This is a genomic window from Paraburkholderia sp. 2C, from assembly GCF_054589215.1.
On record NZ_BAAILL010000050.1, the window covers coordinates 355585 to 413255 of the forward strand.

The window sequence follows — 57671 nt, forward strand, 5'->3', positions numbered from 1 at the left end:
CACGAGATCGACGTGGTGTTTGAACTGAACCAGGTGGGATAGCGCACTCGCGCAATCAACACGCGCTCACGGAACCGGCGTGCGTCGCGCGCCGACGCGGCGCGCATCGTTCAAGGCAACGCGAACGCCGCCGCTCCTTCCGCGCGCGCCATCTCCACGCTGACCGACCAGCGCTGCAACGTGGTTGCTTCGACAATCGAGAGCTTGCCGCCCTGCCCGAACGCGCCCGTGTCGATAAAAAGCTGCGCACCACATTGGACCACTTCGCGCACGGGCGTATGCCCGCAGAAAGTGGTCGACAGGCCGCGCACGCGCGCGGGATCGTAATTGCCCAGTGCGAGGTCGCGTCCCCATAACATGCGCTGACGCGTCGCATTGGAAAAGTCGCCGCGATCGAGATCGGCATCGCTGCCGAAAAACTCGGCATGCAAGATATTGAAGCGTTCGCTGCCGCTGCCGATCACACGCACGAGCGGCAGCAGCCGCAGCCGCTGCGCATAATCGCGCAGCCTTTCGTCTGACAACGATTCGCCCCACTGTCCGCCGATGTCGTACCACCACTTACGCCGCAAGCGCCCTTCGGCGACGCCGCACAAGGTGTCTTCATGATTGCCGAGCACCGCGTAGAACCACGGCTTGTCGAGCAGCGCGAGCGCGGCTTCCGACTGCACCCCGCGGTCGACGAGATCGCCGACTGAAAAAAGACGATCGCGCGCGGGGTCGAACACGACCTCGTGCAGCAGATAGCGCAACGCGTCGACGCAACCATGCAGGTCGCCGATAACGAAGTCGCGGCCGACCCGATTCACCGGGTGATGTTGAACGGTAGTGACCAGAGTAGGCTCCATCTCTCGATGATAGTGCGATGACGCATCGCCTGTATGAGCGCTGTCGATCGTTCGAGGAACTTTGACACTACAACGCGGCGGCGAGTTGCACGTTGACGCGCGGCTTCGTGGCAATCGCGCTCGCCAGGCGTGCCGGCGTTTCCTTAACGACTTCTTAAGCCGGTTACTGCGGCTGGCTGCGCAGTCGGGCGACCTGCTGCGCAGTGATCGACGAGTCAGGATTCCCGAATTGCTTCGTTACGTAATCGCCAAGTTCGGCAATCTGATCGTCAGTCAACTGATCGCCAAACGACGGCATCAAGATATCCGCGTTCCGTGTCTTCCGGCTGACACCATGCAGAATCACCATCACGAGATTCGTGGGATCGGCCGCCCCCACCACGCTGTTATGCATCAGTGACGGATAGGCGCCCGGCGCGCTCGCGCCGACACCAACGCCCGTCCATCGATGACAGCTCGCGCAGTTCGCGATAAATAGCCGCGCGCCGCTGACATGATTGACAGCGTTGACGTCTCTGGCTCCGCCGCCGTTGATGCCCCCCTTGGCACCACCGTCTGCCCCGCCGGTCGCGGCGCCGCGCAATGCCGTGACGTCGGCAGCCGGCGCACCATAGGTGTCACGCGCTTGCGCCTTGTTGCCGCTGATGCCGCCGCGCACAGGCGGCAGCGCGCGCAGATACACCGCGATCGAGCGCAAGTCTTCGCCGCTCAAAAACTGCGTGCTGTCCTCAACGACCTGCGCCATCGGTCCGGCTGCATTGGCGCGCCCCTGCGCAACGCCGGTCGCAAGGTAGGCAACGACTTCGGCGGCGCTCCAGTTGCCGATGCCGCCGATCCTGTCCGGCGTGATGTTGAACGCATGCCAGCCGGCCTGCACGGCGCCGGAGAAACGCTCGTCCGATGTCAGGCCTTGCATGAAGTTGCGCGGCGTGTGGCACTCGCCGCAGTGCGCGAGACCGTCGACGAGATACGCGCCGCGATTCCATTCGGCGCTCTGTTTCGGATCGGGCACGAAGCGCCCTTCGTCGAAGTTGAACAGATTCCAGAACAGCATGAGCCAGCGTTGATTGAACGGAAAGCTCAACGCATTGGCGGGCGGCGTGAAGCGAACCGGCGCGACCGTATTCAGGTAGGCGCGAATCGCCAGCACGTCGCGGTCCGCTACCTTGGTGTACGACGGATACGGAAACGCCGGATAAAGCCGCTCGCCCGCCTTGCCGATGCCTTCGTGCATCGCGCGCAGGAAGTCGGCGTCGCTCCATTGGCCGATCCCGGTGTCGCGGTCCGGCGTGATGTTCGGCGTATAGATCGTGCCAAACGGCGTCTGCATCGCGACGCCGCCCGCAAACGGCCGGCCCTTATCGGACGTGTGACACGCGCTGCAGTTGCCGGCGCGCGCGAGATACTCGCCGCGTTTCACGAGTTCCGCACCATAGGCGCCATCGGCTGCTACCGGGCCGCGCGCCACCGCTTCGGCAAGCGGCGATTCGTCGCCGCGCCGGGTATTCGCGCCGTGCACTTCGAGCCACACGATATACAGCGCGAACAACGAGAACGCGGCCGCCAGCGTCGCGATGCTCATGACGCGCTTGCGCCGGTCGAGCCGCTGGAACTGCTGTTGCCGCCGCAGCCTTTGCTCGCGCAAGGAACCGCCCTCGCCGGCCGGCCGCGCGCGAGACATCGGATTCGTCATCGTCGGAATCTCCCCGTCGGTATCGGTGTGAGGGCGCTCAGATTTCGCGCTTGAGCTTGTCGGCAAGCTTCAACGCCAGCGCGGCCACCGTCAGCGTGCAGTTGACGGAACCGGCGCTCGGCATCACGGAACTGCCGGCGACAAACAGATTCGGATGATCGTGCGCGCGACAGTCCGCATCGACAACGGAGTCGGCAGCGTTGCGGCCCATGATGGTCGTGCCCATGATGTGGTGGTTCGGTGCAAAGGTGTCGTCGAAAGCGACTTCGGTATCGCCGAAAAGCTCGGCAATGCGGGCGTACTGCGCTTGCGTATGTGTCGCGCTTTTCTTCACGTAGTCGCCAATCGAGTAGTAGATTTCCGGGCGCGCGATGCCGAGCGCGTCCTTGTGTTCCGCCGACGGCACGATCCGGTTTTGCGGATCGGGCAAGGGTTCGTGGAAGCTGTTGATCGTCACGAGCCGCGCCGCGCGGTTGCGAATCTGCCGGTCGATTTCCGCGCCGGTCAGGCCGCCGGCCAGCAGCGCCGAGGCGATCGCGAGCGTGGGCGTGGCGTTCGACACGTGCAGCTTCTTCGCGGCAGAGTCGCTGCGAAACGCGCCATCGCGGAAGTTCACGACCGACGTCATTTCCATCGGTCCGCGCCCCGGCCACAGCGATTCGTTCGCGAGAAAACTGACGCCGGTGCCCGGATGATCCATCAAATTGCGGCCGACCTGATCCGAGCGGTTGCCGATGCCACGCGCAAAGGTGCCGGACGTCGACATCAGCATCAGCTTCGGCGTTTCAATGCCGTTTGCCGCGAGCACGAACAGCTTGCCGGTGACGCGCGTGCTGTTGCCGCGTGGATCCTTGTAGTGCACCGCGGTGACGAGCCCTGTGTTGTCGGCTTCGATCCGGTACACAACCGCTTGCGCGCGCAGCACCGCGCCCGCCTGTTCCGCTTTCGCGACATGCACGATGCCGTTGTACATCGCGCCGATCGGACAGATCGGCATGCAGTTGTTGTTGCCGCAGCAGGTCGGCCGGCTGTCGTACGGACGGCTGTTGCGCGCCACGGGTTCGGGCACGACCTGAAAGCCGTTTGCATTGAGCACGTCGGAAAAACGCTGGTCCATATACGACAGCGGCAGCGCGTGCATCGCGTACGGCTTCGAGCGCGGCGAGCCGAGATCGACCGGCGCGTCCGGACCCGATACGCCGAGTGCCTCTTCGGCCGCGCCGTACCATGGCTCGAGCGCTTCGTACGGATACGGCCAGTCGCGCCCGACGCCGTAACGCGTCTTCAACTGGAAGTCCTGCGGCAAGAGGCGCCATGCGGCGGCGGCCCAATGCCAGGTCGTGCCGCCGACCACGCGTAGATACTGCGCGTGGTACGGGTACTCACCCTTCTGGACGAGATAGTCGTTGGCCGGCGCGTACTGCGGATGCGGCGCATACGGCGTCGCCGGATAAGGCGACGCGTAGTCGGCCTTCGCGGGCGAGTTGCGGAAGTTCTCGACGATCTGCCAGCGCGGCAGGCGCGGCCCCGCCTCGAGCATCAGGACCGATGCGCCGGCTAGCGCAAGCTGATGCGCGACGAGACTGCCCGCGATGCCCGAACCGACGACCACGATGTCGGCGGACTCACGCATTCGTCGGTTTCTGCGACCAGTAGAGCGGCACGTCGCGACAATAGGACGGCACAGTCAGCACGTCGTTGACCGGGTCGAACATCAGCGCGCTTTCATAAGCGATGACCTGTACGTTCGGCGTCTCGCCGACAAGGCCCAGATACCAGGCGCGCACGATCGCCGTCACCGTTTTCGCGAGCGCCGGCGAGTCCATCTGCAGCGCCGCGATCACTGTATCGGACGGCACGCCGCCGTGCGCGTGCAGCCACGTGTTGAGCGTGGCGACATTCTGTATGAACGGGTTGTCCGCTTTCGACAACGCGTCGTATGCGCGCTTCGCGAGCACCGGGTTGAAGCTGCTGCGCCCTGTCAGCTTCTTCGACAGCGCGACGAAGGCGTCGAGACCGCCGCCCGATGGCGGCTCGGGGTCCGCATGCACGGGGGTGATGCGGGGCGCGGTAGCCGATGCGGTAGCCGCGGTGCCAACTGAGGTGCTAAGTGAGGTGCCAACTGAGTTGCTAACTGCGGCGCCATCCGGGGCGGCCGTTCCAGCGAACCCGGCGGTCGAGCCCGCGGCCAGCGCGGCAACCGACGCACACGCGCCGGCGAGCCAGGCGCGCCGGCTTTCGGAATGCGCCGCGCGAGCCGCGCGCGTCTTGCGTGTGGCTCGCCGCGGCCGCACGCGTGCGTGCCGGGTGTTTGCATCTGTCATAGGGGCTCCAGATTCTGTTCGTATTCCGGCCCGCGCCGCGCTGCGCACGATCGAATCAAGTTGATCCAGTGCCGCACGCGCGGACGGGCCGTCTGCCCCAATACACGCAAAGCGTGGTCTTCAATGCCGCTCGAAGCGGTCTTTTGCGGCCTTTTGCCGTCGTATCGCCGCGACCGTTACAAGACAGCTTCATCTGAAAGCCTCCCGCAAGCGGATTGCGTAAAACTGTGCCGGGAAATATAACGTCCGCGCGGCCGTTCGACAATCGGGCCGCATGCATTGCAGTTCGCCGCAATTCACAACAACCGCACAACAACCCGCCGTTCGAGCGAAGCCTATGATGAATCTCTACCCGCAAGTCCTCCGTAACCGTCCGCGCATGGTGATCGGCGCGGTGGCCGGCGTGCTGATCGCGCTGCTGCTGTTGCCGCCGGCCGTGCAGCCGACCGCGCGCGCGTTGATCGGCTGGGATGCGGCCGTATGGCTGTACCTCGCGCTGATCTGGTTTCATATGGCCCGCGCCGATCACGACGAAGTGCGTGAACTCGCGGTACGCGAAGACGAAAACGCGGGCATGGTGCTGTTTATCGTGTGCATCGCGACGGTCGCGAGCATCGCGGCGATCGTGCTCGAGCTCGCCACCGCGAAAGGCAGCGGCGGCCAGAACGTGGCGCCGGGCCTATCGCACTACGTGCTCACCGCGCTCACGCTGATCGGCGCGTGGTTCCTGATTCCGACCATCTTCACGCTGCACTACGCGCGTCTTTACTTCAGCGGGACGACGAAAGAAACCGCCTTGCTGTTTCCTGATCACAAGCTCGACCCGAACTATTGGGACTTTCTGTACTACTCGTTCACGATCGCCGTCGCGTCGCAGACATCCGACGTCGTACTGAGGTCGCGGCCGATTCGCCGCGCGACGCTCGCGCAATCGATACTCTCGTTCTACTTCAACGTCGCGGTGCTCGGTCTGTGCATCAACATGGCGGCGGGGCTGCTCGGCTCGTGATCCCACGGCTTCGCCCGATCGCCTGATCCTCGTATCGCTTGCCGGCGCCGACCGCGGTCGATCGAACCACGGCCATGTAAGGTCAGCCGCCCGTTCTCCCGATTTACATGCGGCACGCGCCCGCGCGGCTGTCGTCGCCCGGCGGCGCGTTGCGCCGCCGCTCAGCGGGCAGGCACGCCGCGCCGCGCCGAGCTTGCCGCGGCGCCCCACCGCACGCCCTGCAAGATCCTGCCACCGGCCGCGCCGCCCGATTGGCATAACGCTTGCTCCCACTGACCTGCCTTTGTCATACGGTTTCATACGATCCGAATGCCTCGACCGGGTGCGCGAACGATCCGGCTTCGCCGCGGACATGCCACGCCGTGCTCCGCTGCAAGCGGCGTTGCGAATCGGTGAGGCGGCCTCGCGCCCGATGCACTAAATTGTGACGAGTGGACGGAGCGGTCAGTCGGACAAGACCCGAACACCCCGATGTGGCCCGGGGGTGAGACCTCGTGACAAAGGACCGAGTAGCGGAAACAGACACTACAACGCCATGCCAGACACAGGCGCCGTCGCACGAGCAGCGCGCGGCATCCGGCTCTGACAGCCCAATGAGCGGCCGTGATCGCACACTCGGTGCATCCACGCCGCGGCAGGACGAATCTGGAAACGATCGATGGAAGCCCCCCATGCCTATGCGCCGCGGATCTACTTTATTCACTCCCTGCTTGCCGGCCCGCTCGATGCGTGGCCCGCTCAATTCGAGCACGCGGCCTCGCTCGGCTTCGACCATGTCCTGATCGGCGCGCTGTTTAAACCGGGCGCAGCCGGGCACACGCAGATCGTCAGCGATCATGCACAGTTGCACCCTGTATTCGGCACCGCCGAGCCCACTGCGGACGCGCTTTCGCGTCTTGCGGGCGTGGCACGTCAGCTCGGTCTCACGCTGCTCGTCGACCTCGTGATCGACCGCGTCGCGGCCGACGGCGCGCTGTTTAACACGCATCGCGACTGGTTTCATCCGTTCGAGCCTGATGAAGCGCGGCTCGATCCACGCCACGCGCGGCACGAGGACAATGTCGCTTATGCGAATTTTCACGGCGAAGCGGCCGCGCAGCTGGTCGACTGGTGGGCCGAACTGCTGCGCACGCTCGCGCAGGCGGGTGTCGGCGGCTTTCGCTTCGATTCGCCGCATCGCGTGCCGAACGCCGCGTGGCAGCGCCTGCGCGCAGCCGTGCGCGAGCCGCATCCGGCGGTGCGATTTCTCGCCGCCACGCCGGGGCTGACGCGCGCCGATCTGCTCAGCCTCCAGGGCGCGGGCTTCGATAGCGTGTTTTCGTCGTCGCGCTGGTGGGATTTCCGCGCGCCGTGGATGGTCGACGAGCACGAAGCGCTGCAAAGCGTCGGCGCGCCGATCGCGTTTCCGGAGGCGCCGTACGGTGATCGGCTGATTCACGACGTCGCCGATACGCACGACGCGACCATCGTCGAACGCACGTACCGGCGCGGCCTCGCCGCGGCAACGGCGATCGGCACCGGCTGGATGATGCCGATGGGTTTCGAGTACGGCGTCGCTGAACCGATGTCGTATCTGCGTGGCGATGCAAACGCGTTCGCCGAACAATGCCGCGCGCGGCGCTTCGACTTGAGTGCAGCCGTGAGGCGCGCCAACGCCTTGCAGCGCGACACGTGGACACTGCAGACGGCCGGCGCACTGCGCATGCTGAGCGCGCCGAATGCGCCGCTCGCCGTGCTGTTGCGCGGCGACGCGCCCGACCTGCGCGACGCGAAAGAAGCGGTGCTGGCCGCGTTCAACCCCGAACTGAGCGTGCCGGTGCGCGCCGACCCGGCGCGCTTTCTCGACGGCGTGCCCGGCGGCTTCACACGCTTCGTGCCGCTCGCGGCGACCGGCGAGCGCGGCAGCGCTCGCGCCGAAAAAGCACCCGTGCCGCTCAAACCGTTCACCATCGCGCCGGCGGGCTTCACGCTGGTCGGCGTCGTGCCGGACAAGCCGATCCAGCTCGCGCCGCCGATCGACAAGCGCACGAGCAAGACCTCCGCGCGCAAGACCGTGCTCGACGCGATCGCGGCGCCGCGCGTCGCGATCGAAAGCGTGTCGCCGTCGGTCGACTACGGGCGCTTTCCGGCCAAGCGCGTGGTCGGCGAACGCGTGCCGATCACGGCCGCGATCTTCGCCGAGGGGCACGACAAGATCGCGGCCGCGGTGATCTGGCGCGCCGCCGACGAAACCGCATGGCACGAAGTACCGATGACGCCCGTGCAGCCGGCCGGCAACGACTTGTGGGAGGCGCGTATTGCGCTCGAACGCGTCGGCCGCCACGAGTTCACCGTGATCGCGTGGCGCGACGACTTCGCGTCGCTCGTCGACCATATGCAGAAGAAGCTCAACGCGAACCAGCCGGTCGAACTCGAGATCGAGGAAGCCAGGCATCTGTTCGCGCTGGCGCTGGCCGAAAGCGAAACGGCCAACGAAACCGAAGGCAAGAACGCGGCTAAATCGGATAAAAGCGCCGACGAAAGCGTCGCGGACCCGAAGCCACTCAAGCAGCTCGTCAAGGAATTCACAAAAGCCGATACCTCGGAGCGGCTGCGCATGGTGCTCGCGCCCTCGACCGCGCAAGCCGTCGCGGCCGCGCGCCACCGGCCGGGATTATCGCGCGACGGCATGGTTTACAAGATCGATGCCGAGCGGGCCGCCGCGCGGTTCGCGAGCTGGTACGAAATCTTTCCCCGCTCGATGAGCGACGACGAACATCGCCACGGCACCTTCGACGACGTGATCGGCAAACTGCCGCGCATTCGCGACATGGGTTTCGACGTGCTGTACTTCCCGCCGATCCATCCGATCGGCATGGCGAACCGCAAAGGCCGCAACAACACGCTGACGGCCGGCCCCGATGACGTCGGCAGCCCGTATGCGATCGGCGCCGAAACCGGCGGCCATACGGCCGTGCATCCGCAGCTCGGCACGCTCGACGACTTCCGCCGCATGCTCGCGGCCGCGCATGAACACGGCCTCGAAATCGCGCTCGACTTCGCGATTCAATGCTCGCCCGATCACCCGTGGCTCAGGGAGCACCCGACGTGGTTCGCGTGGCGGCCCGACGGCACGCTGCGTTACGCGGAGAATCCGCCGAAGAAGTACCAGGACATCGTGAACCCGGACTTCTACGCGCGCGACGCGAAGCCCGACCTGTGGATCGCGCTGCGCGACGTGATCCTGTTCTGGATCGACGCGGGCGTGCGCATCTTCCGCGTCGACAATCCGCATACGAAGCCGCTGCCGTTCTGGGAATGGATGATCGCCGACGTGCGCGCGCGGCACCCCGACGTGATTTTCCTCTCCGAAGCATTCACGCGGCCGCGTGTGATGGCGCGTCTCGCGAAGATCGGCTTCTCGCAGTCGTACACGTACTTCACGTGGCGCGAGTCGAAGCGCGACTTTACCGAGTATCTGACCGAGCTCACGCAAACGAACCTGCGCGAATATTTCCGCCCGAATTTCTTCGTGAACACGCCGGACATCAATCCGCGCCACCTGCAATGGTCGGGGCGGGCGGGCTTCGTGATCCGCGCGGCCCTTGCGGCGACGCTGTCGGGACTGTGGGGCGTCTATAGCGGCTTCGAGCTGTGCGAAGCCGCGGCATTGCCGAATAGCGAGGAATATCTCGATTCGGAAAAGTATCAGCTGCGCGCATGGGACTGGAACCGGCCTGGCCATATCGTCGGCGAGATCAGCGCGCTGAACCGGATTCGCCGCGCGAATCCGGCCTTGCATACGCATCTTGGTGTCACGTTCCTGCCCGCGCACAACGACCACGTGCTGTTCTTCGAGAAGGCGACCGACGCGCGCGACAACGTGATTGTCGTCGCGATCAATCTCGATCCGTTCAACGAACAGGGCGCGGATATCGAACTCTCGTGGGCGACGTTCAACCGCTGGCATTTGCACGACCACGCCACGATCGACGTGGTCGATCAGATGAACGGCGAGCGCTTCCAGTGGCACGGCCGCTGGCAGCACGCGCGGCTCGACCCGAACACCCGGCCCTTCGCGATCTGGCGCATCGAACCCGCGGGCGGCCTGCCGCGCGAGGCGATACCGGAAGCGGAACAAGCAGCAGAACAGGCCTCCACCGGCAGCGGCTTCGCCGACCCATTCTCGGAATGAAGGTGTGCGACATGAAGCGTGACGATCCTTCTGATAACGCATTACAGGCAACGATCGCCGATCCGACCGTCGAAGAGCCGGTCAAGGAGCAGCGGACCGCGCGGCGCCGCAAGACGTCGACGCTGTCCGACGATCCGCTCTGGTACAAGGACGCGATCATCTATCAGGTTCACATCAAGTCTTTCTTCGATGCGAACAACGACGGCATCGGCGATTTCCCGGGCCTGCTCGCGAAGCTCGACTACATCGCGGAACTCGGCGTCGATGCGATCTGGCTGCTGCCGTTCTATCCGTCGCCGCGCCGCGACGACGGCTACGACATCGCCGACTATCGCAACGTGCATCCGGACTACGGCACGCTCGGCGATGTGAAACGCTTTATCCAGGAAGCACACGCGCGCGGCATCCGCGTGATCACCGAACTGGTGATCAACCACACGTCGGATCAGCACCCGTGGTTCCAGCGCGCGCGGCGCGCGAAACCCGGCTCGAACCATCGCAACTACTACGTGTGGTCCGATACCGACCAGAAGTACACGGGCACGCGCATCATCTTTATCGACACCGAACCGTCGAACTGGACGCACGATCCGGTAGCGGGCGCGTACTACTGGCATCGCTTCTATTCGCACCAGCCGGACCTGAACTTCGATAACCCCGCGGTGCTGCGCGAAGTGCTGCAGGTGATGCGCTTCTGGCTCGATATGGGCATCGACGGGCTGCGGCTCGACGCGGTGCCGTACCTCGTTGAACGCGAAGGCACGAACAACGAGAACCTGCCCGAAACGCACACCATTCTGAAGAAGATCCGCGCGACGATCGATGCCGAGTATCCGAACCGGATGCTGCTCGCCGAAGCGAACCAGTGGCCGGAAGACGTGCAGGAATACTTCGGCAACGAAGACGAATGCCATATGGCGTTCCACTTCCCGCTGATGCCGCGCATCTATATGGCGATCGCGAGCGAAGACCGCTTTCCGATCACCGACATCATGAAGCAGACGCCGGATCTCGCCGACAGTTGCCAGTGGGCGATCTTCCTGCGCAACCACGATGAACTGACGCTCGAGATGGTCACCGATTCCGAGCGCGACTATCTGTGGAACACCTACGCGACCGATCGCCGCGCGCGGCTCAATCTCGGCATACGCCGGCGTCTCGCGCCGCTGATGGAGCGCGACCGGCGCCGCATCGAGCTGATCAATTCGCTGCTGCTGTCGATGCCGGGTACGCCCGTCATCTATTACGGCGACGAGCTCGGCATGGGCGACAACATTCACCTGGGCGACCGCGACGGCGTGCGCACGCCGATGCAATGGTCGTCGGACCGCAACGGCGGTTTCTCGCGCGCGGATCCCGAGCAACTCGTGCTGCCGCCCGTGATGGGTTCGCTGTACGGCTTCGATGCGGTCAACGTCGAGGCGCAAAGCCGCGATCCGCATTCGCTTCTGAACTGGACGCGCCGCATGCTCGCGACGCGCCGCTCGAAGCACGCCTTCGGGCGCGGCTCGATCCGCTTCCTGAAACCGAGCAATCGCAAGATTCTCGCGTATCTGCGCGAGATACCCGGTGAACCGGCGATTCTCTGCGTCGCGAATCTGTCGCGCGCGCCGCAGGCGGTCGAACTCGATCTGTCCGAATTTGCCGGCACGGTGCCGGTCGAGATGACGTCCGATTCGGTATTTCCCGCGATCGGCCAGCTCAGCTATCTGCTGACGTTTCCGCCGTACGGCTTCCTGTGGTTCCTGCTGTGTTCGAGCAACCAGCGGCCGACCTGGAGCCAGGCGCCCTCCGAAGCGCTGCCCGATTTCGTCACGATCGTGATCCGCGAAGGTCAACTGGGCCCGACGCCCGAAAACGTGCGGCTGCTCGAATCGGAAGTATTGCCGTCGTGGCTCGTGCGGCGGCGCTGGTTCGCATCGAAGGATCAGAAGCTGAACGCGGTGCGCCTCGCCGCGCTCACCACGATTCCCGAAGCCGGCTTTGCGTTCACCGAAATCGAAGCCGACGTCGGCGCCGCCGGCAACGAGCATACCGAGCGCTATGTGCTGCCGCTCGCGATTACCTGGGGCACCGATACGACGACGCCGCTTTTCATGCAGCTCGCGCTCGCACGGGTGCGGCGCGCGCGCAATATCGGGCACTTGACCGACGCCTTCGCGTTGCCGCAATTCGCGTACGGCACGCTTAAAAAGCTGCGCGAACGCGCCGCGGTGCCGACCGTGCAGAAGAGCGAAATCCGCTTTATCCCGACCGAGCGCTTCGATGAACTCGAACTCGGCGACGCGCCGGAAATTCGCTGGCTCGCGGCCGAGCAAAGCAACAGCTCGCTCGTGATCGCCGACACGATCGTGCTGAAGCTCGTGCGGCGCCTGATGAACGGCGTGCATCCGGAAGCGGAAATGACGCGCTATCTGACGCAGCGCGGCTATGCGAATACCGCGCCGCTGTTCGGCGAAGTCGTGCGCGTCGATCCGGCAGGCATTCCGCATACGCTGTCCATCCTGCAGGGCTTCGTCGACAACCAGGGCGATGCGTGGAACTGGGCGCTCGATTATTTGCGGCGCACGATCGACGAACTCGCGCTGACGATCGACGGCGAGCCGACGCAGGACCGCATCAACGAGGAAGAGGCGTTCGAAGGCTACTCGATGTTTATCGGCATGATCGGCAAACGGCTCGGCGAACTGCATGTCGTGCTCGCGACGCCGTCCGACGATCCGGCCTTCGCGCCCGAGCCCGCCACGGCCGAACAGGTGCGCGCGTGGATCGACGGCACGCAGGCGATGCTGGCGGCCGCGCTCGATGTGCTCGAAAAGAGCACCGATCATCTGTCCGAAGACTCGACGCTGCTCGCACGCAGCGTGCTCGACCGGCGCGAGATGCTGGTCGAGGCGGTCGAGAATCTCGTCAATGCCGATGCGAGCGCGTTGCGCACGCGCATTCACGGCGACTTCCACCTGGGCCAGGTGCTCGTCGCGCAAGGCGACGCCTTCCTGATCGACTTCGAGGGCGAGCCCGCGCGCAGCCTCGAAGAACGCCGCGCAAAGTCGAGCCCGTTGCGCGATGTCGCGGGACTGTTGCGCTCGCTGTCGTACGCAAGCGCCGCGGCGCAATCGACGACCGAAGCCGCGCCGCAGCCGACCGCCGATCGCAAGCGCGCGCTGTTCGATCGCTTCCGCACGCATGCGGCCGAGGCGTTCCTCGCCGAATACCGCACGGCGCTGCAGGCATCGCCACAGCCGATCGTCGCGCCCGCCGACGAGCAGGCGCTGCTCGACCTGTTCCTGATCGAAAAGGCCGCGTACGAAATCCGCTATGAAGCGGCAAACCGGCCGTCGTGGCTCGGCTTGCCGGTGCGCGGGCTCGCCGCGCTTACGAGCCGCCTGCTCGGCGACACGGGCACGCCGCCCGGCGGCCCGATCCAGCATTCACCGGGCGGCAGCGCGCCGCCGAACGACGCCGCAGAGGGCGACTATGAGTGAGCAAAGCAATGTGCATCACGCCGCCGAGCGTGCCATGGCGGGGTTGAACCCGCTCGATCTGAACGCGCTCGTCGATGCGCGCCACCCCGATCCGTTCTCGCAGCTCGGCATGCATCAGACCGAGGTCGGACCCGTGGTGCGCGCGATGCTGCCGAACGCCGCGCGCGTCAGCGTCATCGCACGCGACGATGGCCGTGCGCTCGGCGAACTCCAACCGGTCCATGCGGGCGGGCTGTTCGCGGGCCCCGTCAGCGAAGCGGTGCCGTACCGGCTGCGCATCGACTGGCACGGTCCGGTGCAGGAAATCGAAGATACGTATGCGTTCGGGCCGGTGCTCGGCGACGAGCCGCTGCAGCGCCTCGCCTGGGGCGACCCGTATGCCGTGCTCGAATGCCTCGGTTCGCGGCCGATCGTATTCGACGGCGTGCCAGGCGTGCGCTTCGCGGTATGGGCGCCGAACGCGCGCCGGGTTTCCATTGTCGGCGACTTCAATGCGTGGGACGGCCGGCGCCATCCGATGCGGCTGCGCCACCAGGCCGGCGTCTGGGAACTGTTCGTGCCGCAGATCGGCGCGGGCACGCGCTACAAGTACGAGATGCTCACGCGCGACGGCCACCCGCTGCCGCTCAAGGCCGATCCGTGCGCGATGCAGACCGAAAAGCCGCCCGCGACCGCGTCGATCGTCGCGCACGTCGACGAGATCGAGCAGTTCGCGTGGAGCGATCGCGAATGGATGGAATCGCGCGGCAACCAGCAAACGCCGCGTGCACCGGTTTCGATCTACGAAGTCCATGCGGAGTCGTGGCTGCGCATCGCCGAAGAAGGCCATCGCGGCCTCGACTGGTCCGAGCTCGCGGACCGGCTCATTCCGTACGCGAAGGAAATGGGCTTCACGCATATCGAGTTCATGCCGATCGCCGAGCATCCGTTCGGCGGTTCGTGGGGTTATCAGCCGCTCGCGCAGTTCGCGCCATCGGCGCGCTTCGGCAAGCCCGAGCAGTTCGCGGGCTTCGTCAACCGCGCGCACGAAGCCGGCCTCGGCGTGATTCTGGACTGGGTGCCCGCGCACTTTCCGAACGACTCGCATGGCCTCGTGCAGTTCGACGGCACGCCGCTGTACGAGCATTCGGACCCACGCGAAGGCTATCACCAGGACTGGAACACGATGATCTACAACCTCGGCCGCAATGAGGTCAGCGCGTTCCTGGTGGCCTCGGCGCTTGCGTGGCTCATGCGCTATCACGTCGACGGGCTGCGCGTGGATGCGGTCGCGTCGATGCTGTACCGCGACTATTCGCGCGCGGCCGGCGAGTGGGTGCCGAATATCTACGGCGGCCGCGAGAATCTCGAGTCGATCGCGTTTCTGAAACGGCTCAACCACGAGGTGCAGCACATGCCGGGCATCCATGGCGCGATTACCATCGCCGAGGAATCGACGGCATGGCCCGGTGTGACCGCGCCCGTCGACAGCGGCGGCCTCGGCTTCCAGTTCAAATGGAATATGGGCTGGATGCACGACACGCTGCACTACATGCACGAAGACCCCGTGCATCGCCGCTGGCATCACCACAACATGACGTTCGGCATGGTGTACGCGTATTCGGAGCGCTTCGTGCTGCCGCTCTCGCACGACGAAGTCGTGCATGGCAAGGGCTCGCTGATCGGCAAGATGCCCGGCGACCGCTGGCAGCGCTTCGCGAACCTGCGTGCGTACTTCGGCTTCATGTGGACGCATCCCGGCAAGAAGCTGATGTTTATGGGCGGCGAGTTCGGCCAGTTCGCCGAATTCGATCACGACGGCTCGCCGCATTGGCATCTGCTCGACGACGAGATGCATCACGGCGCGCAAAAGCTGGTGCGCGATCTGAACCGCATGTATCGCACGGAGCCCGCGCTGTACCAGTTGGACAGCGATCCGGGCGGCTTCGAATGGATCATCGGCGACGACGCGGCAAACAGCGTGTACGCGTACCGGCGCATGGACGGCAGCGGGCGCGAGATCGTCGTGGTCTGCAATCTGACGCCGGTGCCGCGCCAGGGCTACCGCGTCGGGATGTCGCGCCACGGGCGATGGAGCGAGATTCTGAACACGGACGCGGCTATTTACGGCGGATCGAATCTCGGCAACGGCGGTCTCATTTATACCGAGGATGTGCCGAGCCACGGCCGCCCGCAATCGGCATCGCTGGTGCTGCCGCCGCTTGCGACGATCGTGCTGCGCGCGGATTGACCGGCGGAGTCGCGCTGCGGTTGCGATGCGTGGAGGTCGCGTGGCAGTTGTGCTGCGGTTGCGTTGCAGGCGCGTGGAGGTTTCGTCGCGGTTGCGTTGCAGTTGCGTTGCCGTGAGCCCCGAACACGCAGAAGCCGAAACAAGGAACGGGAACCATGTCGCATGTACTGCCCGACCGGCTGTTGCCGGGCTCGCCCTATCCGCTGGGGTCGAGCTGGGACGGATTGGGAGTGAATTTCGCGGTCTTTTCCGCTAACGCGCACAGCATCGAGTTGTGCCTGTTCGAACCGGGCGGCCGCAAGGAAATCAGACGCTATGCGCTGCCCGAATGCACCGACGAGGTCTGGCACGGCTATCTGCCGCACGCGCATCCGGGCACCGTGTACGGCTTTCGCGCGCACGGGCCGTATCAGCCGCAGCACGGCCATCGCTTCAATCCGCACAAGCTGCTGCTCGATCCGTATGCGCGCAAGCTGCTCGGACAGTTCCGCTGGTCCGACGCGCTCTTTAGCTACCGCATGCATTCGAACCGGCTCGACCTGTCGATCGACCGGCGCGACTCGGCGCCCGCGATGCCGAAATGCGTGGTCGTCGACGAGGCGTTCGACTGGTCGCACGACCGGCGGCCGAACGTGCCGTGGGGCGACACGGTGATCTACGAAACGCATGTGCGCGGCGCGTCGATGCTGCGCGGCGATCTGCGCCCGCCCGAGCGCGGCACGTTTTCGGCGCTGGCTTCGCCGGAGTTTATCGATCACCTGCTGAAGCTCGGCGTGACGGCTGTCGAACTGCTGCCTGTGCACGCGTTCCTCAATGACCGGTTTCTCGTCGAGCGCGGGTTGCGCAACTACTGGGGCTACAACACGGCGGCATTTTTTGCGCCTGAGCCTTCCTATCTGACTTCACACCGGCTCGACGAAATGCGCATCGCGGTGCGGCAATTGCATGCGGCGGGGATCGAGGTGATTCTCGACGTCGTCTACAACCACACGTGCGAAGGCAACGAGACGGGCCCGACCGTGTCGTGGCGCGGCCTCGACAACGCGAGCTACTACCGTCTCATACCGGGCGACGAGCGCCATCACATCAACGACACGGGCTGCGGCAATACGGTGAACGTCACGCATCCGCGCGTGCTGCAGATGGTGATGGATTCGCTGCGCTACTGGTCGACGGCATTCAATATCGACGGCTTCCGTTTCGATCTCGGCGTGACGCTCGGCCGCGAGGCGGCGGGCTTCGATCCGGGCTCGGGCTTCTTCGATGCGATTCGCCAGGATCCGGTGCTGTCGCAACGCAAACTGATCTCCGAGCCGTGGGATATCGGGCCGGGCGGCTATCAGCTCGGCGGCCATCCGCCCGGCTTCGCCGAATGGAACGACCGCTTCCGCGATTGCGTGCGGCGCTTCTGGCGCGGCGATGCGGGCCTGCGCCCCGACCTCGCCGCACGCCTGACCGGCTCGGCCGATCTGTTCAACCGGCGCTTTCGCAAGCCGACCGCGTCGATCAATTTCGTCGCGTCGCATGACGGTTTCACGCTCGCGGATATCGTTTCGTACGAACGCAAGCACAACGAAATCAACGGCGAGAACAACAACGACGGGCATAACGAAAACTACAGTTCGAACTGGGGCGTCGAGGGGCCGGTTAGCGCATTGACGGAAGGCGGTGAAGGGGGTGGCGACGCAGGCGGCCACGAGGGCAGCCATGAGGGCAGTGATGCGGGCAGTGAAGCCGCTAGTGAAGCGGGCGGCGACGCAACGACTCTCGAAGCAGGCGTCGAACCTCCGAACGACGGACAGCAGGTCGCAGTCGCCGAACAGGTGTCGGCCGAAGCCGCCGCCACGGCCACCGCAATCGAAGAAACACGCGGGCGCGTCGCGCGTTCGATGATCGGTACATTGTTTATCGCGCTCGGCACGCCGATGCTGCTCGCCGGCGACGAAGCGTGCCGCACGCAACGCGGCAACAACAACGCGTACTGTCAGGACAACGAGATCTCGTGGATCGATTGGGATCTCGCCGGGACGCCCGCAGGTAAACGGATGACCGCGTTCGTCACACGGATGATCGCCTTGCGCAAACGCCATCCGCTGCTGCGCGAGACGCGCTTTCTGGTCGGCGATCGCGAGGTGTTGCCGGGGCTCTACGACGTCGGCTGGTTCGACGAGCGCGGCGAGCCGCTGTCGATCGAGGCATGGCAGGACCCCGAAGGCCGCGCGTTCACCCTGCGGCGCGCCGGTCCGGGACTCGGCGGCGAAACGGAAGTATTGTTGATGATGTTGAACGCGTCGGGCGACGCATTGCGCTTCACGCCTCCGCCGCCGCATCTGGAATGGCACGTGCTAATCGATTCGGCAGACCCCGATGCGCCGCCGCACCCGCTCGCGGCGCCCGATCTCGACGTGGCCGCGCATGCGCTCGTGGTGCTCGCGGCGCGGCCGGCCGGCGATGCGGACTGGCAGGCCGGATGGATAGCCGGCGAGCAGCACGGCTCGCGTCTTCTGACGGCGCGGCCGCCCGAGCCCGGCGCGTGATGCGGCAACTACGTGCGGCAACTGCGTGTGGCAACTGCGGACGACACTGCGGAAAAAACCGCGGACGACGCAAACGAACCGCGGACGCGGCCGAACCGGTCGTTTGCCGCATCGCGCGACGATCGGGGAAGCCACGCAGCCGCGGCGGAAACCGCCGTATGACGAAAGGTGACGATCATGCATGACAGAGCAATTGATCCCCACGCGCATGAACACGCGCACTGCCTGCCGTTCGGCGCGCAGGTGCTCGGCGCGCGCGGCGCGAAGCCGCGCACGCGCTTCCGCTTCTGGGCGCCGTCGTGCAAAAAAGTCGAACTGCTGATCGAAAACGGCGCCTCGTGCGAAGGTGCGCACGAAATGAACGAGTCGGGCAACGGCTGGTTCGACCTCGAAACCGGATGCGGCCCCGGCACGCTGTACCGCTACCGTCTCGACGGCAAGCTCACGGTACCGGACCCCGCATCGCGCTTTCAGCCGCAAGACGTGCATGGCCCGAGCGAAGTCATCGACCCGCGCGCGTATCAGTGGCAGCACACGCACTGGCACGGCAGGCCGTGGGAAGAAACGGTGCTCTACGAATTGCATGTGGGCGCGCTCGGCGGCTACGAAGGCGTGATGAAGCGGCTGCCGTCGCTCGTCGAACTCGGTGTGACCGCCATCGAGCTGATGCCGCTCAACGACTTCCCCGGCACGCGCAACTGGGGCTACGACGGCGTGCTACCGTTCGCACCCGATTCGGCCTACGGCCGCCCCGACGATCTCAAAGCGCTGATCGATGCCGCGCATGGGCTCGGGCTCATGGTGATACTCGACGTCGTCTACAACCACTTCGGGCCGGACGGCAATTATCTGCATCAGTATGCGAAGCCGTTTTTCCGCGAGAACACGCATACGCCGTGGGGTCCGGCGATCGATTTCGAACGCATGGAAGTGCGCGAGTTCTTTTGCGACAACACGCTCTACTGGCTCAACGAATTCCGCTTCGACGGGCTGCGTTTCGACGCGGTCCACGCGATTCGCAACGACGAGTGGCTGCGCGAGGTGGCGGACCATATCCGCGCAAAAGTGCAGCATGGGCGGCACGTGCATCTGATTCTCGAAAACGAGCGCAACACCGCGAACCTGCTCGACACGCATTTCACCGCGCAATGGAACGACGACGCGCACAACGCGCTGCACGTGCTGCTGACCGGCGAAACCGAAGGCTATTACCACGCGTATGCCAAAGAGCCGATTCGCCAGCTTGCGCGCGTGCTGTCGAGCGGTTTCGCGTACCAGGGCGACCCCTCGCCGATACACGACGACGAGCCGCGCGGCGAACCGAGCGGCCACCTGTCGCCCACTTCGTTCGTGATGTTTTTGCAGAACCACGATCAGATCGGCAACCGCGCGATGGGCGAACGGCTGCGCTCGCTGTGCTCCGACGATGCATTGCGCGCCGCGATCGGCCTCGTGTTGCTGTCGCCGCAGATTCCGCTGCTTTTCATGGATGAGGAGTACGGCTCCGAGCAGCCGTTCCTGTTCTTCACCGACTATACGGGCGACCTCGCCGATGCGGTACGTGAAGGCCGCCGCCGCGAATTCGCGCGTTTCTCCGCGTTCAAGGACGAAAAGCGCCGCGCGCAGATTCCCGATCCGAACGATCCGCACACGCTCGTGAAGTCGTCGCCGCGTGGTCACGACGATGCATCGCCGGAGCGGCTCGAATGGATGCACTTCTACAAATCGGCGCTTGCCGTGCGCGCGAAACTGATCATGCCGCGCCTGAAGCATGCGAAGCCGCTCGGCGCAACCGTGCTCAAGGCGCGGGACGGCCGCGAAGCGAAGGCGCTTGCCGCGCGCTGGACCCTCGCCGACGGGGAAACGCTGTCGATCGTGCTGAACCTCGCGGAACAGGCGGTGCCTTTGCCTGCGGCCGAGCGCCCGCCGGGCAAGGTGATCTTCGAAACGCCGCCGCGTGCGCGCGATCGCATCGATGACGGCGAATTGCCTGCGCAGTCGTTCGTCGCGTGGCTCACCGGCGACGTCTGCGAATACGCAACCGGACACGATGCGCGACACCGCGCACATCAGGAGTGATGCGCGTGAAAGCTGCCCGCCGCCCCAGCGAATCGATTGCGAGCCTTGCGACGCGCGCCGGTTTCGAAATCGAATGGCAAGACGCGCATCAGACCATGCGGCGCGTGCCGGACACGACCCTCGTCGCACTGCTCGAAAGAATGGGCCTGCAATGCGGCAACGCCACCCAGATTCGCCAGAGCAGCGCCGCGCTCGACGCCGAACTGTCGGGCCGCAAGCTGCCGCCGCTGATGACCGCCGAATGCGGACGCGGCATTGCGCTGTCCGCCGCTTCGGTCAAGTCGGGCAGCCGCTACCGGATCGAACTCGAAAGCGGTGCGCTGATCGATGGCCGCTTCACCGCGCCGAAAGGCGAAGCCGCGCTGCTCGCGCCAATCGACGAAGCCGGTTACCACACGCTCGTGATCAACGATCACCGGATGACGCTCGCCGTCGCGCCCGCGCGCTGCTATACGGTCGACGATGCATGGCGCACGCTGCATGCCGGCGACGCGGACAAAAAGCCGGTGCCGCCGCTGTGGGGCATCGCCGCGCAGATTTATGGGCTGCGCCGCGTCGGCGATGGCGGCATCGGCAACTATACGGCCCTCGCGACGCTCGCGATCGAAAGCGCGAAGCGCGGTGCGCATGCGCTTGCCGTGAGCCCGACGCATGCGATGTTCAGCGCGTTGCCGCAGCGTTTCAGCCCGTATGCGCCGTCGTCGCGCTTGTGGCTGAACGCCGCGCATATCGATCCCGCGGCTGTATTCGGCGCAGAAGCCGCGCGTCATGCGATCGAAACGGCGCAAGCCGGCAACGCATGGCAACAACTCGAAACGCTGCCGCTGATCGACTGGCCGGCTGCCGTGCCGCTCAAGCTCAAGGTGCTGCGCATCCTGTTCGAGCAATTCTGTGCGCACGATCGCGCGCAGGACTTGCCGCGCGCGCTCGAATTCCACGGCTTCTGTACGCGCGGCGGACGCGCGCTCGAAGATCACGCGCGCTTCGAAGCGCTGCACGCATATCAACTCGCGCAGCCGGACGGCGAAGGCTACTGGCGCAAATGGGCGGAGCCGTTGCGCGATCCGCGCAGCCCTGAAGTCGAGGCGTTCGCCGACGCGCATCGGCATGAAGTCGAGTTTCACCTGTTTCTGCAATGGCTCGCGGCGAAGGGGCTCTCGCATGCGCAGCATGCGGCGCGCGATGCGGGCATGGCGGTCGGACTGATCGCCGATCTCGCCGTGGGTTGCGATAGCGCGGGCAGTCATGCGTGGTCGTATCGCGACGACATGCTGCATGGCGTGTCGGTCGGCGCGCCGCCCGATCTGTTCAATCAGGCGGGCCAGTCGTGGGGACTCACGACGTTCTCGCCGCGCGCGATGCGTACGCAGGGCTTTTCAGCGTTTATCGACATGCTGCGCACGGTGTTCGCGCACGCCGGCGGCGTGCGCATCGACCATATTCTCGGCTTGCGGCGTCTTTGGCTCGTGCCCGAAGGCGAGCGCGCGAAAAACGGCGCGTATCTGCGCTATCCGCTCGACGACATGCTGCGCCTGATCGCGCTCGAATCGTGGCGGCATCGCGCGATCGTGATCGGCGAGGATCTCGGCACGGTGCCGCCCGGATTTCGCGAGCGGCTTGCCGATCATGGGCTCTCCGGCATTCGTGTGCTGTGGTTCGAGCGCACGCCCGAGGACGACGGCTTTCTGCCGCCGTCCGAGTGGGATCGCAACGCGGCCGCGACGACTACCACACACGATCTGCCGACTGTCACCGGCTGGTGGCGCGGCGAAGACATCATGTGGCGCAACCGCATCGGCCAGACCATGCCGCGCAGCGACGGCCGCGATCCGGTCGAAGCGGCGCAGGCCGAACGCGCGACGGACCGCGCCGCGCTGTGGCGCGCCTTTCAGCAAGCGGGCGTCGCCGCGCGCGATGTCGGGCCGCCGCCGGTGCAACAGGCACCGGTCGACGAAGCGCTCGCGTTTGTTGCCGCGACGCCGTCGCCGCTCGCCACCTATCCGCTCGAAGATCTGCTTGGGCTCGAAGAGCAGCCGAACCTGCCCGGTTCGATCGACGAGCATCCGAACTGGCGACGCCGCGTGAAGCAGCCGGTCGACGCCCTGTTTGCGGATACGACATTCTGCGACCGCCTGCGCGCGGTCGATCAGGCGCGCGCGGCGGCGGCAAATGTGTCTGCCGGAACCGGCACGCCGGGCACGCCGGATGCAAGCGGCTCGTCCACTGCTTCGGGTTCCTCCGCTTCCTCATTGCCGAACACGCCATGACCGTCCCGCGCTCCACGCTCCGGCTCCAGTTTCATCAGGGCTTTACTTTCGATCATGCACTCGCGCATATCGAATATTTCGCCGCGCTCGGCATCAGCCATCTGTACGCGTCGCCGGTGACGACCGCGGCGCCGGGTTCGATGCACGGTTACGACACGGTCGACTACACGCGGGTCAGCACCGAATGCGGCGGCGAAACGGCGTTGAAAAGGCTCGCCGACAAGCTTCACGAGCGCGGCATGGGCTTGATTATCGACATCGTGCCGAATCATATGGGCGTCGCGGGATCGGGCGCGCAAAACGGCTGGTGGCGCGACATTCTCGAATGGGGCCGGCATAGCGCGTACGCGCGGCACTTCGATGTGGACTGGCATTCGCCGGATCCCGCGCTGCGCGGCAAGGTGCTGCTGCCTTGCCTCGGCGCGCCTTATGGCGAAGAGCTCGCGGCGGGCCGCATCAAGCTGCGCTTCGCGGCCGATACGGGGCGCTTCGACATCGAGTATGGCGACCATGTTTTCCCCGTGTGCCCGATCGACTATGCGGCGCTGCTGCAAGCGGCCGATCGCGCCGATCTGAACGCGATGGCCGAACAGTTTCGCGGCCTTACGACGCAGCCTGCGGATCAGCCGCGCGCGGCACAGGCGTGCGATGCACTGCGCGATTTCGCCAAGCAGAACGGCACGACGGCGATCGAGTTCGTCCTTCAGGCGTATGCGCCCGAAGATCCGCTGACACGCGACCATCTGCACCGGCTGCTCGAGCGCCAGCATTACCGGCTGGCATGGTGGCGCACCGCGGCCGACGAGGTGAACTGGCGGCGCTTCTTCGATATCAGCACGCTCGCCGCGGTGCGCGTCGAGCGGCCCGAAGTGTTCGAGGCGGTGCACGCGCTGGTGTTTCGTCTCTATGCGGAAGGCGTGGTCGACGGGGTGCGGATCGATCATATCGACGGGCTCGCCGAGCCGCGCGAATATTGCCAGCGCTTGCGGCAGCGGCTCTCGGAGTTGCGCGAGGGCGCGCCGTATATCGTGGTCGAGAAGATTCTCGCGCGCGGCGAGCCGTTGCGCGACGACTGGCCGGTGGACGGCACGACGGGCTACGACTTTATGAACGACGTCGGCGCGTTGCTGCACGATCCGCGCGGCGCGCAGCCGCTTGCGGCGACGTGGGCTGAAATCAGCGGGCGCAGCGCGGTATTTGCCGACGAAGCGCTGATCGCGCGCCGCAAGATTCTGACCGAGAACCTCGCGGCGGAACTCGATCGCGCCGCGCGTGCGTTGCATCGTATTGCGCGCGACAGCCTCACGACGCGCGATTTCACGTACACGTCGATCCGGCGGGTGACCGGCGAGCTGGCTGCGCATTTCCCCGTGTATCGGATCTATCCGCAGAATGGCTTGCGCAGCGCGGCCGACAACGTGTATTTCGACAAGGCGCTCGATGCCGCGCGGCACCTATTGTCGCGCGCCGATCGCACGGTGCTCGAGCGCGTCGATATGTGGCTTGGCAGCGGTATCGACGAACCCGCGGGCGCTCGCGAAGCGGCGGCCGGTGCGTTCAATCATGCGGCCGCCGCGCGGCGGACCGTGCAGACACTGTTTTCGCAACTGACTGCGCCCGTGGCGGCGAAGGCCATCGAGGACACTGCGTGTTACCGGTATGGCCGTCTGATCTCGCGCAACGAGGTCGGCGCCGATCCGGGCGAATTCGCGATCTCGGTCGATCAGTTTCATGCGAGCAATCTCGAGCGCGCGCGGCGCTATCCGCACGCGATGCTCGTGACGGCGACGCACGATCACAAGCGCGGCGAGGACGTGCGCGCGCGGCTCGCGGTGCTGAGCGAAATCGCGGACGAATGGAGCGCGACGCTGCGCGCCTGGTCGACCTTGAATACGCCGCTGCGGCGCGCGCCCGCCGGCGACGCAACCGTCGATGCGCCGACCGATGACTGGGCACCCGGCCCCGCAGCCGAAGCGATGATGTATCAGACGCTCGTCGGCTGCTGGCCACCCGAGCTCGGCGCCGACGACGAGGCCGGCGTCGCGGCGCTCGCCGAGCGCGTTGCACAGTGGATGCTCAAGGGGCTGCGCGAGGCGAAGCTGCGCACGAACTGGTTTGCGCCCGACGAAGCATTTGAAAATGCGAGCCGCGCGTTTCTGTTCGACATTCTCGCGCCGCAGCGGCGCGATGGCTTTTTGCGCGAACTGTCTGCGTTCGTCGCACGGATCAGCCGTGCCGGTGTGATCAATAGCTTGCAGCAGACCATCCTGCGGCTGGCGTCGCCCGGCGTGCCGGACCTCTATCAAGGCACCGAGCTGTGGGACTTCAGCCTTGTCGACCCCGATAACCGGCGGCCCGTCGACTTCGAGAAACGCGCTGCGATGCTCGCGGAGCAGCCGCCTTCGGCGTTTCTTGCCGATTGGCACGATGGCCGGGTAAAGCTCGCGATCGTGCAGCGGATGCTTGCGCTGCGGACGCATCTGCCTGAGTTGCTGAGTCAGGGCGCGTATCTGCCGCTTGCGGTGGAAGGTGCGCATGCGGAGCGCGCGATCGCATTTGCGCGACGGCAAGGGAATGCGTGGGCGGTGGTGATCGCGACGCGGCTCGCGGTGCCGTTGCTTGTTGAAGACCATGCCAGCGCGAAGGATGGCGATCGCGCGCGAGGCGATGTCCCGCTCGTCGACCCGGCACGCTGGGAAGACACCGCGGTGCGGATGCCGGAAGAACTGTTCGGCCGCGCGATGTTCGATTGGGTCAGCCCGGCCGCGCCGAAGGTGGAAGACAACGGGTTGCTGTATTTGCGCGATGCGCTGACGTCGATGCCGGTGGCGGTGCTCGTCGAGGATGGCGTGCCGCGTACGTAAGCCACGTATACGAGCGGCGTACCGTCAGGAAGCGGAATTCGTCGGACTAACCCCCGCCTGGCTGGACTCGCGAGTGACCGTGCTAGCCGGCGCGGGCTCGCCCATTGAAGGCCCGACCGCGCTCATATTCTCCTCATTTTTCCGTATGAAACTGGGAACTGTTAACTGCGACACCACGGTATGGCGCAGTTCTCCTTCACGTGCGCGAATCTTGACGTACGCCCAGCACACCGGAGATACGCAATGCGAATTGAGGCGAGCAGACGGAATGCCAACCCCGAACCGACCCGCATCTGGATCGACACCGAGTTCAACGGATTTCAAGGCCCATTGATTTCGATGGCCCTTGTTGCGGAGGACGGAGCGGAATTCTACGAGTCAATTGGCTGCGACAATCCTGGACCCTGGGTTGCGCAGCACGTGATGCCCATCATCGACAAAGATCCGATCGACCGGATGCAGTTGTCGCATCGTCTGTCGGCATTTCTGCAACGGTACGATGCGGTCCACTTGATCGCCGATTGGCCCGAAGACCTGGCCCATTTCTGTGATGCCCTGATCATTGGCCAGGGACGGCGTGTCACAACGCCGCCGCTAACCATGGAAATCCGGCGCAGGCTCGGGGCGATGTCAACCTTGCCGCATAACGCATTGGCGGACGCCCGCGCGTTGCGCGATGTCGAATTGAGCTACCGGCGAAACCGGCAAGAGCCGCAGCTTGCGAGCGGACTATAGCGCAGTCGGTTGTCGCGGCCGTCGTGGGGTCCGTGCGTCGCGCCCGACGAATATGTCTGTCCGGGGACGCGCCTGAACGCCGGCGGAGGGCCGTGTACTGCCCGCCATGTCGGGCGCAAGTCGATCCACATCGGACACGCGCGTTTCCGCGAAGCGGTCACTCGCAACAAATCGATAAGAAGCGATCAGCCACATGTCATAAACCTGTATCAGCGGCCAACAGCTTCGCCTCTCACTGCGAGTGTTGCAACTCGCGTGCACGTGGGGTCCTATACTTCACAGTCCTCGCTCATCTCGTCGCCTTTATCAATGAAACCGGCTGTCACCATTCGACGTGCTGTTGCTACCGACCTCCCTTCCATCTATGACGGAGAGCTCGATTACATTCGCCAGATCGAGCCGCAACAGGAAGCCGACTGGCTCAGCGGCATGCGATTTCATCTCCGGCAGTGGACCCGCGATCTGACGCGTATGTTCATCGCGGAACGCGACGGAACCTTCACCGGGTACTGCTTCTGGGAGATACATGAGGCCGACGCCGTCCTCGCGTCCATTTACGTGTTGCCTGACGAACGCGGCCGGGGCCTCGGGCGCCACCTACTTGCGGTCTACGTCTCGGATGGCCAATCTAAGGGCTTTCGACGTTTCACGCTTGGCGTGAGGCCGGACAACCCAGCACGTCTTCTATACGAAACCGCCGGATTTTCCCATACCCACGATGATCGCGGCTACCGTCACTACCTGAAGCAAATCGAGATCTGAGTACAAACAACGCGCTGATACCTTGTGCTCCCCGCCATAGGCTCGTCGGGCGGACGCTCGCAAACTGGTTCAAGGACGAAGGGGACGACCCGCGTTCCCTGAGACTCCGACCGCTCATGGCCGCAGCGCGCCCGGCGCCGTCCTTCGATTCAGTCGTAGTACGACAGTGCGACCAAAGCGGCTTCATGCTCGCGCGTACGACGCCCGTTCACGAACGCGCGCGCGTCTTGCAAAGGCTCGAATAGGCTGGACAGCGCCCGCTGAAACTGATAACTGCGCCAAGCTGTATCGTCAACGTCTCTCCCGGCCTGACATGCCTGATCGCGCTCAGCCGACGCCGATGTTAGCCAGAAGTATCTGGATCAGGCGGCCAACACGACCTGATTTCCGAAGTTGCTGTCGGTGCAATGCATCGTCCGATGCATTCAATTGCCCCGAGCAGATTCATGCGTCACCTTCGGTATCGAACAAGCCCGGCGAAGAACACACCGCCCAATAGCGCGGTTAGCACACCGATCGGTAACTCGTCCGGCGCAACGAGTGTGCGCGCCGCGACGTCCGCCCAGATCAGCAGCACCGAGCCGAATAGCGCTGAGGCCGGCAACAGCCGGGCATGGTCGGCACCGACGAGGCGTCGGCATACATGCGGCGCGACGAGACCGATAAAGCCGATCGCGCCGCTCGTTGCGACCATCGCCGCCGTCATGAGCGAACTCACGGCAAAGAGCTCGCGGCGGGCACGCGCGACGTCCACTCCGAGCGTCGTCGCGACAATATCGCCGCTCATCAGCGCATTCAGCTCGCGACGCCTCGCGATCAGCCAGAGCAGGCCGCCGCCCGCAAAACACGCAGGGACGCCTAGCATGTCCCAGCGCGCCAGCCCGAGCCCGCCGAGCATCCAGAACAGCACGGAGGTCGCCGCTCGCTGATCGCCGAGATAAAGCAGCAGATTGGCGCATGCCATCATGACGAACGACACGGCAATGCCCGACAGCAACAGCCGCTGCGAGTCGAGCCCGTCGCGTCCTGCGCCGAGCATGACCACAAGCGACGTCGCGGCGAGTGCGCCGGCAAAGGCGAGCACGGGCAGCGTGAGCGGCCCGAACGCCGCGCCGATCCACAGCGTCGCTGCGACGGCGCCGACGCTCGCTCCGGAGCTCACCCCGAGCAGATGCGGATCGGCCAGACGATTGCCGGTTGCTGCCTGCAGCGTGGTTCCGGCAACCGCAAGCGAGCCTCCGACGACGCTTGCGAGCAACACCCGTGGCAGCCGGATCAACCATACGATGTTGTCCTGCATCGCAGGTGCGGCCGCCGTGCCGAACATATGCGCGAGTACGACGCGGACGGTCATCGTGGGCGCAACTGCAACGGGACCGAGCCCGGTAGCGATCACGAGCGAGATGACAAGCAGCACGGCGAGTATCGCGATGCGGCGCCGCGCCTCGCTTGGCGTACGCGCGAACGGCATCGCGCGTGTGACATGCGGGGTGCGCGTTGTTCGGGTTGTATTCATCACCGTCCCTTGACGCCTTGCACCGCCGCCGGAACAAACGCAAGCGGATGCAACGCACGCGCGATCGTCTCGACGGCATCGGCATTGCGTACGCCAGGCGTCGCTTCGTCGTAGGGCACAACGATAAAGCGACGCGACCGCACCGCTTCGGTGTTCGCCAGGGCGCGGTTGCCGATCAGGTAGCGTATTTTCTCGTTCGCACTCACCGAGCCGTAATCGACGATAACGATTGCCTGCGGATTGCGAGCGACCACACTCTCCCAACCGACCTGAGTCCAGCTTTGCGCGACATCGTCCATCACGTTGACGCCACCCGCCGCGCGGATGAGCGCGGTCGGCATCGCAAGTCCTCCGGCCGTAAACGGCTTGTCCTCGCCACTGTCATAGACGAACACGCGCGTGCGCGACACGTTCGGGCCCAGCGCCCGTGCGACTGCGTCGACCCGTGCCCGCATGGCCGAGATCAACGCATCGGCGCGCGCGCCGACGTCGAAAATTGAGCCGAGATTGCGCAGGTCCTGGTAGACATCGTCGAATGACGCGGCCGGCCGTCGCATCACATGCGCACACGACTCGGTCAACTCGTACGTCGCAATGCCGAAACGCGCGAGCGACGCCGGCGTGACGGCGCCGCCGACGCGCAAGCCGTAGTTCCATCCCGCGGCATAAAAATCGGCGCGGGCCGCGACCAGCGTTTCCAGCGACGGATACCGCTGCGCGAGCGCCGGCAGTCCGTTCAGTTCGGTGCGCACTGCAGGCGGCGCGGTCTTCCAGCCGTCGATACCGGTGTAGCCGGCCATTCTGTTACGCACCCCCAGACGCAGCAGCATTTCCGTAATATTGACGTCGTTGCTGACCGCGCGCGACGGCGCGCGCGAGAACGTGACGTCGCGATTGCAACTGCGCACGGTAACCGGGTAGTGACCATCCTGCGCGACGGACCCAGCGGATGCGAGCGCGGTGAGCATGGCCGCGGCGACAAGGCGAATCGCGTGCATCTTCATGGCTGCGGTGCTCCGTGGCCCGCGATCAGCGTGACGCGCGGGCGGGCGGTCACGGGATGCCCGTCGACCAGCGCGTCGACGCCGTATACCGTTCTCAGCATGTCCTCGGTCAGCACGTCGTGCGGCGTACCGCACGCGACGATTTCACCGTGCGCGATTACATAGATACGTTCGCAGAACGCGGCGGCGAGGTTCAGATCGTGAATGGTGGCGAGCGTCGTGATAGCCTGGCGTTTGACCAGGGCGAGCAGTTCGATCTGATGGCGCGGATCGAGATGATTGGTCGGCTCGTCGAGCATCAGCACGCGCGGCTGTTGTACCAGCGCACGTGCCAGCAACGCGCGTTGCTTTTCGCCGCCGGACAGAGACGCAAATAGCCGGTCACGTGCGTCTTGCAGTTCCACGGAGCGCAACGCGCGCTCGACGTGTGCCGCATCGTCGGGCGTCGTGCCTTCGAGCGGGCGCTTATGGGGCATGCGCCCCATCGCGACGACCTCCGCGACACTGAGCCCGAAGTCTTCAGGCGCGTCCTGCAGCAATACGGCGATGTGTTGCGCGACCCAGCGCGCGCGTTGGGTCCAGATGTCGCTGCCATCCAGCGTCACGGTGCCGCGCCGCGGCTTCGCATAGCGAAACGCACAGCGCAGCAGGCTCGTTTTACCGCTGCCGTTTGGACCGATCAGGCCGACGAACTCGCCGTCGCGCGCCTCCAGTACGATCCGTTGCAACAGGTCCCTGGCACGCGGTCTGCCGCGCATGTCACGCGGCGACCAGCTCAAGGCGTCGATCTGCAGTGTGGTCATCAGGCGGCCTCCCGAATGATCCGGTTCAGAAATTGATCGTCGCGGTCACCCAGCCCGAACGCGGTGCGCCGAGCAGCCATTCGGTGCCGTCGTTCTGCGTCGAGACTGCGTAGACACGATTGGTCAGGTTGCGCAGGTACAGCGCGAGCGTCAGGTTGCGCGTTGCGCGCCACGACGCGGACGCGTCGACCAGCGTGTAGGACGGAATCGGCACCGTGTTCGCGTTGTCGCCGAAACGCCTGCCGACATACTGCACACCGGCGCCCGCTTTCCACCCGGGCGCGAATGCCCAGTTGAGCCACACGTTCGCGGTTTGCTCGGGAATATCGAACGGCACGTTTCCTGCGCGCGATACGCTCTGTCCGTTCTGTTCCTCGTCGAAGTCGTCGAACCGTGCACGCAGCAGCGCGGCGTTCGCGTCGATCGACCAGCCGCCGCCCAGTTGCAACGCGCCCGACCACTCCACGCCGCGTGACGACTGTTTGCCGACCTGTTCGCTGATGTCGGGATTGGCGGGATCGGTGCTCAGCAGGTCGCGCTTGACGATCTGATAGAACGCGAGCGTCCACGACGCGCGGCCATCGAGCAACTGCTGCTTGATACCCGCTTCCCACTGCTGCCCGGTCGAGAGCGTGAACGCACTATTCGACTGCGATAGCGTGATGAGCGAACCGACACCGTCGGTGCCGGTCGTGTATTGCGCGTACACCGACAGGTTCGGCGTGAGCGAAAACACGAGCCCGGTGCGCCAGCCGGTATGCGCAAACGTCTTGTCGAACGACGACGCCGTGGTAGTCGCGGTCGCGAACGTGTCGCGATGGAAATCGATGTGGTCATAGCGCAGCCCGCCTATCCACGCGAGCCGGTCGGTCAGTTCGAGTCGGTCTTCGGCGAACAGCGACGCCTGATGCGTGATCGTGCGGAATGCGGGCACAGTCGGATCGGCGCTCATGAACACGCCCGGATCGAAGTTGAAGGCGGGCACGATCGACGAACCGTCGAACGGCGAGTTGCTCGTGTCAAGAAACGAGATCACGTTGAAGTCCGCACCGACCACCACGCGGTTCTGATGGCCCCACAGGCGGCCGTCGAACGTCGCGTCGAGCGTATCGCCAACCTGCTTCTCATGATGCAGGATCTCGATATAGTCGCTGCGCTGCACATTGCCGTCCGGCAGCAGCGAATAGCTCTCGCTGTCGTGCCAGTGACGGTTGGTCAACAGGTAATAAAGCTGGTTATGCAGGGTGATGCCGGGCGCGGCGCGCCATGTCGTATTCAGGCGCGTCCACTGGTCGTAGTACGAGATGGCCGCATCGGCTACGTTGTAGTTCTGGAAGCGCAGCGCGGGATTCAGTTGCCCATTGACGACCGGCACGCCGAAATAGCGCGCGGGCTCCTGTCGGCCATAGTCGTAGTCGAGCGAAAACGACAGATCAGGGTTGACGTCGAGGCGCAGCGAGCCGCCCACCGCCGTCGTGTGCGAATTGCCGCGCGGCACCCAGCCGTTCGACCGGTCGTCGCTGACGTAGAAGCGGTACGACAGCATCGGGCCCAGCGCGCCCGTCGTATCGAGCGCGGCGCGCTTTTCGCCGTAAGACCCGGCGCCGAGCTGGATGGTCGTCGCATAGTCGCGTTGCGGCGCCTTCGGCACGACGTTGATCACGCCGCCGATGCCGCCCTCGCCGTACAGCACCGAGGCCGGCCCGCGCAGCACCTCGATGCGATCGACGGACCATGTATCGAACGGAAAGGTCACGGTACCGGCGCCGGGGAACATGCGCACGCCGTCGTATAGCGTCGTGATCGATTCAGGTCCGCTAAAGCCGCGCACCGATACTGAGGTTCCCCCATTGCCCGGCGCGGCGTCGGACGCGAAGCCGGTCGCCCGGGTCACCGCCTGCGTGACGGTCGTGTCGCCTTTTTCCTCGATCTGTCCGCTGCCGATCGACTCCACGCTGGCCGGTGTATCGAGGCTCGACAGTCCCAGCCGGCTGCCCGTGCTGATCGGCGTGCTGAGGTTCTCCGCGGTGGCGTCATTGCGCGTCGTGCCCTCGACACGCACTGCAGGCAAGGTTCGATTGCTGGTGTCCGCTTTCGTGTCCGTGATCGCCGGCTCGTCGCTTTGCGGGTCGGTGGCCACGCTGCCATCTGCCGATGCCGGCAGCGCGTGAAGCAGCCATGCGCATGCAAGCGCGCCCCCATACAGGCGACGGCCTCGGACTGCGTAGCGCCTCGGGGCCACGAGTGAAATTGAAGTATCCATTCTGCGGTCGTTCTGCTGTTGTCGTTTTCGGTCTCGCGCCGCATAGCGCGTATGTCGTCAGCGCCCGGATGCGGTCGTGGACTGTCACTGTCGTGCGTCGTAGCAAGGACGTACGAAGCTGTTCCAGCCGAATGGAATCGACTCGGTCACGGCAATCCGGGGTCCGGAAATCACGCGAACGCCTGACGGCGTCAGGCGGACGAAGCTCGATGGCCGGCTAGCAAGTCGGCACTAGCGCGTTGCAACAGCACGAATGGAAAGGAAGCGGGCCAGGCGGAGAGGAAATCGGCCGGAAGCAGACGGATTCGGTCATGTCGACATCTCGAGGGGTTTCGCGCCCCAGAAAGAAACAGGGAAGAAAGCAAAGCCCAGGTCTGACTTTCGGTGAGACGAGGTAACGGCAGCCTCGACGACCCGATCACAGTGGCGCGACCGCGCTGGATTCACACCAGCTTCCGGATTTTGCAGCGGCGATTGTACATGCATCGCAGCGTGCTCGACCGGCTGCGTACTGACCTGTGCGGCTTCATCTCGCCGCATGGGAACCGGCAAGAATCGACGCGCACTGGAAATGTTATATTATAACATTCATTCTGTCTTTCTCTTCATGCATACCGTCCCTGTCGCGGTCTGCCCATTGCAGCCTTCCTGTTATCGAACGCTTCTGTTTTACTGGAGAACGCCATGTCCAAGCCGGCCGAGCCGACGCTGATTCCGACCACCATCCTGACCGGCTTCCTTGGAGCGGGAAAGACGACCCTATTGAATCGCATCCTTAGCGAGCGGCACGGCGGCCGCATCGCCGTAATCGAAAATGAATTCGGCGAAACGGGCATCGACAACGAACTGCTGATTCAGGACGGCAACGAGCAGATCGTCGAAATGAACAACGGGTGCATCTGCTGCACCGTGCGCGGCGATCTCGTGCGGATCCTGTCGACGCTCGCGCAACGGCGCGCGGCGGGCGAGCTGAGTTTCGACCGTGTGATTATTGAAACGACGGGGCTGGCGGACCCAGCACCCGTCGCGCAAACCTTTTTCGTCGACGACGCGGTGCAGGACCACTATCTGCTCGATGCGATCGTGACGGTGGTCGACGCGTGCCACGGCGGCAGCCAGCTCGACGAGCACCACGAAGCGCAGGAGCAGGTGGGCTTTGCCGACCGGATCCTCGTGTCGAAGGCCGACCTCGCGGGCGACGAGCAGACCCAGCAGTTGATGCGGCGGTTGCGGCGCATGAACCCGCGCGCGCCGATCAAGCCGGTGCATTTCGGCGAAACTGACCTGTCGGAGTTGCTCGACACCCGGAGCTTCAACCTCAATGCGATCATCGAAATCGAACCGGATTTTCTCGACGATGTGTCGCATGAGCATGACGATGACGTGACGTCATTCGTCTACCGCAATACCAGGCCGTTCGATCGCGACAAGCTCGAGGACTTCTTCAGCGCGGTGGTGAGCCTTTATGGCGCGTCGATGCTGCGATACAAGGGCGTATTGCACATTGCCGGCGTGGAGCGGCGCACCGTGTTCCAGGGGGTGCATATGATCTTCGGCTCCGATCTCGGCAAGCGCTGGATGGCAAGCGAAACACCAGAAACAAAGATCGTGTTCATCGGCAGGCAACTGCCCGCCGATGTCTTCAAGGCAGGGCTTGATAACTGTGTGCTGGCGACATGAAGCCTCGGAGTCGAGGACTGCTGTTTGCAGACCTCGTCCCGTATGGGCAAGTTGCCGCGCGGTGTCGTATCGACGGATCGATTCTCCCGACGCCGCATGACCGCTGTCGATTGTCCTTCAGACATTGACGGCGGCGTCGCCAATGTCTCGTGATGGCCGGTCAGTGCCTCATGCGACAGCATGGATTGCCGGCTGCGATCGGCAAGAGTGGCCCCTCTACGTCAAGCTGTCGCAGTCCTCTGATCAAGGGGCGGTAGCCCGGAAGCTTTCAAGGGCGGTGACGCGTTCCCACCATTCGCCGACGCCTTTCAGAGCCAGGATTTCATCGCGATGCGGCGTAAGCGCCACGTAGGTCATGATGGGCGCCAGGTAGAGATCGGCGATGCTCAACACGCTACCCGCGAGATACGGTGAATCGCCTTTGATACGCATGAGCTCGTTCAGGACAAGGCGACTCTTTTCCAGCGCGGCTTTCAGTGCATCGTCGTTCTGGCCGCCGATGAAATCCGGGAACAGGTAGTATCCGGCGACGCTCACCAGCGCACTGTAGCCATAGGAGTCGACGATACTGGTCACCATGTCCATGCGCGCGCGATCTTTCGGCGTCGCGGGGGTGAGCGACGGGCCGGGCAACACGGTGTCGAGATAGCGCATGATCGCGGTCGTCTCGATGATCCGGAAGCCGTCCACGTCGACGACGGGGACCTTGCCGAACGGATGGCGGGCCCGATGCTCGTCTTCCCGCGGCTCACCCTTCAATACGTCGACCGGAACCTGGTCGTAGTCCGTCAATCGCTTCTCGACGAGCAGCATCCGCACGGTCCGGACATAGGTGGATCCGTTGAACCCCCAAAGCTTGATTTTGATGGTCATCCCGTTTTCCCAGTTGGATTGCCACTCGACGAGAGTGGCGATGGTGAAAGAAGCACCGGATTCGCGCGCGTTTTCTGTTCGGTCAATGCGCGCTTGTGGTCGACACCTTAACGATTGTCAGACAAACCACAGGTCGTTGCGGGCCGGCTCGATGGTACACGGTTCGCGAGATAGACCGCGCCCGGAAGGGCTTCTTCGGAGGCTCACATGCCGGTGGCACGCGTGCCGGACTTGTCGACCGATGCGGCGACGCTCCAGGGCTTGGCGTGCTTCACGGTTACTTCGACATCGCTTTGGCCTGGCGCATCGATCGGCATCATCCGCATGTCGGCGCCCAGATTGCTCACGCACTTCATCTGGTCAAGCGCCCTGTTAGAGGTCGCGCATTCGCGCAGGTTGAGCAGGTCACCGTCGCGCGCCGGAATGCCGTTTTCCATGTGCCGCGCGTGAACTCATCGCCGCCCCACGCAAGTCGCATGCGGCCTGGAGCTTCGCACGATCGCGGTCGACAAGACACGACCACCGCGGTCACTCGCCGCTTTGGCGACAACGTCGGTTGCCGTCGTGCAAGCGTCCTGTTCATCTGTACGCTAACGGGACGGCAAAGGCGACCGCGGTGAAGCTTTAATTGGGTGGCGAGGAGCAGGAAGCTTCAGGCAACGCCATCCTTGCAGGAGAACGTACGGTCACCATGACCTGCGGGCATCTGCCGCCTGCAGGTCATTTCACGTCGAACTGACATCAGGGACGGTAACCGTCAGACAAAGTGTTCATAAACGCAATAATGTCCTGAATGTCTCGGTCCGTCATCGCCGGTTTGTCACCCGGCTTTCGGTCGAATGGCGCATCCTGGAAGTCGACGTTCTTTTGGTATTGAGACGGCATGTCATTGAACTGCGCGACCTTGCCGGCTGCATCGCGCGGATAGATTTTGTCCGGGCTCGTGTTACGCAGGTTGTAGAAATCCATCACCTGCTTCAGGTCGTGATAGACGCCGTTATGAAAGAACACATGCCGCGTTGCGACGTTACGCAGAGTCGGCGTCAGGAACATGCCGCAATATTGCGTCTGGTCTTTCACGTCCGTTCGAAATGGACCGCAGACGCCGAGGTCGTAGAACGTCGGATCCTTGTTTACCGCTAGCGACGCGTTTCGCGGTACACCAAGCGCTTCATACTGCTGGTCAGTGAAAAGCGGCGGTAAGCCATCCTTTGTGGGCCTGCTCAAGTGACAACCGGCGCAATTCGCCTTGTCCGGGTCGTTGAAGAGATGCAGCCCGCGCAGTTCAGCCTGCGTAAGCCGGGCCTTGCCTTGCAGCCAGTAGTCGTACTTGCTGGTGAATTGATGGAATGAGCTATCTTCGATCTGATAGCGGCCAACCGCAAACATCGCCTCAAAAACCAGCATTTGAGGATTGCTGACTACGTTGTCACCAAAGAGCTGCTTGAACGCGCCAATGTAAGGCGTCTTTGCGAGCTTGTTTGCGACGTCTTGAACGCTGCCGTTCGCCATTTCAACCGGGTTGAGCATTGGACCGAGCGCCTGCCGCTGGAGTGAATCAGCTCGACCATCCCAGAACAATCCGCCTTGCGGGACCAACGCCGGTGCGGCCGGTGCGACGCCGGCATTCTTCTGGGCGCGCTGCACACCCGCAGCCGATGCGGCGCTATCCGCGAGATTGGCAGGGTTGTCGTCATCTCCCGCGTCAGGGCCGATGCTAAAAGGAGCCTGCCTGTAGAGATAGGTGAGCGATGGCGGTGGGCGATAACCGGCCTCTGTCATATGAGGCCCGCCAAACTGGACGGACAGATCGTTTGCCGGTCCATATGCATGATCGGGGCTATGGCAGGAAGCACACGATTGGCGCCCTGAAGCGGAAAGACTCTGGTCGAAAAAAATCTGCTTCCCGAGCTGCGCCACGACGCTCAATGGCGCAACGGGCGGCTCCACGAGCTTGACGGGGTGTGCATTTGCCCCCGTCAGATTCGCTACGACGCCTCCAATCGGTTCCGGCATACGCTCCGGATAGATCGCCGCGTAGCCAGCCAATAGCACCAGTGCCATCGCGGCTGCGACAACTGCGCCGATAACGATGCGTCGGGTCGATTTGCCGGACGTGCCTGCCGTGGGCATGCCGCCTGCAGGAAGTCGTGGAGGCTGGACGGTATCAGTTGGGGAGGTCATGGCGTTGACAGAAACAAAGGAGAACAAACTCGAAATCGAGCCAGTGAACGACCTGGCTCGACGTTTCGCACGGGGAAATGCGAGATGTGATTCAAAACATACCTGTGCACCCTCGTTCTCCCGGCTGCATGCCGGGAGAACAGGGCTCATCAGCTCTGCGGAGCAGCCGACAGCTTCGTACCCTGGTTCGGGTCGAGGAACAGCGTGCGCGGCGTCGTCACGTTCTGCGTGAAGTCGAACATGTTCATGATGCTGCCCGTGGTTGCGTCGTTCGAACCTTGACCGATACGCTGGCTGCCGAGCCAGTTGTCTTCGATGAAGCGAACCACCGACGCCTGGGTGATTTGCGTGTCATCGATAAAGTTCGCCTTGGCGAACGGCGAGATCAGGATGAACGGAATGCGAGTGCCCGGACCGCAGCGACCATTGACAGCGCCGCCGTTGATGCCAACGCCTTGCGTCGCGCCCGTCGCATTACACACACCCGGGCCGTTCAGCTGGTCAGCACCGGTGATGTTGCCCAGGCTACCGTTGAGGCCCTCGACCGTCGTGCCATCAAACGAAGACGTTGTGGGCGGCGTAAAGCGGTGATCGAACCAGCCGTCCGAGTCGTCGTAGGTGATGATGACTGCCGTGTTCTTCCAGTCGGGCTGCTGCTGCAGGAAGTTCACGACGTTGACGATAAACGCCTGCTCGTCGAGCGGATCCGAGTTGCCCGGGTGGCCGTCGCCGACTTCTGCCGCCTTGAGGTAGCTGACGGACGGGAAGTTACCCGACGACACAGCGGCGAAGAAGTCGTTGATGTCGTACTGGTGGTGCACCGGCGTCGTGCTGTTGTCCTTCGGGTCGGTAGCACCGACCAGCGCCGTCGAAGTCGGACGCGTGTGTGCCGGGTTCGACGTCGAAGCGTAGTACTGGAACCACGCATGGTGCGGGCTGTAGTCCGTCTTCGAACCACCGAGAATGCTCGAGAATGTCGTGCGGCTGCAACCCGTGGTGCCGTTCGGGTTCGTCGCCGTCAGATCGAAGCCGCCCATGAAGCCGCCCCACGTCAGCCCCTTCGCGTTCAGCAGATCGCCAATGTTCTTCGAGGTCATCTTGACCGTACTCGTGGTCGACGAGCAGGTATCGCCGAACGGATCCGTATCACCGATCAGCGACAGTCCGCCCTGGGTGTCGCTGATGCTCGACGACGTACCGATGCCTGCCACCGCGCCGTTGTTCGTACCCGACACGACCGCAATGGCGCCCGGCGTCGACGGTCCGAACGTGTCGGTGTACATGTTGTCGCTCATGGCGAAGTTCTGCGCGTAGTTCCAGTACGCCGTGACGGTGTTGCCGTCGTAGTAGCCCATCACGAGGCCGTTCGTCCCGAAGACGCCCGTGCTGCTGATCGTGTTGTTACCGGTCTCCAGCGGGAAAAGGTCCATCGCGCCGTTGTCTTCGGCGAGCTGTTCCGGCGTGTAGTTGTGGTTCTGACCTTCCGTATTCGCCTGTGTACGGTCAAGTCGGAATGAGTTGACAGCATTAGCACCGTTCTGCGTATTGGCCTTCGTCGGGCTGGTGCCTTGAAGCAGTGCTGCCGTCAGGCCGATCGGCGTCGGCGTACCGGCCGCCTTCGTGAACGCGGGCTCGCCGGCCGGATTCGTTGCATTCGGATAAGTCCCGAAGTAATGATCGAACGAGCGGTTTTCCTGGAAGATCACCACGAGGTGCTTGATCGGCGTTGCAGTCTGAGCCGCATCCTGCGGTGACACTGAGGCTGCAGGGGCCGCAGGGGTGCTCGGCGCGGACGACGAATTGTTGTCGTCACCGCACGCGGTCAACGCAAATAGCGCGGCCGCTAGCGAGATTGGTAGCAAGGCTTTTTGAAACATTTTTGACGGGCTCCAGATTCGCTGTTCAGCGCTCCGACCTCGATTGCCTGCGCAATCGATCACGTGTGGATGCTGGGGGGTTTTGTTAGTAGTACCGCTAGCGAGCGTCTAACTCGAAGCACCGGCATTGGAACATCGCCATATGACTTTACGGAGAACCATTCCTTTCTTAAATATTACTTACATATTCCTTTAGATTTCTTTCTATTTAATGATAAAAGGCATCCCCGCGCGCTTTGACTCGAACAGGGGTACCGTCCCGTCCTTCGAGGCGGGAGCCGCGCCTTGTGGATAGCTACCAGGAGGCCACGCGGATCTTGTCGCAGGCATCGTTCGACATACTCATTCTGGATTCCAATATATCGAGCACATCGGCGACGCTAATATTGAAAGGACTACGATCTTCGGTGCACACAAGGCACATGCCTGTTATCGTCGTCGCGTCAGACGACTATGAAATCGAACACCTGCCAATGTTCGATGCAGGCGCGGACGATGTTATCGGTATCCCCCTACCGTCCTGTCGGACTGGCAGGTACATCGTCGCAGCCGGGTAAGATTCCATGACTCAATCATGTGATGATCGACCAGCACACCTTGATGACTACGCACATTAGCCGCGAGTTCTTCCGTGGCGCCCTTGAACTCGAGCAAACCGGACGGGGGGTGATGCCGCACCGCCTGCCTGCTCGAGCACGCGCTCAATGCACGGACCCGCAGTTGGCGATGGCTGAGGCGCAGCCCTCAGGAGTACGACTGGTGTTTCGCACCCGGGCGACGGACATCGAGATCGATGTCCTGCCGACACGGTACGCATATGCGGGTGTCCCGCCGCGGCCACCGGGTGTATATGACCTGCTGGTCGACGGACGCCTTGTCCGTCAAATCAGTGCGCCCGGTGGCGACACCGTGACGATCGACATGGTCAGCGGCACTGTTTCGAAGCAGTCTGGGTCTCCCGCCACCCTACGGTTCAGTGGTCTGTTCAGCCACGACAAGAAAGTCGAAATCTGGCTGCCGCACAACGAAATCACGGAGCTTGTCGCGCTGCGCGCTAACGCCCGCGTCGAGCCCATTTCCGACGAGGGTCGAAAAGTCTGGCTGCATCACGGCAGCTCCATCAGCCACGGCTCCAACGGAGATAGCCCGACTTCGATCTGGCCCGCGCTTGCCGCTTCCTTCGGCGACGTGGAACTGATCAACCTGGGGTTCGGCGGCAGCGCGTTACTCGACCCCTTCACCGCCCGAACGATGCGCGACACGCCCGCCGACGTGATCAGCCTTAAGATCGGCATCAATCTCGTCAATACGGATCTGATGCGGTTGCGCGCCTTTACGCCAGCGGTTCACGGTTTTCTCGACACCATCCGGGAAGGCCACCCGCGCGCGCCGCTGCTAGTCATCTCGCCGCTCTATTGCCCGATACACGAGGTTACGCCGGGTCCTGGAGCGTTCGATATGAATGCGCTGGCCGCAGGGAAGGTTTCGTTCCGGGCCACAGGTGACCCGGCCGAATGCAAAGCCGGAAAGCTGACGCTGACCATCATCCGGGATGAGTTGCGACGCGTCGTGCAGCAGCGGGCGGCGAACGACCCCCATCTGCGCTATCTCGACGGACTTGAACTCTACGGTCAAGCGGATTTCGCCGATCTGCCTCTGCCCGATCAACTGCACCCGGATGGGCGAGCGCACCGCCGAATTGGCGAACGGTTCGCCAAGCTCGCATTTGGCGCCGGAGGCCTTCTCTCTCTTGAGTGATCGACACGTTGAGAACGTGCTCAAACTTGCTCAGCTTCACCTGAGCACCACCCGCCCTAACCGCCCTCGTCGTCGAACACTTTCGGGTAGACACGCACGAGCACGATGCGCGGTCCCGTCATCTTCTTCACGACGATATCGAAGCGGTCGAATTCCACACGCTGCCCTTCGGCCGGCAGATCGCGCAGCGCCTGAATGACGAGGCCGCCAACCGACTCCGCGCGTCCTTCATCGATATCGATACCGAGCGCGCGCTCGAGCGATACCACGGGCAGGCTGCCCTTGCCCATCAGCGTGCCGTCGTCGAGACGTGTCCAGTCCTGATCGCCCTGACGAAACTCGTCGTGAATCTGGCCGACGAGCGCGCCGAGCAGATTGTCGAGCGTCAGAAAGCCCATCGGCTTTTCATGCTTGTGACCGACGAGCGCAAGATGCGGCGCGCCCTTGCGAAAGCGGCGAAACAGTTCGAGCGCCGGCATGTCGGACTTCACGTATTGCACGGGACGTACGTATTTCGACAAGTCGTCGAGCGAACTGCCCGCATGCCGCGCGAGCAACAGGTCCTTCAAATGAATCGTGCCGGCGACACGTTCGCCCGATGCGTCTTCGAACAGCGGATAGCGGCTGAAACGATGGCGCGCGACGATCTGCATGTTGTCGCGCCACGGCAGATCGCGGCGCAAGCTCACCAGTTCGTGCGCGGGACGCATCAGGTCGGAGACGGTCATGCGCGAGAAATCGAGCGAATGCGCGATCGTGTTCCATTCGTCGGGGCTATACGTGCGGCCCGGCAGTTCGATTTCATCGGCCACGCTGGTGCGGCGTGCGCGCAGAATCAGCTTCAGCTCTTCGTTCGAATAATGCGTGTCGCCGCCGTGATCGGCCGACAATCCCGCGATGCGCAGCACGGCGTTCGCGCTCGTGTTGAGCAGCCAGATTGCCGGGTACATCGCCCAATAGAACGCGTACAACGGCAGCGCGACCCACAACGAAACCTTCTCCGCCTGGCGGATCGCCAGCGACTTCGGCGCAAGCTCGCCGACCACGATATGCAGAAACGAAATGCACGAGAACGCGAAGAACAGCGAGATGCCGTGTATCAACTGCGCCGACTCGACGCCAAGCACGCTGAAGACCGGCGTCAACAGATCCGCGAAGGCCGGTTCGCCGATCCAGCCGAGGCCGAGCGATGCGAGTGTGATGCCGAGCTGACAAGCCGACAGATACGCATCGAGCCGCTGATGAACGGCGGCGAGCAGCTTGCCGCGTACGCCGTGTTTTTGCGCGAGCGTCTGCACGCGCGTCTGACGCAACTTCACGAGGCCGAACTCGGCCGCAACGAAAAAGCCGTTGAGTGCGACGAGCAGCAACGCACCAATTAGGGCGACGACCTGGATCAAGGCGACGGGCTCCGGCAACAAAACCGTCAGTATAGAGGGTGAACGGCCGGCAAAATCCGTGTGTGCTGCGAAGCGGTTATCGGATCACGTGATGCGGGGATAAGCGCGATGTGAGGCGATGCGTGACGCAGCGCCATAGCATCGCGCAGTCGACGTCGGAATGACGCGCTCGCGCGCGGTTCAACCCGCGTTCAGCGGCACACGCAGCGACAGCTTCGCTTGCTGCCCCTGCGCGAACTCGCCTTGTTCGAACACGCCTTCATGCGCCTCGGCGACGCGCTTGCACAGCGCAAGCACCCACGCAATGCGCCCCGCCTCGCGCGGTTCGCACGCCTGCCTGCGCGCGAAGGTTTCGAGCAGATGCGGTAGCGCCGCATCTTCCAGCGCATCGGGCGCCGCGACGTATGTTGCGGTCGCATGCCACATCGAGGTGTCCGCGTGCGTTTCGAGTGTGATGATCGACTCCGGGGCGCTCGCTTCGGTTGCGAAAGTCAGCATGAGCCAGAGCGCCGCGGCAAGACGCTCGCGGTCGCCATCGAGTTGTTCGGCGGCCAGCGGTGTTTCGAGCATGAGCTTCACGCCGCGCGGTTGCGCGAGCATCGCGCGCACGTCCATCACGGTGGTATCCACGAGCGGACGCAATTCGATCCGTTCGCGATTGAGTACCAGCGACTTGGTCTCGGCGCGTGTGGTGTCGACAATCGATTCGAGCAATTGCACCTGCTGCTCGACGCCGCTGCGGATGCCCGCCAGCGCGCGCTGCGCGGTCGCATCGGCGCCGTCAACCTTGCGCTCGAGCACATAGGCCCAGCTATGGATGGCGTTGAGCGGGCTGCGCAGATCATGAGAAACGAGCGACAGCACGTGGTCGCGCATGAAAAGCGCGGTCTGCGCACATAAACGGGCGACACGTTCCGACGCCGCGGCGCCGGGCACGCCCGGTTCATGACTGCTGTTCGCTGGGAAGGGCGTGGTCACAGTCGACATCCTCGTATCAGTTCGTGATTCGCGGTTTGATTCGCGAGTTTGATTTGCGGGTTTGATTGAATAACCAGCCAACATTATAGGCAAGCCCATTGCGCGAAAACGCGCGACACGGGGGTGATTCGCTGTATATACGCAACGCGCCTACAATAACGGTTTCGATTGAACTTCAAGGGAGCAACTTATGCCGACCGTGACCACTGAATCCGGCCTGAAATACGAAGATCTGACCGAAGGCGCCGGCGCCGAAGCGCGCGCGGGCCAAACGGTCAGCGTTCACTACACAGGCTGGCTCACCGACGGCCAGAAGTTCGACTCGAGCAAGGACCGCAACGATCCGTTCGCGTTCGTGCTCGGCGGCGGCATGGTCATCAAGGGTTGGGACGAAGGTGTGCAAGGCATGAAGGTCGGCGGCGTGCGGCGTCTGACCATTCCGCCGCAACTCGGCTACGGTCCGCGCGGCGCGGGCGGCGTGATTCCGCCGAATGCGACGCTCGTGTTCGAAGTCGAACTGCTCGACGTCTAGGCGCTCGCGCCCGGGCAACAACCCGACACCAGGCACCGAGCCGAACGCAAGAGGCGCCCAGTCTATTTATGGCCAGCAGCATCGTCACCGTCGCGCCGCCCAGCGTTTCGTTGCGGCGCTTCAGCGAGACCGAAGCGTCGGACGTGCACGACTTCCATCAGATCGTGCTCGGCCTCGACGGCTCGATGGTGATGGCCGTCGACGGCATCGAGCGGCAGATCGACCGGCGTTCGGTATGGCTCGTGCCGGCGGGTTCGCGTCATGACTATGCGGGTATCGGCGAAAACCGGCAGCTCGTGCTCGATTTACCCGCGGCGTCGCTCGCGGTGCCGGAGCGGCTTTTCGAGCGGGCGCGCACGATGGATGTCGATAGCGGGTTGACCGAGCTTGTTGGGGAGATTGCCGCGGGTGCGATGCGCGGCGTCGGCGGCGACTTCGTGGAAGCGGACAGTAACCCTGCCGTGGTGCGCCGCTTCAACTGGAATGCCGCGACGCGGCTGTGTGCGGCGCTCGTGCAAGGCGCCGGGGGTATAAGCGCTGCGGGCACGTCGGATGCGCAACGTGCCGCCGCAGGCCTCGACTTCGCGCGCATCGACCGCTGGTTGCGTGCGCATCTTTCAGAGCCGCTGCGTATCGCCGATCTCGCCGCGCATTGCGGCTTCGGATTGCGGCGGTTTCATCAGCTTTTCATCGAAGCGTTCGGCGAGACGCCGCATCGCTATCTGCAGCGTTTGCGGCTCGATACGTCGATTGCATTGCTTGCCGATCCGCGCCGAACACTGACCGACGTCGCGCTCGACGTCGGGTTCGGCGATCAAAGCGCGTACACGCATGCGTTTACGCGCCGGTTCGGTCTCGCGCCGGGACAGTGGCGCGCGCTGCGGCACTAGACGCCGGTTCTTCCGGTTATTTACCCGGGCGCCGCCACGGCGCGAACGCGCTCAGGTAACACCCTCAGGTAAGTCCCTCAGGTAAGTCCCTCAGGTAAGTCCCTCAGGTAACGCCCTTCGGTACGCCCTTACCTACGCCCTTCGGTACGCCCTTCGATACACGCCTATGCACATTTACGCGGCGTTCAAGCCGCGCTCGAGATCCGCGCGAACGTCGGTCGCATCTTCAAGCCCCACCGCGAGGCGAATCAGCCCTTCGGTAATGCCTGCCGCCGCGCGTGCTTCCGGCGTAATGCGCGCGTGCGTCGTCGTGGCCGGATGCGTGATCGTCGTGCGCGTATCGCCGAGATTGCCGGTGATCGAGCAGATCTTCGTGCTGTCGATCACGCGCCATGCGTTCGCGCGCTGCGCGTCCGGCGTATCGCCCTTCAGTTCGAACGACAGGATCGCGCCGCCCGACTTCTGTTGACGCTTCGCGATTGCATATTGCGGATGCGATTCGAGGCCCGGATAAAACACGCGCTTCACCGCAGGATGCGTTTCGAGCCAGCGTGCAATCGCAAGCGCATTCGCCGACTGGCGCCCGACGCGCAGCGACAGCGTTTCCATGCCCTTCAGCAGCACCCACGCGTTGAACGCCGAAAGCGTCGGGCCCGCGCTGCGCACGAACGGAAACACCTTCTCCATGATGAATTGCCGCGAGCCGACGAGCGCGCCGCCGAGCACGCGGCCCTGGCCGTCGAGGAACTTCGTGGCCGAATGCATGACCACATCGGCGCCGAGCTTCAACGGCTGCTGCAGTGCGGGACTGCAAAAACAGTTGTCGACCACGAACAGCGCGTTCGCCGCCTTCGCGATCTTGCCGATCGCTTCGATATCGGCGATTTCGGTCAGCGGGTTCGACGGCGTTTCAAGGAAGAACATCTTCGTCTCGGGGCGCACGGCGTTCTTCCATGCGTCGAGGTCGGTCGGATCGACGAAGGTCGTCGTGATGCCGAACTTGCTGAAGATCTGCGAGAACATACCGAGCGTCGAACCGAACAGGCTCTGCGAACTCACGAGGTGATCGCCCGCCTGCATCGCCGACATCACCACCGACAGAATCGCGCTCATGCCCGACGCGGTCGCCATGCACGCTTCGCCGCCTTCGAGCGCCGCGAGCCTGTCCTGGAACATCGTCACGGTCGGGTTCGTGAAGCGCGAATAGGTGTAGAAATCTTCCGAGTTCTTGAAGCGCTCGGCCGCTTCGGCTGCATTCGCAAACACGAAGCTGGAGGTTAGAAACAACGCTTCCGAATGCTCGCCGAAGTCGCTGCGCAGCGTGCCCGAACGGACCGCGAGGGTATCGAAGTTCAAGGTGTCGTCCATAGTCGTTCTTTCCGTTATCTCGCGCCGGCAAGCACCGGCGACAAAAAAGCCCGCGTTGCGTCGGCAATCAGCGGGCTTTGTGTGCGGAGTAGCTTGAGCGGTAGAGCGGCCCGCTTGCGCGGCCGCCGTTCGCTTTAGCTGTTTCGGGAAGCCCTGGTCAGGCCGCCCTGCGTCCGCAAGCTGAATTCAAATCGACGCAAGGGCAGATTCTAGCACCGTAGCTGCAGCGCGACGTCACTCGACCGACAACTGCAGATGCAGTTGCGAACGCGCCGTGCCGCCGTCCATCGCTTCGCTCGCCGCATCGCGATCCGATTGCGCGGATGGCGCGAGGCGCGCGAGTTCGACGCCATCGAGGTACTCGCTCGTCACGTCGCCGGTGATGTACTTGCCGTCGAAGCACGATGCATCGAACTCCTTCAGCGCCGGGTTGATGTCGCGCACCGCGTTCTTCAGCGCGTCGACGTCCTGGTACACGAGGTAATCGGCGCCGATCATGCGCGCGACTTCCTCGTCCGTACGGCCGTGCGCGACGAGTTCGCCGCGCGTCGGCATATCGATGCCGTACACGTTCGGGAATTTCACCGGCGGCGCCGCGGAGGCGAAGATCACCTTGTTCGCGCCCGCGTGGCGCGCCATCTGCACGATTTCATGCGAGGTCGTACCGCGCACGATCGAGTCGTCGACGATCAGCACGTTCTTGCCCTTGAACTCGATGCCCATCGCGTTCAGCTTCTGGCGCACCGACTTCTTGCGCACGGCCTGGCCCGGCATGATAAACGTGCGGCCCACGTAGCGGTTCTTGAAGAAGCCTTCGCGATACTCGACGCCGAGCTTCGCCGCGACTTGCATCGCCGCCGGGCGCGAGGAATCGGGAATCGGCATCACGACGTCGATCTTCACGTCCGCCGGCAAGACGCGCTTGATCTTCTCGGCGAGGTAGTCGCCCATGCGCAGACGCGCGTTGTAGACGGGCACGCCGTCGAGCACCGAGTCCGGGCGCGCGAGATAGACGAGTTCGAAAATGCAGGGGTTCAGGCTCGCGTTCGTCGCGCACTGCGCCGCGTGGAAGTTGCCTTCGAGGTCGATAAACACCGCCTCGCCCGGCTGCACATCGCGCACGAATTCGAAGCCGATGCCTTCGAGCGCGACCGATTCCGATGCGAGCATCCATTCGGTGCCGTGGTCCGTCTCGAGCTTGCCGATGCACAGCGGGCGGATGCCGAACGGGTCGCGGAAACCGACGAGGCCGTACTCGGCGATCAGCGACACGATCGCGTACGACCCGCGCACGCGCCGATGCACACCCGACACGGCCTTGAAGAGCGCTGCCGTATCGAGCTGCAGGCCAGAGCTTGCGAGCTGCAGTTCGTGCGCGAACACGTTGAGCAGCACTTCGGTGTCGGAGTTCGTATTGATGTGGCGGCGGTCGACGCGGAACATCTCGTCTTTCAGCTGCTGCCAGTTGGTCAGGTTGCCGTTGTGCGCGAGGATGATGCCGAACGGCGCGTTCACGTAGAACGGCTGCGCTTCCTCTTCGCTCGACGCGGAACCCGCGGTCGGGTAACGCACCTGGCCGATGCCGACTGTGCCTGGCAAGCTGCGCATGTTGCGCGTGCGGAACACGTCGCGCACCATGCCGTTCGCCTTATGCATGTGGAAGTTGCTGCCGTTCACCGTCGCGATGCCGGCGGCGTCCTGACCGCGGTGCTGCAGCAGCAGCAGGCTGTCATAGATCAGCTGGTTGACCGGGGATTGGGAAACTACGCCTACGATGCCGCACATGGCATGTCCTTCAAAGGTACGAAATTCGTTATGGGCCGGGGGCCGCGGTGTGGCCGTCCGCCCCGGCACTCATGTCGTCGACGTGGACGTACGCTGCGATTGCATCCGGAAGCAACGGCTTCAACTCTCGCACGCCCTGCTCCGCATACGGCCGCAGCAACGCGTTACGCCAGAATGCCTGCTGGGGCAGTTCGGTCAGTCCTGCAAGCGCGACCAGAACCAGCACCAGAATGACCCCGCGCACGAGGCCGAACATCAATCCGAGCGAGCGGTCGACGCCACTCAATCCCGATACCTGCACCAACCGGCTCAGCAAGGCGTTCGCTACGCCCGCCACCAGCATCACCGCGATCACAATGACAGCAAACGCGAGCAGCCATTGTGTCAGCGCGCCGCCCGGCCAATGCTCGGGCATATACGGCACCACGAACCCGACAAACCGGCATGCGATCAGAAACGCCACGATCCAGCCGATCAGCCCGAATATCTCGGACAGAAAGCCGCGCCACGTGCCGCGCAGCGCTGACAGGCCGATCACCGCCATAACAGCGTAGTCGAACGCGGTGAACATCACCGGCTTATTGAGCCGAACCGTTGTTCGCGCCCGACGTCAAGCCGGCTTCACGAACCTTCGCGATCGCCGCCGACGCTGCCGCGCGGTCCGCGAACGGCCCCGCGCGCAACAGTGTTCGCGTCGAGCCGTCGGCTTGCTTCCGCTTTTCGAGATATGCGGGCACACCGGCCGCTTTCAACTTGCTGGCCCAGCTACGGGCACTCGTCTCATCGGAGAACGACCCGAGCTGCACCGCGAAGCGATTGCCCGGCGGCGACGTCGGCGTGCCGGATTCGGCGAGCGCGGCGGCCGCGCTGGGCGCGGTGGATTCTGCCGATTGCGTCTGCGTCGCCGATTGCGTCGATTTCGTGGCCGGGGCGGCGTTCGCTGCCGCCGTTTGCGTTTGCGTGGACTTCGCCGCCGGTTTTGCTGCAGCAGGCGCGTTGTTCGCGGCCGTTACCGGCGCTTGCTGCACTTTGCCCGCGGACTGCGTTTGCTGTTGCGTCTGCTTGCCTGCCGCTTCACCCTGCGCCGCGCCGCCGCGGCTCGACGACCCGTTCGCCGCAGTCGCCGACGGCGACTCGCCGGACGGCGCCGGCGCGCCTTGCACGCCCGCTGCGGCGCCCTGCGCGCCTTCGGGCGCGGCCGGGTTATCGGGCGCAACGCCCGCCTGGGTATCTTGCGGATCCTGCGCGCGCGAGCGCGACACGGGGCGGCTCGGAATATCGATTGAAATATCGTCGGTAACGGGCTTCGGGTGCGAATCGAGCACCATCGGCAAAATCACGACCGCCGCCACCACCAAGGCGATCGCGCCAACGAGGCGCCGCCGCGCGCGCTGCTTTTCCGGCAAGGTGGGATCGAGGAGCATCGCGTCCGCGTCGCCGGCCCGTTCGGCACGCCGGGTTCGCCTTTCGACGCGTTCGCCACGGTCGGCCGCGCTCGAGCTCCGGTTTGAGCCCCGTTTAGAACTGGAATCCGCGCCGCGCCGGTTGGACGCGCCGTCTTTCTTGCCGAACGAGAAAATTGCCATGAATGCCTTGGTTCGAGGCTGCCCGCGTTCAGTGTTGTTGCGATTTGCGCCAGGCCATCACGCCCGCAACGGTAAAGAAACTTCCGAAAACCACAATTCTATCATTGTCGGAGGCCCGTTTTAGCGCATCCTGAAATGCTTCCGCGGGCGAAGTGAAGCGCGTCACGCTGCTGTCCGGACTGTCGGCGACGCCTGCGTCGCGCAGCGCGGCCTCCAGTTGTTCCGCGGTGGCGCCGCGTGGCGTCGGCAGGTCGGTCACACACCAGTGATCGATTTCGCTCTTCAGGTGAGCGAGCACCCCCGCGATATCCTTGTCGCGCATCGAGCCGAACACCGCGTAAGTGTACGGAAAATAGCCCATATTGCCGAGATTTTGCGCGAGCACCGCCGCCGCGTGTGGGTTGTGCCCAACGTCGAGCACGATTGACGGCTTGCCCGGCAGTACCTGGAATCGCCCCGGCAATTCGACGTTCGCGAGGCCGAGGCGAATGTCCTGGGCCGAAACCGGCAGCCGGTCGCGCAGCGCTTCGAGGCCCGCGAGTGCCGCCGATGTGTTGATCAACTGGTTGGCGCCGCGCAATGCCGGATACGCGAGCGCGGAACGGCGCAGCGTGCGGCCGACATAGTTCCACTGCTGGCGTTCGCTGCCGGCCTGGCCTTCGTAGCGGAAGTCCTTGCCGAACAGCCACAGATCGGCGCCGATCTTGTGTGCATGATCGATCAAGGTCTGCGGCGGCAACGGGTCCGCGCAAACGGCCGGCCGTCCCGCGCGGAAAATGCCGGCCTTCTCGAACGCGATCTTGTCGCGCGTATCGCCGAGGTATTCGGTGTGATCGATGTCGATGCTCGTGATGATCGCGCAATCGGCATCGAGAATATTGACCGCGTCGAGGCGGCCGCCGAGGCCCACTTCCATGACCACCGCGTCGAGGCCGCGCGAGGCGAACAGATGCATGATCGCGAGCGTCGTGAATTCGAAGTACGTCAGCGACGGCGGTTCGGCGAGGCTCATGCGCGCGGTTTCGACGGCTTCGAAGTGCGGCAGCAGATCGGCGTCGCTGGCGTTTGCGCCGTTCACGCGCGCGCGCTCGTTGAACGACAGCAGGTGCGGCGACGTGTGGCAACCGACCGTATAGCCGGCGCGCAGCAGGATCGACTCGAGAATCGCGCAGGTCGACCCCTTGCCGTTCGTGCCGCCGACCGTGATCACCGGGCATGCGAACGACAGCTGCAATGCATCGCGAACCCGGCTGATCCGCTCGAGGCCCATATCGATACCGACCGGATGCGCAGTTTCGAGATGCGTGAGCCACGCATCGAGGGTGGGAAATGTGGTCATCGAATGAAACGGGAGTGCGGTCCGCAATTATCCCGGAAACGACAACGCGCCGCTTGCTCGTTGCTCGCGGCGCGTTGTCTTTTCATCTTCATCGCGCGCGACAGCGGCAACGCGATGCGATGCGATGTGTCTTCGTGAGTCGTTGGTCGTTAAGCGACCGCGTCCGCCGGCTGACGCGTCAGCAGCGCCATCAGCTGCGCGATTTCCTCGCGCAGCTTGCGGCGGTCGACGATCATGTCGATCGCCCCCTTCTGCAGCAGGAATTCGGCGCGCTGGAACCCTTCCGGCAACTTTTCGCGCACGGTCTGCTCGATCACGCGCGGGCCCGCAAAGCCGATCAGCGCTTTCGGTTCGGCGATCACGACGTCGCCGAGGAAGGCGAAGCTCGCCGACACGCCGCCCATGGTCGGATCGGTCAGCACCGAGATAAACGGCAGCTTCGCTTCGGCGAGGCGCGTCAGCATCGCGGTGGTCTTCGCCATCTGCATCAGCGACAGCAGGCTTTCCTGCATCCGCGCGCCGCCCGAAGCGGTGAAACAGATAAACGGCACCTGCTGCTCGAGCGCGTTCTGCGCGCCGCGCGCGAAACGCTCGCCGACCACCGAGCCCATCGAGCCGCCCATAAACGAGAACTCGAAGCACGCGACGACCACGGGCAGCGTATGAATCGCGCCGCCCATCACCACCATCGCGTCGGTTTCGTCGGTTTCGTCGATCGCTTCTTTCAGACGGTCCGGATACTTGCGGCTGTCCTTGAACTTGAGCGCGTCGACCGGCAGGATTTCCTGACCGATTTCATAGCGGCCTTCCGCATCGAGCAACGCATCGAGCCGCTCGCGCGCGCCGATCCGCATATGGTGATCGCACTTCGGGCAGACGTGCAGATTCGCCTCGACGTCGTTGCGGTAGAGCACCGCTTCGCACGACGGGCATTTGATCCACAGTCCTTCCGGAATGCCCTTGCGGCTTTTCGGATCGGTTTGCTTGATTTTGGGCGGCAGCAATTTGTCGAGCCAGCTCATATTGATTTTCTCCGGGCCATCGGTATGCGCTACTTCACGCGCCGTGCGCGCAAAACGCCTACCGATCGCCTTGTTTCTGATGTTGATCGATTCGCGGATCAGGCTGTGCGGGCGCCCGCACCAATCGAATCGATTGCCTGACGGATTTCCCTGATAAACCGGGTCAGCGACTCGGCGGCGGCCTCGGGAGCCGCATCTTCGAGCAGATTGACGATCCGGCTGCCGATCACGACTGCATCGGAGACTTCCGCCACTGCACGCGCCGACTGCGCATCGCGGATGCCGAATCCGACCCCAACCGGAAGCGCTACCCGCGACTTGATGGCCGGGATTTTACCTGCAATATCAAGAACGTCCAGATGCGCCGCACCGGTCACGCCTTTTAGCGACACGTAATAGACGTAGCCGCTCGCCACGCGGCCGACCGCGGCGATGCGCTCGTCGGTCGAGGTCGGCGCGAGCAGGAAGATCGGATCGATGCCGGCCGCCTTCATTTTTTCGGCGAACGGCGCGCATTCCTCGGGCGGATAGTCGACGACGAGTACGCCGTCCACGCCCGCCTCGACGGCGACTTTTGCGAATGCATCGGCGCCGACGCGTTCGATGGGGTTCGCGTAGCCCATCAGGACGATCGGCGTTTTGTCGTCTTTCTCACGGAAGCGCTTGACGTCGGCCAGCACGTCGCGCAGCGTCACGCCTTTCGCCAGCGCGCGCTCCGACGAACGCTGAATGACCGGGCCGTCCGCCATCGGGTCCGAAAACGGCACGCCGAGCTCGATGACGTCCGCGCCGCCTGCAACGAGCGCGTGCATGAATTCGACGGTGCGCTTGGGATCGGGATCGCCCGCGGTGATGAACGGGATCAGGCCTTTGCGCTTCTGTGCGGCGAGTGCCGCGAATGTCTGGTTGATTCGGGACATGTTGATTTTCTCGAAGTCGATTGACTGCGCGCTGGTCTGGTTTGGCTGCTGTCGAGGAGCGGTTGGCTTCGGCGGTCAAGCCGGCGCCACCGAATCCACGGAAGCCGCCGCCAAACTGACGCGTTCTCGCGCTATCGCGCAGTAACTTTCATTGATCTCATAGCCGACGAACTGACGCTGCTGACGCGCGCAAGCCACTGCCGTGGTGCCGCTGCCCATAAATGGATCGAGCACGCGGCCGCCCGGCGGGCAGCTCGCGAGCACCATCCGCTCGACGATTTCCAACGGTTTTTGCGTCGGATGATCGACCCGTTCGGCATGCTGCCGATGCAGGCGCGACACCGACCACACGTCTTTCGGGTTGTAGCCCATCTCCAGCCACTTGCTGCCTTCGAACAACTTGCGCGAACGCGCCTTCTTCGTGACTGCATCGTACGGGATACGGACGGGATCGAGATCGAAGTAGTAGTCCTTCGAAACCGCGAACAGACCGATGTTGTCGTGCACCGACGTGAAACGCCGCGTCGTGCCGCCCATGCTCGGTACGCGCCGGTCCCAGATGATTTCGTTGACCATCGTGAGTTTTGTCTTCAGAAAGCAGAAGATCTCGGGCGCGTACTGCCACGTGCAGAAGATATAGAGCGAACCGGTCGGCTTGAGCTTCGGAATAGCCAGCTCGAGCCACTCGCGCGTCCAGGCGAGAAACGCGTCGCCCGAACGCATGTCGGAGTCGTTGCCGTAGTCCTTGCCGAGCCCATACGGCGGATCGGCGAGGATCAGGTCGATCGACTGGTCCGGCAAGTTCGCCGCATCGGTCAGGAAGTCGCGGTTGTGAAGTTCGATTGCAGCCGGCACCGGCAACAGCACCGCCGGCGCGGTGGCCGGCATGGCGGCCGGTGTAGCGGCTGGTACGGCGCCCTGAGCAACCGGTCGTTCCGCGACCGGTTGCGCGGCTTGCCCTGCCTCTGCCGCGGCCGTATCGAGCGCTGGCTGCGGTTCCTCGAACTCGTCGCGCATCGCCGCGGCGCTCAGAACTTGATACCCGATCGCTCGGCGACCGTGTGCATGTCCTTGTCGCCACGGCCCGACAGGTTGACCAGCAGGACCTTGTCCTTCGGCAGCGTCGGCGCGAGCTTCGTCGCATACGCCAGCGCATGGCTCGATTCGAGCGCGGGGATGATCCCTTCGATGCGGCAGCAGTCGTGGAACGCCTTGAGCGCGTCTTCATCGGTGATCGCGACGTATTGCGCGCGGCCGCTGTCCTTGAGCCACGCGTGCTCGGGGCCCACGCCCGGGTAATCGAGGCCGGCCGAGATCGAATGCGTTTCGATGATCTGACCGTTTTCGTCCTGCAGCAGGTACGTGCGGTTGCCGTGCAGCACGCCCGGCGTGCCGCCCGTCAGCGATGCCGCGTGACGGCCCGTGTCGATACCGTCGCCGGCCGCTTCAACGCCGATCAGTTGCACCGATTTGTCTTCGATATACGGGTAAAAGATGCCCATCGCATTCGATCCGCCGCCAATGCACGCAATCACGGCATCCGGCTGACGGCCGACCAGTTCGGGCATCTGCACCTTGCATTCGTCGCCGATCACGCGCTGGAAGTCGCGCACCATCATCGGATACGGGTGCGGGCCCGCCACCGTGCCGATGATATAGAACGTGTTTTCGACGTTAGTGACCCAATCGCGCATCGCTTCGTTGAGCGCGTCTTTCAGCGTGCGCGAGCCCGATTCGACGGGCACCACGGTCGCGCCGAGCAGCTTCATGCGGTAGACGTTCGCGGCCTGCCGATGCACGTCTTCGACGCCCATATAGACCACGCATTCCATGCCGAAGCGCGCGGCGATCGTCGCGGTGGCGACGCCGTGCTGACCCGCGCCCGTTTCCGCGATCACGCGCGGCTTGCCCATGCGCTTCGCGAGCAGCGCCTGGCCGATCACGTTGTTCACCTTGTGGGCGCCGGTATGGTTGAGATCTTCACGCTTCAGATAGATCTGCGCGCCGCCGAGCAGTTCGCTCCAGCGCTGGGCGTGATACACGGGGGAAGGACGACCGACGAAGTGCTTCAGTTCGCGCTGATATTCGGCGATGAAGTCCGGGTCAGTTTGAGATTTCTCATAAGCGGTGCGCAGTTCATCGAGCGCATGCATGAGCGTTTCAGCGACGAACACGCCGCCATATTGGCCGAAATGGCCTCGTTCATCAGGTAAGTTGTACATTTCGTCACTCTTTTCAGTTTGCCGGGCCGGCGTAATGTGAACGCCTGCGCGGCCTGAATCATCCAGCGTCCGCTTGTCTGACCGCGTGTACGAACGCCGCCATCCGGGCGTGATCTTTCACGCCCTTCGCACCCACGACTTCGATGCCGCTCGAGACATCGACCGCGTACGGGCGCACGCGACGTATCGCTTCACCGACGTTTTGCGCGTTCAACCCACCACTCAAAACGGCCCGACGCGCGAGCTCTGCTGGAATAAGTGACCAATCGAAAACCTTCCCGCCGCCGCCATAGCCCTCGACATGTGTGTCGAACAGAAGGCCGCTGGCGGCTGAATAGTTAAGGGCGGATTTTACCAAATCGCCCGGCCGAGTATCAGGCTCAATGCGCAAGGCGCGCAACCATGGCAAACCCGCGACGCTCGCGAGCGCTTCGCATTGCGCGGGCGTCTCGTCGCCGTGGAACTGCAACAGCGAAAGCGGCACGTCGCAGACGACGTCGCGCACCCAGTCCGGTGTCGCGTTCACGAACAGCCCGACCACCGACAGAAACGGCGGCACATTGCGCGTCAGCTCGACGGCCTGCGCGATGCTCAGCGCGCGCGGGCTAGGCGGGTAGAACACGAGGCCGATCGCGTCCGCGCCGAGGTCGACCGCCCAGTCGATATCCGACGGCTTCGACAGGCCGCACAGCTTGATACGCGTGCGATGCGGAACGGCAGCGGCCGGGGTTGCCTCCGGAGCTGCCCCCGCGGTTGCCTTTGTAGCGCCGGCTTCCGCCGGCTGGCTCGAAGAAGTTGCGTTCATGATTGCGATTCGTCGTTCCAGACATGAGCCCACGGTACGCTGCCGACCGGCGCGGCCGGCACCGCGAACGCCTCGGGATAGCCCACCTGCGCGAGATAAAGCCCGTCGGGCATGAAGGTCGGCGCCGCGCTGCTGCGGTCGCGGCTTGCCAGCACCTCGGCGAGCCAGTCGACAGGATAACGCCCGCGCCCGATTGCGACGAGGCAGCCCATCAGGTTACGCACCATGTGATGCAGGAACGCGTTCGCGCGAAACCGGAAATGGATGAAGTCGCCGTCGCGGCGGATATCGATCTGGTACAGGTGTTTAACCGGCGTCTTTGCCTGACACTCCGACGAGCGGAATGCCGAAAAATCGTGCTCACCGATCAGGCACGCGGCCGCCTCACGCATGGCGTCGATCTCGAGCGGTGTGTGGATCCAGCCCGCGCGGCCCGAGAGCATCGGCGAGCGCACCGGGTTCACATAGAGCACGTAGTAGTAGGTGCGCTCGAAGGCCGAAAAACGCGCGTGGAAGGTGTCCGGCATCGGCTTCGCCCACTGGACCGCGACCGTCGACGGCAGAAACGCGTTCGTGCCTCGCACCCATGAGAACTCCGCGCGATCGAGCGCAGTATCGAAATGGACCACCTGGCCGAGTCCGTGCACGCCTGTGTCCGTGCGGCCCGCGACGATTGTCTGCAACGGCGTCTGCGCGAATTCGCGCAACGCGCGCTCGAGTTCGTCCTGCACGGTCCTGCCGTGCGGCTGCGATTGCCAGCCGCAAAATGCCGCGCCGTCGTACTGAACGCCCAGTGCAATGCGCATCACGACAGCGGCGCGAGTGTCGACAGCATCGCGCGCGCTTCGTTGCGCGTCGCGGCGTCGTTGGACTCGATCACTTCGTTGATCAGCGTCCGTGCGCCGGCGACGTCGCCGAGTTCGATGTATTCGGCGGCCAGTTCGAGCTTGTTGCGCGCGATGCGGGCCAGCTCTTCGGGCGTGAAAGTCGGCAACGGCTGAGCCGGACCCGGCGGCAACTCGAGATCGAAGTCGAGCGCGAGCGGGCCGTATCTGGCCGCGCCCATGCCGGCGATCGCGCCGTGGCCCGCTGTGCCCGCTTCGATCTGCTCGCCGACCCGGGGCGGCTCGGGCTCGTTCGGCGGTACGGCTTGCTGCGCGGTGATGTCGGGTTCGACGACGGGTTGTGTGCTTAGCGATGCCGGTGGCGTGACCGGTCCGGCGGATTCCGCCGCTCCGGCAGAATCCGCGGCGCGCGGGGGCAAAGACATGTCGAGGCTGCCCAGCGCGGCGAGTGCGGCCCGCGGAAATTGCGGCGCGGCGGCGGCGTGTGCTTCGTCGGGTTCCGCGGCCGCTGCGGGCGCTTCAGTGGCAGGCTCGTCGGCGTGTCGATCGGGCGACGCTTGCGGTTCGCCGAAAGGCTCTGCGTGCGCTTCGGCTTGCGCCGCCGTATCGGTCGCCGCCGCAGCCGGTTCCGCGGGTATCGGATCCGCGAGTGTCGGAATGCTGTCGATGTCTTCGGCTGCGGCGGCGTGCTCCACGCCAGTGGCCGGCGTGGCGACGTCGGCCGGCAATTCGGGCGTGGGCTCGGTTAGCTCGGTTCGTTCAGCGGGCGTAACCGGTTCGATTCCCCGCGCTTCCGCTTCCGCTTCCGCTTCGGCTTCGGTTCCGGTTTCGTCGCCCGGTTGTGCTTCGCGCGCAATCGCATCGGCCGGCGCAGCGGGCGGTTCGATAATCGATGCCCGATCATCGCTCTGATCGTCGTGCTGATCGAACGCTTGCGGCTCGTGCGTCAGGTCGGATTGCCGGTCGCGCGCCGCAGCGGCATCAAGCGCGACCGATGCTTCCGCCGGTCGCTCC

General features: G+C 64.2%; 41 protein-coding genes and 1 riboswitch (2 of these 42 only partly in view). Of the genes, 15 read left to right on the top strand and 26 right to left on the bottom strand.

Annotated elements, in window-relative coordinates; translation table 11 throughout:
- Nucleotides 1-42: the 3' end of an RES family NAD+ phosphorylase gene (locus ACYPXD_RS28555; protein WP_459719450.1), read on the top strand. Its footprint begins 756 nt before the window's first position; 42 of the gene's 798 nt are visible here — the last part of the coding sequence; its start codon lies beyond the left edge, outside the window; the stop codon is at nt 40-42.
- A 68-nt stretch (nt 43-110) separates the two neighbouring features.
- On the opposite strand, the gene ACYPXD_RS28560 is transcribed toward ACYPXD_RS28555, so the two are convergent.
- From ACYPXD_RS28560 to ACYPXD_RS28575, 4 genes are all read right to left on the bottom strand, one after another.
- The gene (locus ACYPXD_RS28560) at nt 111-848 is read right to left on the bottom strand and encodes a metallophosphoesterase (RefSeq protein WP_459719453.1); all 738 of its coding nucleotides are present in this window, start codon (nt 846-848) and stop codon (nt 111-113) included.
- A gap of 163 nt (nt 849-1011) precedes the next feature.
- On the bottom strand, nt 1012-2541 hold the full coding sequence (locus ACYPXD_RS28565) for a c-type cytochrome (RefSeq protein WP_459719456.1): 1530 nt from the start codon (nt 2539-2541) through the stop codon (nt 1012-1014).
- A gap of 37 nt (nt 2542-2578) precedes the next feature.
- Nucleotides 2579-4174 carry a GMC family oxidoreductase gene (locus tag ACYPXD_RS28570; RefSeq protein WP_459719460.1) on the bottom strand — a complete coding sequence of 532 codons (1596 nt, stop codon included), beginning with the start codon at nt 4172-4174 and terminating at the stop codon, nt 2579-2581.
- Complete coding sequence (locus tag ACYPXD_RS28575) at nt 4167-4865, bottom strand: sugar dehydrogenase complex small subunit (protein WP_459719463.1); 699 nt, start codon at nt 4863-4865, stop codon at nt 4167-4169. The genes ACYPXD_RS28570 and ACYPXD_RS28575 overlap by 8 nt, the downstream gene beginning before the upstream one ends.
- 340 nt (nt 4866-5205) lie before the next feature.
- Here ACYPXD_RS28575 and ACYPXD_RS28580 point away from each other — a divergent pair, with 340 nt between their 5' ends.
- The 10 genes from ACYPXD_RS28580 (at nt 5206) to ACYPXD_RS28625 (ending at nt 27007) form a co-directional block, all read left to right on the top strand.
- Entirely contained in the window at nt 5206-5874 is a 669-nt protein-coding gene (locus ACYPXD_RS28580; protein WP_459719708.1) for a DUF1345 domain-containing protein, read from the top strand.
- Nucleotides 5875-6532: 658 nt separating this feature from the next.
- Entirely contained in the window at nt 6533-10048 is a 3516-nt protein-coding gene (locus ACYPXD_RS28585; protein ID WP_459719465.1) for a maltotransferase domain-containing protein, read from the top strand.
- 11 nt (nt 10049-10059) lie between these two features.
- Nucleotides 10060-13533, top strand: a complete 3474-nt coding sequence (gene treS / locus ACYPXD_RS28590) for a maltose alpha-D-glucosyltransferase (RefSeq protein ID WP_459719468.1) — start codon at nt 10060-10062, stop codon at nt 13531-13533.
- Nucleotides 13526-15763: a 1,4-alpha-glucan branching protein GlgB gene (glgB, locus tag ACYPXD_RS28595; RefSeq protein ID WP_459719472.1), complete on the top strand. Its 2238-nt coding sequence runs from the start codon at nt 13526-13528 to the stop codon at nt 15761-15763. The genes treS and glgB overlap by 8 nt, the downstream gene beginning before the upstream one ends.
- A gap of 155 nt (nt 15764-15918) precedes the next feature.
- The gene (glgX, locus tag ACYPXD_RS28600; RefSeq protein ID WP_459719474.1) at nt 15919-18300 is read left to right on the top strand and encodes a glycogen debranching protein GlgX; all 2382 of its coding nucleotides are present in this window, start codon (nt 15919-15921) and stop codon (nt 18298-18300) included.
- 177 nt (nt 18301-18477) lie between these two features.
- Nucleotides 18478-20379, top strand: a complete 1902-nt coding sequence (gene treZ / locus ACYPXD_RS28605; protein WP_459719477.1) for a malto-oligosyltrehalose trehalohydrolase — start codon at nt 18478-18480, stop codon at nt 20377-20379.
- Entirely contained in the window at nt 20379-22646 is a 2268-nt protein-coding gene (gene malQ / locus ACYPXD_RS28610) for a 4-alpha-glucanotransferase (protein ID WP_459719481.1), read from the top strand. Before treZ ends, malQ begins: the two co-directional genes overlap by 1 nt.
- Complete coding sequence (treY, locus tag ACYPXD_RS28615; protein ID WP_459719484.1) at nt 22643-25510, top strand: malto-oligosyltrehalose synthase; 2868 nt, start codon at nt 22643-22645, stop codon at nt 25508-25510. The genes malQ and treY overlap by 4 nt, the downstream gene beginning before the upstream one ends.
- A 243-nt stretch (nt 25511-25753) precedes the next feature.
- Entirely contained in the window at nt 25754-26245 is a 492-nt protein-coding gene (locus ACYPXD_RS28620; protein WP_459719487.1) for a hypothetical protein, read from the top strand.
- A 309-nt stretch (nt 26246-26554) separates the two neighbouring features.
- Entirely contained in the window at nt 26555-27007 is a 453-nt protein-coding gene (locus ACYPXD_RS28625; RefSeq protein WP_459719490.1) for an N-acetyltransferase family protein, read from the top strand.
- 451 nt (nt 27008-27458) lie between these two features.
- On the opposite strand, the gene ACYPXD_RS28630 is transcribed toward ACYPXD_RS28625, so the two are convergent.
- The 4 genes from ACYPXD_RS28630 to ACYPXD_RS28645 are packed head-to-tail and all read right to left on the bottom strand — an operon-like array spanning nt 27459 to nt 32593.
- Nucleotides 27459-28478 (bottom strand): FecCD family ABC transporter permease, encoded by a 1020-nt coding sequence (locus ACYPXD_RS28630; protein WP_459719710.1) that lies wholly within the window; start codon nt 28476-28478, stop codon nt 27459-27461.
- 44 nt (nt 28479-28522) lie between these two features.
- On the bottom strand, nt 28523-29527 hold the full coding sequence (locus ACYPXD_RS28635) for an ABC transporter substrate-binding protein (RefSeq protein ID WP_459719493.1): 1005 nt from the start codon (nt 29525-29527) through the stop codon (nt 28523-28525).
- Nucleotides 29524-30330, bottom strand: a complete 807-nt coding sequence (locus ACYPXD_RS28640) for an ABC transporter ATP-binding protein (RefSeq protein WP_459719496.1) — start codon at nt 30328-30330, stop codon at nt 29524-29526. Before ACYPXD_RS28640 ends, ACYPXD_RS28635 begins: the two co-directional genes overlap by 4 nt.
- A gap of 25 nt (nt 30331-30355) precedes the next feature.
- Nucleotides 30356-32593 (bottom strand): TonB-dependent receptor, encoded by a 2238-nt coding sequence (locus ACYPXD_RS28645; protein WP_459719499.1) that lies wholly within the window; start codon nt 32591-32593, stop codon nt 30356-30358.
- A gap of 348 nt (nt 32594-32941) precedes the next feature.
- Nucleotides 32942-33108, bottom strand: a riboswitch (cobalamin riboswitch).
- Nucleotides 33109-33277: 169 nt separating this feature from the next.
- Between ACYPXD_RS28645 and ACYPXD_RS28650 the strand changes: the two genes are divergently transcribed.
- A complete protein-coding gene (locus tag ACYPXD_RS28650) occupies nt 33278-34273 on the top strand; it encodes a CobW family GTP-binding protein (protein WP_459719503.1) in 996 nt (331 codons plus the stop codon).
- A 243-nt stretch (nt 34274-34516) separates the two neighbouring features.
- Here the strand turns inward: ACYPXD_RS28650 and ACYPXD_RS28655 are convergent, their stop codons facing one another.
- The 4 genes from ACYPXD_RS28655 to ACYPXD_RS28670 form a co-directional block, all read right to left on the bottom strand.
- Nucleotides 34517-35146, bottom strand: coding sequence for a glutathione S-transferase family protein (locus tag ACYPXD_RS28655; RefSeq protein ID WP_459719507.1), 630 nt, complete (start codon nt 35144-35146; stop codon nt 34517-34519).
- A 203-nt stretch (nt 35147-35349) separates the two neighbouring features.
- Complete coding sequence (locus ACYPXD_RS28660) at nt 35350-35583, bottom strand: hypothetical protein (RefSeq protein WP_459719510.1); 234 nt, start codon at nt 35581-35583, stop codon at nt 35350-35352.
- 304 nt (nt 35584-35887) lie between these two features.
- Entirely contained in the window at nt 35888-37330 is a 1443-nt protein-coding gene (locus tag ACYPXD_RS28665; RefSeq protein ID WP_459719712.1) for a cytochrome-c peroxidase, read from the bottom strand.
- 149 nt (nt 37331-37479) lie between these two features.
- Nucleotides 37480-39207, bottom strand: coding sequence for a phospholipase C (locus ACYPXD_RS28670; protein ID WP_459719513.1), 1728 nt, complete (start codon nt 39205-39207; stop codon nt 37480-37482).
- Between the two features lie 579 nt (nt 39208-39786).
- On the opposite strand from ACYPXD_RS28670, the gene ACYPXD_RS28675 reads away from it, so the two are divergent.
- Nucleotides 39787-40965: an SGNH/GDSL hydrolase family protein gene (locus ACYPXD_RS28675; protein ID WP_459719715.1), complete on the top strand. Its 1179-nt coding sequence runs from the start codon at nt 39787-39789 to the stop codon at nt 40963-40965.
- 56 nt (nt 40966-41021) lie between these two features.
- On the opposite strand, the gene ACYPXD_RS28680 is transcribed toward ACYPXD_RS28675, so the two are convergent.
- Nucleotides 41022-42365 carry a hemolysin family protein gene (locus tag ACYPXD_RS28680; protein ID WP_459719516.1) on the bottom strand — a complete coding sequence of 448 codons (1344 nt, stop codon included), beginning with the start codon at nt 42363-42365 and terminating at the stop codon, nt 41022-41024.
- Nucleotides 42366-42545: 180 nt separating this feature from the next.
- Complete coding sequence (locus ACYPXD_RS28685; protein ID WP_459719519.1) at nt 42546-43352, bottom strand: sensor histidine kinase; 807 nt, start codon at nt 43350-43352, stop codon at nt 42546-42548.
- A 181-nt stretch (nt 43353-43533) separates the two neighbouring features.
- Here ACYPXD_RS28685 and ACYPXD_RS28690 point away from each other — a divergent pair, with 181 nt between their 5' ends.
- Both ACYPXD_RS28690 and ACYPXD_RS28695 read left to right on the top strand, forming a co-directional pair.
- Entirely contained in the window at nt 43534-43875 is a 342-nt protein-coding gene (locus ACYPXD_RS28690; protein ID WP_459719523.1) for an FKBP-type peptidyl-prolyl cis-trans isomerase, read from the top strand.
- A gap of 68 nt (nt 43876-43943) precedes the next feature.
- Nucleotides 43944-44765, top strand: a complete 822-nt coding sequence (locus ACYPXD_RS28695; RefSeq protein WP_459719526.1) for a helix-turn-helix domain-containing protein — start codon at nt 43944-43946, stop codon at nt 44763-44765.
- Between the two features lie 174 nt (nt 44766-44939).
- Here the strand turns inward: ACYPXD_RS28695 and ACYPXD_RS28700 are convergent, their stop codons facing one another.
- From ACYPXD_RS28700 to ACYPXD_RS28755, 12 genes are all read right to left on the bottom strand, one after another.
- A complete protein-coding gene (locus ACYPXD_RS28700) occupies nt 44940-46133 on the bottom strand; it encodes an O-succinylhomoserine sulfhydrylase (RefSeq protein ID WP_459719529.1) in 1194 nt (397 codons plus the stop codon).
- Between the two features lie 234 nt (nt 46134-46367).
- Complete coding sequence (purF, locus tag ACYPXD_RS28705; protein ID WP_459719533.1) at nt 46368-47918, bottom strand: amidophosphoribosyltransferase; 1551 nt, start codon at nt 47916-47918, stop codon at nt 46368-46370.
- Between the two features lie 28 nt (nt 47919-47946).
- Entirely contained in the window at nt 47947-48489 is a 543-nt protein-coding gene (locus ACYPXD_RS28710) for a CvpA family protein (protein ID WP_459719536.1), read from the bottom strand.
- Between the two features lie 7 nt (nt 48490-48496).
- Nucleotides 48497-49504: an SPOR domain-containing protein gene (locus tag ACYPXD_RS28715; protein WP_459719539.1), complete on the bottom strand. Its 1008-nt coding sequence runs from the start codon at nt 49502-49504 to the stop codon at nt 48497-48499.
- Between the two features lie 28 nt (nt 49505-49532).
- The gene (gene folC, locus ACYPXD_RS28720; protein ID WP_459719543.1) at nt 49533-50843 is read right to left on the bottom strand and encodes a bifunctional tetrahydrofolate synthase/dihydrofolate synthase; all 1311 of its coding nucleotides are present in this window, start codon (nt 50841-50843) and stop codon (nt 49533-49535) included.
- A 149-nt stretch (nt 50844-50992) separates the two neighbouring features.
- Entirely contained in the window at nt 50993-51865 is an 873-nt protein-coding gene (accD, locus tag ACYPXD_RS28725; RefSeq protein WP_459719548.1) for an acetyl-CoA carboxylase, carboxyltransferase subunit beta, read from the bottom strand.
- Nucleotides 51866-51963: 98 nt separating this feature from the next.
- Entirely contained in the window at nt 51964-52785 is an 822-nt protein-coding gene (gene trpA / locus ACYPXD_RS28730; protein ID WP_459719552.1) for a tryptophan synthase subunit alpha, read from the bottom strand.
- A 75-nt stretch (nt 52786-52860) separates the two neighbouring features.
- Nucleotides 52861-53802 carry a DNA-methyltransferase gene (locus ACYPXD_RS28735; protein ID WP_459719555.1) on the bottom strand — a complete coding sequence of 314 codons (942 nt, stop codon included), beginning with the start codon at nt 53800-53802 and terminating at the stop codon, nt 52861-52863.
- Nucleotides 53803-53813: 11 nt separating this feature from the next.
- Nucleotides 53814-55007, bottom strand: coding sequence for a tryptophan synthase subunit beta (gene trpB, locus ACYPXD_RS28740; RefSeq protein WP_459719558.1), 1194 nt, complete (start codon nt 55005-55007; stop codon nt 53814-53816).
- A gap of 58 nt (nt 55008-55065) precedes the next feature.
- A complete protein-coding gene (locus ACYPXD_RS28745; RefSeq protein WP_459719562.1) occupies nt 55066-55812 on the bottom strand; it encodes a phosphoribosylanthranilate isomerase in 747 nt (248 codons plus the stop codon).
- The gene (gene truA / locus ACYPXD_RS28750) at nt 55809-56618 is read right to left on the bottom strand and encodes a tRNA pseudouridine(38-40) synthase TruA (RefSeq protein WP_459719718.1); all 810 of its coding nucleotides are present in this window, start codon (nt 56616-56618) and stop codon (nt 55809-55811) included. Before truA ends, ACYPXD_RS28745 begins: the two co-directional genes overlap by 4 nt.
- Nucleotides 56618-57671, bottom strand: part of the annotated coding region (locus ACYPXD_RS28755) for a FimV/HubP family polar landmark protein (RefSeq protein ID WP_459719565.1) (this coding region is incomplete at its 5' end). Its footprint extends 842 nt past the window's final position; 1054 of its 1896 annotated nt are in view. The genes truA and ACYPXD_RS28755, both read right to left, overlap by 1 nt.

Excerpts from the sequence above, each read along its gene's own strand:
- trpA (WP_459719552.1), bottom strand. The coding sequence starts at position 52,785 with ATGTCCCGAATCAACCAGACATTCGCGGCACTCGCCGCACAGAAGCGC.
- ACYPXD_RS28650 (WP_459719503.1), top strand. The coding sequence starts at position 33,278 with ATGTCCAAGCCGGCCGAGCCGACGCTGATTCCGACCACCATCCTGACC.
- ACYPXD_RS28575 (WP_459719463.1), bottom strand. The coding sequence starts at position 4,865 with ATGACAGATGCAAACACCCGGCACGCACGCGTGCGGCCGCGGCGAGCC.
- folC (WP_459719543.1), bottom strand. The coding sequence starts at position 50,843 with ATGACCACATTTCCCACCCTCGATGCGTGGCTCACGCATCTCGAAACT.
- ACYPXD_RS28580 (WP_459719708.1), top strand. The coding sequence starts at position 5,206 with ATGAATCTCTACCCGCAAGTCCTCCGTAACCGTCCGCGCATGGTGATC.
- treZ (WP_459719477.1), top strand. The coding sequence starts at position 18,478 with ATGCATGACAGAGCAATTGATCCCCACGCGCATGAACACGCGCACTGC.
- ACYPXD_RS28735 (WP_459719555.1), bottom strand. The coding sequence starts at position 53,802 with ATGCGCGACGAGTTCGAGGAACCGCAGCCAGCGCTCGATACGGCCGCG.
- glgX (WP_459719474.1), top strand. The coding sequence starts at position 15,919 with ATGTCGCATGTACTGCCCGACCGGCTGTTGCCGGGCTCGCCCTATCCG.
- truA (WP_459719718.1), bottom strand. The coding sequence starts at position 56,618 with ATGCGCATTGCACTGGGCGTTCAGTACGACGGCGCGGCATTTTGCGGC.
- ACYPXD_RS28655 (WP_459719507.1), bottom strand. The coding sequence starts at position 35,146 with ATGACCATCAAAATCAAGCTTTGGGGGTTCAACGGATCCACCTATGTC.
- ACYPXD_RS28715 (WP_459719539.1), bottom strand. The coding sequence starts at position 49,504 with ATGGCAATTTTCTCGTTCGGCAAGAAAGACGGCGCGTCCAACCGGCGC.
- ACYPXD_RS28685 (WP_459719519.1), bottom strand. The coding sequence starts at position 43,352 with ATGTCGACTGTGACCACGCCCTTCCCAGCGAACAGCAGTCATGAACCG.
- ACYPXD_RS28645 (WP_459719499.1), bottom strand. The coding sequence starts at position 32,593 with ATGGATACTTCAATTTCACTCGTGGCCCCGAGGCGCTACGCAGTCCGA.
- malQ (WP_459719481.1), top strand. The coding sequence starts at position 20,379 with ATGCGCGTGAAAGCTGCCCGCCGCCCCAGCGAATCGATTGCGAGCCTT.
- ACYPXD_RS28665 (WP_459719712.1), bottom strand. The coding sequence starts at position 37,330 with ATGACCTCCCCAACTGATACCGTCCAGCCTCCACGACTTCCTGCAGGC.
- ACYPXD_RS28640 (WP_459719496.1), bottom strand. The coding sequence starts at position 30,330 with ATGACCACACTGCAGATCGACGCCTTGAGCTGGTCGCCGCGTGACATG.
- ACYPXD_RS28700 (WP_459719529.1), bottom strand. The coding sequence starts at position 46,133 with ATGGACGACACCTTGAACTTCGATACCCTCGCGGTCCGTTCGGGCACG.
- accD (WP_459719548.1), bottom strand. The coding sequence starts at position 51,865 with ATGAGCTGGCTCGACAAATTGCTGCCGCCCAAAATCAAGCAAACCGAT.
- ACYPXD_RS28695 (WP_459719526.1), top strand. The coding sequence starts at position 43,944 with ATGGCCAGCAGCATCGTCACCGTCGCGCCGCCCAGCGTTTCGTTGCGG.
- treY (WP_459719484.1), top strand. The coding sequence starts at position 22,643 with ATGACCGTCCCGCGCTCCACGCTCCGGCTCCAGTTTCATCAGGGCTTT.
- ACYPXD_RS28660 (WP_459719510.1), bottom strand. The coding sequence starts at position 35,583 with ATGGAAAACGGCATTCCGGCGCGCGACGGTGACCTGCTCAACCTGCGC.
- ACYPXD_RS28570 (WP_459719460.1), bottom strand. The coding sequence starts at position 4,174 with ATGCGTGAGTCCGCCGACATCGTGGTCGTCGGTTCGGGCATCGCGGGC.
- ACYPXD_RS28690 (WP_459719523.1), top strand. The coding sequence starts at position 43,534 with ATGCCGACCGTGACCACTGAATCCGGCCTGAAATACGAAGATCTGACC.
- ACYPXD_RS28585 (WP_459719465.1), top strand. The coding sequence starts at position 6,533 with ATGGAAGCCCCCCATGCCTATGCGCCGCGGATCTACTTTATTCACTCC.
- ACYPXD_RS28635 (WP_459719493.1), bottom strand. The coding sequence starts at position 29,527 with ATGAAGATGCACGCGATTCGCCTTGTCGCCGCGGCCATGCTCACCGCG.
- ACYPXD_RS28745 (WP_459719562.1), bottom strand. The coding sequence starts at position 55,812 with ATGAACGCAACTTCTTCGAGCCAGCCGGCGGAAGCCGGCGCTACAAAG.
- ACYPXD_RS28670 (WP_459719513.1), bottom strand. The coding sequence starts at position 39,207 with ATGTTTCAAAAAGCCTTGCTACCAATCTCGCTAGCGGCCGCGCTATTT.
- ACYPXD_RS28620 (WP_459719487.1), top strand. The coding sequence starts at position 25,754 with ATGCGAATTGAGGCGAGCAGACGGAATGCCAACCCCGAACCGACCCGC.
- treS (WP_459719468.1), top strand. The coding sequence starts at position 10,060 with ATGAAGCGTGACGATCCTTCTGATAACGCATTACAGGCAACGATCGCC.
- ACYPXD_RS28565 (WP_459719456.1), bottom strand. The coding sequence starts at position 2,541 with ATGACGAATCCGATGTCTCGCGCGCGGCCGGCCGGCGAGGGCGGTTCC.
- ACYPXD_RS28630 (WP_459719710.1), bottom strand. The coding sequence starts at position 28,478 with ATGCCGTTCGCGCGTACGCCAAGCGAGGCGCGGCGCCGCATCGCGATA.
- trpB (WP_459719558.1), bottom strand. The coding sequence starts at position 55,007 with ATGTACAACTTACCTGATGAACGAGGCCATTTCGGCCAATATGGCGGC.
- ACYPXD_RS28710 (WP_459719536.1), bottom strand. The coding sequence starts at position 48,489 with ATGTTCACCGCGTTCGACTACGCTGTTATGGCGGTGATCGGCCTGTCA.
- purF (WP_459719533.1), bottom strand. The coding sequence starts at position 47,918 with ATGTGCGGCATCGTAGGCGTAGTTTCCCAATCCCCGGTCAACCAGCTG.
- ACYPXD_RS28560 (WP_459719453.1), bottom strand. The coding sequence starts at position 848 with ATGGAGCCTACTCTGGTCACTACCGTTCAACATCACCCGGTGAATCGG.
- ACYPXD_RS28675 (WP_459719715.1), top strand. The coding sequence starts at position 39,787 with ATGATCGACCAGCACACCTTGATGACTACGCACATTAGCCGCGAGTTC.
- ACYPXD_RS28625 (WP_459719490.1), top strand. The coding sequence starts at position 26,555 with ATGAAACCGGCTGTCACCATTCGACGTGCTGTTGCTACCGACCTCCCT.
- glgB (WP_459719472.1), top strand. The coding sequence starts at position 13,526 with ATGAGTGAGCAAAGCAATGTGCATCACGCCGCCGAGCGTGCCATGGCG.